This window comes from [Limnothrix rosea] IAM M-220 (assembly GCF_001904615.1).
Taxonomy (GTDB): Bacteria; Cyanobacteriota; Cyanobacteriia; order Cyanobacteriales; family MRBY01; genus MRBY01.
This window is the reverse complement of the sequence record NZ_MRBY01000007.1, coordinates 1-57,671: the sequence shown is the minus strand read 5'-3', so window position 1 is coordinate 57,671 and position 57,671 is coordinate 1. Positions and strand designations below refer to the sequence as shown.

Sequence of the window (57,671 nt, the reverse complement as noted above, 5' to 3'; positions counted from 1 at the left end):
GTCTAATAACACAATATCAATATTCTTTTTGACCTGCGGGACATTGATATTGAAAATCATAGATCTATGCGATGTATTTTTTGTCCACCTTAAGGCTTTCGTTCGTGCAGCCATCCCAGCTACATAATCCGTGCTGGAAATCCACTTTGACCGTTTTGGGAATAACTCAAATTCAATATTATGTATCCGTAGTTGGGCAATAATAAATCTGACGAACTTTTCCTCTGCTATCGAACCAACAATGTTTCGCATTCTGCCACCGAGAGCATCCCCAAGTGTCAGTAAGTAGCGATAAATAAGCTCATCGATATACTTATTGCCACAGGGCGCAAGCACCTCTTTAACAAAGCCTGCAAGAATTTCAGTTTTATCTGTGTCATCAAGATGAGCTTTTGCTTTTACAGATACACCCGCTGCTTCAATGAGTGTATCTCTGAGGTCAGCAAGCTGTAGAATATCTTCCGCACATTTTGTTTCGTTCTCAAGGGATACTCGCAGAGCTTTTGCTTTATCGATAAATGGCAGGGATTCTTTGTTTCGGCGAAGGGCATATTCTAGGAAACCGCTTCTGCGAGCATCTCTTGTGGTGACAAGGTCATCAGAGTTACTGACAAACTGATTATTCTTCATTGGTTGCTTCTAATAGCTGTTTACTGACTGCCTTAGCAACAGCTTCAGCGAGTAATGGCGGTACTGCATTCCCCACTTGTCCAAACTGAGTCATCGTCACTTTGCGTTTGCTACTGTATGAATCAAGTCGAGTGCCTGTAAATTCCCAATCCAAGGGAAATGTTTGTAGACAGGCCAGTTCACGCACTGTTAGCATTCGATCTTCACAAGGATGAATAAAATCTCGATAACCACTGCGCGTGACTGTTGGTGATGGTTTGTTCGGGTCTAGCCTGCGATACGTTGAACCAAATGTCTTTGTCTGATCTGATAGTTTGCCGCCTTGTTTGACTTTACGAATTTTTTCTAGCGTAGAAGGTGCATGGGCTGTTTGCTCATGGTTTTTTATATTCGTATCTTTAATATCCATGATTCTTAATTCTATCTTTTATCGTTTGTGAAACTCTGAGTGCTGTTGCAGATGGGGGATTTGCAGCAGGAAGACAACCTATAGCGTCTTGAACAGTTTTGTAAGGTTTTCGCTGTTTCCCAAAGAGATCTGTCTGCCTCACTTGCTCGCTAGACCCATGAGTCGGTTCAGGAAAATGAAATACCTTACCTAAACGATTACCTACAACAAAGACTCTTTCCCTAAATTGTGGCGCGCCAAAATCAGCAGCGTTCAGGACATGATATGAGACTGAGTATTCATATTCCATTCCATCATATTTTATTGGTTGCGATGCTTCTGCCATGATCGCCTCAAGAGCTTTACCCTTAGACCAGTTGATCATGCCTTTGACATTTTCCATAACAAAACACTTCGGTAGTGCCTCTCTCACCACACGCAAGAATTCGAGTACCAGCATTCCCCTTGGATCATCCATTCCCATACGTTTCCCTGCGAGACTAAAACTTTGACAGGGAGGACCTCCGATAACCAAATCAATTTCAAGGGGCTTTACCTTTGCAGCCTCTAGAATTGTTCGTGTTGTAATTGATGTGATATCCCCTTCAATGACTGGAGTATTAGGCATATTTAGCCGCAAGGTGTTACAGCAAGATGGGTCTTGTTCCACAGCCACAGCCGTCCTGAAGCCAGCAGCATGAAATCCTATGTCCATGCCACCAGCTCCGGAGAATAGGCTTATCAGTTTTTTTTCTTTCATTAAACAGGAGGTTACTGAGTGGTTGGGTTGTTCGTCGGATTGTAGTAAATACTATTTAAGGGAATCAAGCTTTTACCTACTGTTTTAGTTCACTCGAAAAGCCTTTGGGGTCATTCCTGTCATTTTTCGGAATTTATTGGTTAGGTGACTATGGCTATTGAAGCCGCACTCTAGGGCGATATCTGTAATTAAATAATCGGTATTTTTTAATAGTCTTTTTGCCCGTTCGACTCGCTGTTGAATGAGGTATTGATAGGGCGATCGCCCAATAGATTGTTTGAACAAACGACCAAAATGAAATTGGCTCATATCTAATAGTTGAGCGAGATCGGCTAGCTTAATATCTTGTTCTAGTGAGCTATCGATATAGTCCAAAATTTGGCTCAGTTGGTGGGGAGGTAAACCGCCTTCATAGGTTTTTATTTTGGGCTTTTTCGTTGTGTATTGACGCAGTAAGTTGACGGTGAAAATATTGGCGAGGGAGTCAATATACAGTTGGCTACTGGGCTGATTTTGTTCTAATTCGGCTAGCAACATCATGGCGATCGCCTCTACTTGGGTATTGCGTGTCCGAAATTCTGTGATGAGGGAAATACGATCTGGGTCAGTATTGAGGCTTTCTGTGGCGACAGTGCGAAGAAATTGATCGCTGAGACGAATTTGCAAAAGATGATCGTCGGTTTCCCAGCGCGCAAAAAATCGAGATTGGGCTGGGGTGATAACCATGTCGCCTTTGCCATACATTCCCGTATAGGTTTTGTCGTCTTGTTTTTGCAATAGATGCACAGGGCGGGGCGCTAGTGATAGAGAGAGAATGTGATCATTCGGCGCGGTTGAGTCGCATTCTCCGGCGGGATGGCGCATATGAGAAAGCTGGATGTTTTGCCAGCTCTGGGTTTCGTCGGATGAATGGAAGAAAAAATTGCCTTGGTCTGGCTCGGAAGAAGGACTATTCATTGCACCAATGCCGTTCGTCTTGCCTCGATTGTAAAGGGCTTCTCGATGTTTGCATGCCACCGCAGCAAAAAACTTGTCGCAAGATCGTGATAGTTCCACAAGAATCTGCAAGTTTCAAACAATTGTTTTGCCTAATCTGAAAGTGTCAAGTTCAACGACAGGTAAACACAAATGAAACTCGTTATTTTCGGCGCAACAGGTACAGTGGGTTGTAAGGTCGTCACCCAAGCATTAGAGGAAGGTCATCAAGTTACGGCGTTTTCCCGCCATCCTGAAAAGCTCAATCTCCGCCAAGAAAACTTGCAACTTTTTGCGGGGGATGTGATGGATTTTCCCACTGTTGAGCAGGCGATCGCCGGACAAGATGCGGTGGTTTGTGTGCTGGGTTCGGGCAAAAAATTGTCTGGCAATGTGCGCTCGGAAGGCACTCGCAATATTATCCAAGCGATGGAAAAAACTGGGGTGCGTCGCCTCATTTGTCAGTCCACGCTCGGGGCGGGTGAAAGCTGGAATAATCTCGATTTCTACTGGAAATATGTCATGTTTGGCTTCCTTCTCCGTAAGGTTTTTGCGGATCATCTCGTTCAAGAAGAGCTTGTGGCGCAGAGTCCGCTTGATTGGACAATTGTGCGTCCCAGCGCTTTTATCGATGGCGATCGCACGGGAAATTATCGCCATGGTTTTCCCACAGATGATCGCACTATCACGCTCAAAATCTCCACGGCAGATGTGGCAGATTTCCTTTTGCAGCAGCTCACCAATACGCTCTACATCGGCAAAACGCCGGGCTTGTCTTACTAAAACCAAGCATTTACACAATTTTTAGATCACATTATTTTCGAGGAATATTATGGAACTCTTTCAAACTTGGCGATCGCCCCTCATCCTTTTCGCGGCGGTAGGCTGTGCGGTTAGTGGCGGTATTTTCTACGCCTTCTCCACCTTTGTGATGGCAGCCCTCGGTGAACAACCCTCTGCATCCGGTATTGCAACCATGCAATCGATCAACATTACGGTAATTAATCCGTTATTTATGGCAGCGTTTTTTTTACCTGCAATTGCGTCAATTATTTTGGCGATCGCCGCCCTCCGAGATTGGAGCCATCCAAGTTCCAGCTACTTATTGATGGGCAGTTTGCTCTATCTCATTGGCACCATTGGCGTAACCATTGCCGGAAATATTCCGCTAAATGACGCTCTCGCTGTCGTCAATCCCAATAGCAATGAAAGCTTTACACTTTGGACGCGCTTTCTCAAAAATTGGACATTGTGGAATCATGTGCGCACCATTGCCGGAATGCTGGCCTCTATCTGCTTTGCGATCGCCCGATAATCGTCACTTTGCGTTTGCTACTCTATGAATCAAAGTTTGGGAATTTATTAGTTTGATGGCCATTAAAACCAGAATCAAAGCCAATCAGTTTAGGGCTAAAAAATCGGAGATTTATGAAATTCTAGGAAAGCAAACAAAACCCTTTAAAAAATCCCCAACCTTTAAACTCCAAAGCCTTTGTACTGATCTTGTTAGCCTAGATTATTAATTCTAGAGCAATAAAAAAAGAGAATTCAGCCCCATGAAGAGACTAATTTCCCTAGAAAAAATCGTTACATCAAGTTTTTAGTTTTCTAAAATTTCTATCGACAAAGGGCTTTTCCCTGAGTATCTTGAATGGAGAAAGCGTCAAACTCTCCTCCATCAAATTCCCCAGATACAGTGACTTGTTGGCTTTCTGAAATATGGTGGGCTGTGTGGTCTCCGCAGATATCATCTGAGTCAACATTGATGGAGCGACTGCCAGTATCTAATTGAAATCCATCTTCCCAAACTCGCTGGATTCTACCGGAAAAGGTGGTGTTTTGAACCTTTGTAATGGCGCATCCATCAAGGGCTTTTCCCTGAGTATCTTGAATGGAGAAAGCGTAGAATTCTCCTCCATCAAATTCCCCAGATACAGTGACTTGTTGGCCTTCTGAAATATGGTGGGCTGTGTGGTCTCCGCAGATATCATCTGAGTCAACATTGATGGAGCGACTGCCAGTATCTAATTGAAATCCATCTTCCCAAACTCGCTGGATTCTACCGGAAAAGGTGGTGTTTTGAGCTTTCGCAATGGTGCATCCATGGGTGAGGATTCCGGCTAGAAGCAGGGTGAATCCTATGACACTTGGTTTCATGATTGAGATCTCCATTTTCTAAAGAAATCAAGTTTGTTTAATGTATCATAATTTTTGGTTTTATTGAGTGTAAAAAAATAGTCTATGGTATGTCTTTGAAGTGTCAAAAAAGGTTGATATCTTTTTGGGGTCAAAGCTAATGAGTTTAGGGCTAAAAAGTCAAGAATTTGTAAAATTCGAGGGAAGTAAATGAAACCTTTTGAAAAATCTTCAATTTTGAATCCCAATGTCTTTGTACTAATTTTATAGGTCTTGGTTATCTCTTTTTTGTGCCATGCAATAGCTCTCCTGGTAGCGATTAATCATGGGCGAAAATCTCCATTTAACATGGGTGCTTAGTGGATATTTTTTAGTGGAAATGGGGGTGATCCTTCTGCTCTGCCGGTCGTGGAAATTTAAGGCAAGATGGGTTTATTCTAAAATGCTATTTTGTATCGCTGGTTTATTTGCTAAGGTGACATGTTTGGGTGAAGGCTTGTGTCGGATCAGTGTTTGATTTTAGGCGATCGCCCCGAGGTTTTCCTCTACATGGGCATTGGGGTCATGTTCACGGATTTTTTCAATAAAAAACTCTTCTAGGGTGGGTCGCGCTAGCTTGAGATCGATGAGCTTTGCCCCCATGAGATTGAGGGAGGCCAAAAATGCCTGTTGATCGCCCACAAGGTGGCCATACCATTTGCCATCATGTCTCTGTAAATCAGGTAGCCATTTCTTAAGTTGTGTCTGATCGCCACCCCGAACGACTGCTTGATAATTATCTTCTGACCCTAATAAATCATTGAGTGTACCGGTACAAATAATTTCGCCCTTAGATAAAATGGCGAGGCGATCGCAGATTTGTTCGACATCGGTGAGAATGTGAGAGTTGAAAAAAATCGTTTTGCCCTGTTCTTTCAGCGACAAAATAATTTCCCGCACTTGATAGCGTCCTAGCGGATCGAGACCAGACATCGGTTCGTCTAGAAAAACCAAATCTGGATCATTAATGAGAGCCTGTGCCATGCCCACGCGCTGGAGCATGCCCTTCGAGTATTTACGCATTTGTCGTTTTTTCGCGACTTCCTGCGCCAAACCAACTGTATCAAGAAGTGTTTTAATGCGTCTTTGGCGACGTTGTTTCGGGATTTGAAATAGTGACCCGGTGAAATCTAAAAATTCCCAAGCTGTTAAATAATCGTAGAAATAAGCGTTTTCTGGTAAATAGCCAATTTTTTCTCTGGTTTGGCGATCGCCGATCGGTTTACCAAGCAATGTTGCCTGCCCGCCACTTTTGCGGATAATGCCCAATAAAATTTTAAGGAGCGTTGTTTTCCCCGCACCATTGGGGCCTAATAATCCAAACGTCTCCCCCGGCATCACCTCTAAAGAACATTGACTTAGAGATTGACTCGTTTTATTGAGCCAAAAGCCCGTGCGATAAATTTTGCTAATGTGCCACGTTTTGAGGATAGCTGTAGCATCTTGGGTTGGGGATTCAGTCTGCATAGAAAGATTTTGTGACGAATTGAAACAATTTTTATCAATTTGGCAGAAGCGTTTGAACAGGGCAGTAACACCGCTAAAATATTCACTGGTTGATTATATTAACTTTTAACCAAATTCTTTTGTTGAGAGCTTTAAGAGGAAACTCCTTTGAAAAAATTACTAGCTATTGCTTTAACTGTACTCGTCTCCGTCTTTACTTTCAGTACTTCTGCATTTGCCGCTGACGCTGCTGCTGGTGCTCAAGTTTTTGCTGCTAACTGTAATGCTTGCCACATTGGTGGTAATAATGCAGTAATGCCCCCTAAGACTCTTAAGGAAGCTGATCTTAAGACTTATCTTGCTGGTTATAAGGATGGCTCTAAGTCCCTTGAGGAAGCAGTTGCTTATCAAGTGATTAATGGTCAAGGTGCAATGCCTGCTTTTGGCGGTCGCCTTAGCGAAGAGCAAATTGCGAATGTGGCAGCTTATGTTGCTGACCAAGCTGAAGGCAACAAGTGGTAAATCTTGTGTGTTTTTCGCGAGTAATTATTTTGTGATAAAAAATATTTTTCCAACCGGCTCTCAATGTGTATTGGGGGCTGATTTCTTATGTTAACGAAAAAAGACTTTGGTCACTTTGGTTGCAACGAAGCGTAGGCGCATGTAGTCTGCGACCCAGCCAGTCTCATCTGTATACAGGTGGGGTTTTACTTTTTCCGTCACTTTATTGAGGAAAAGTTGTTGTTGCTCTAGGGGCAGGGTGGCGATCGCCTGTTGGGCAAAGATGTTTAGCCAAGCCTGTATACCTGCTGCGAGGGGCGTTGGTCTTGGTATCAGCTCGATATATTCAACGTGAAATCCACCAGCCGTCAGGGCTTGGGCATACTGTTTAGGGGCTGGAAAATACCAAGGATTTTGCCACTCTCCCCAGTCTGGATGTTCGGTAAAGGTGGCGGCGATCGCCGCCAATAAACACTGGATATTACCCTCCCCACCAAACTCCCCAACAAAGCGACCAGTTGGCTTAAGAGCTCGGTAAACACCAGCAATGACCGATGGATAGTCCGGCATCCAGTGGAGCGCCGCATTGCTAAAGACCGCATCAAACTCCGCCTCAAAAGCTAAAGTTTCCCCATTGATAACGGCTGCCTTTAACCCCTGTTGTTGTGCGGCTGCGACCATACTTGCACTGGCATCAACGGCCATAACCTCCGCACCTTTTTGTTGGATTTTTCGCCCTAGGGTGCCATCACCACAGCCTAAATCTAAGATTCTCTCGCCTTGCTGGGCATCCAGTAACCCTAAAACTGGCGAACCAAGCTCTGACACAAAAGCTGCTTTGTCGGCATATTCTTCGGCGCGCCATAATTGGGTCATCGGAAATTATCGGGTGGTTTTGGTTGGGTAAATTAAAGTCTAGGATTGCGGTACATAGCTCCCTCAAAGTTCTGAGCGTTTAATGTCTTGGCGAGCTTGGATGCGTAGAAGATCGTTGCGCTGTTCGTGGTAGAGCTTGAGATCTTCTGGGGTTAAATTTTGCGGGTCAAGGACAACGAAACCTTTAAAATCCAAGGCTGGATACACTTTGAGATTGAGATGGGGAACGATTTTGTCTAGGGCTTGCTGTACTAAACGATATACATCAGCTCGGTAATATTCAAAATATTCTGGGTTGTCGGCATAGCGATAACCAACGGTTGCTTCTAGTTCTTTTTGGGAAATGATATAACCTGCTTCAAATTGGGAAAATTCTAGCATTTCTATTGTCATAAAAAATCTTTGAGTTTTAGTGTATTAGATCGAGCAAAGGCTGTTTTTATTTCTTTAGTTTTGTCATTTCTTTATCTTAAAAAAAATAATATTAGCAATCGGCGATCGCCCCAAGGATAGATTTACGATGACCGAACCCCAAAATGGGGGTTAGTACTACAGTAAACAGGTTTCTCTTTGTTTGTCGTTCGTTACAATAGAGATGTGAGAAAAACAGGCTTAAAGGTTTTTGAGTGGTGTCGATAGTTAATTTTTTGAGCTTCATTGTTTAAGTTATAAAAGGTTCTTTTATGAATGGGAATTTTCGCGTTGGGAATTTATTTGGTATTCCCTTCTTCTTAAATATTTCGTGGTTTATTGTCCTTGCCCTAGTGACCCTAAATTTTGGGACAGGTTTGGCATCTCAGTTTCCTTATCTTGGTAATAGTGCCTTGATCCTTGGACTGGTGGCAGGCCTACTGATGTTTGCCTCGGTACTGTTGCACGAACTGGGTCATAGTTTTGCCGCGATTCAACGGGGTATTAACGTCAACTCCATTACTTTATTCCTGTTTGGTGGACTTGCTAGCCTCGACGATGAAGCAAAGTCTCCTAGCGGCGCGTTTTGGATTGCTGTTGCCGGCCCCTTAGTAAGTTTGGCCTTGTTTATTGGCTTATTTCTCGTGGCAGCTAGTGGGATTGTGACTGGCCCTGCGGCGGCGATCGCCGGCTTGTTAGCCTACATCAACTTAATCTTAGCGACGTTCAATATGATTCCGGGTCTACCCCTTGACGGTGGTAACGTTCTACGAGCCATTGTCTGGAAAGTAACAGGAAATCGCTTTAAAGGAACCCTGTGGGCAAGTCGCGTTGGTCAATTTATTGGTTGGACTGCGATTATCTTCGGTATCCTCGCTGTACTTGGTCTATCGAATATTGGTAGTTTCTGGACGTTGCTTATTGGTTGGTTCTTGCTGCAAAATGCTGGTCGCTCCGCCCAGTCTGCAACCTTGCAAGAGGCTCTCTCTGGCTTAACTGCGGCTGATGCGGTTGTAAAGGAAAGTCCCGTTGTCGATGCGAATGTCACGCTCCGCGAATTTGCAGATATGGCAATTTTGACTAAAGAGAAGAGCCAGTGGCAACGTTTCCTCGTTAAGGATGAGGATGATAATTTGCTCGGTAGTATTCGTCTCAATGTTTTACAGGCAGTACCTTCTACTGAATGGTCTAATGAAATTGTCCGTAACTTTATCTCGCCCATTTCTGAAGAGAACAAGGTTGAATCTGACCAGTCTCTCCTCAATGTAATTGGTCATCTGGAAAAGCAGGGGATTCAGGCGATCGCCGTGATCCGCGACAACGGTAAGCTGGTAGGTCTCCTTGAGAAATCAAACATTATTAACTTGCTTCAAAAGCGCGACAAAGCTCAAATGCAATCTGCGTAACAGTTTTTACGCGTGATTTAAAGATTGCCTAGCTGAATAAACAAAAATGACCTATGACCAACTGGTTGTGGGTTATTTTTTTGTTTGCAAAAAAGAATCATTAAAATTAATCGCTCAAGATATGGTTTTTAGGATTGAGCCTGAAACATAAAATCCCCCTAAATCCCCCTTGGTAAGGGGGACTTGAGTTTTCTCGTTGTTTCATAGTCCTGTGGAAGGACGATAAAACGTTGACTTTCGACTCAATTTAATCCCAAGCTAAAAAGACTCGCCTTTATCTCTAGCCACTATGTCTGAACAATCCACCAGTCCTTTCAAATATTTGCCCCTGTGGGTCGGTGTCATCGGTGGGTCAATGTTAATGGTCAACCGTTTGCTAACGCCTGCTCTGACGGATTCTCAAGCGCGTTCCGATGTGGTGGGGACAATACTCAGCGCCATTTTAATTTTGGTGACATTACTTTGGGAGCAAATTCAGCCGAAACCTCCTGAAGCGGTGGTCTTAGAGGGAAAAGAAGATTTCCAGCTCGCAGAACATTTACCAGAGGCGATCGCCGCAGAGTTAGCCTGGGCATCCCATATTTTGTTAACAACCACTGTGAGTAAGTCTGTTGTTGTTTACTACGACGGCAAGGTTCTGTTGCGGCGCGGTATTTTGCCAGAGAAAAAAGACTTTAATGTGGGCACAATTGCTGAGCGAGTTTTGGAAAAGCAAAAGGCGGTTTACCTCGTGACCCTAAAACTTTATCCCGGACGTGTTGAATTTGACTATTTGCCGGAAAATACTCAGGGTATTATTTGTCAGCCCATTGATAAAAAAGGGTTGCTCGTGGTCGGCACAAATATCCCTCGCAGCTATACTAAACAATCTGAACAGTGGGTTGCAGGCATTGCTGAAAAATTGTCTATGACCTTGGCGGAAATTACCCTACCCTCTGCTTAAAAAACGTCAGTTATGGATGGGAATTTAGCCGACATTCTTTAGGGAAAGGGAGACACGGAGAGGGAGAGACACGGGGAAGCAACGAAAATTTGCATTTTTTGAAAGCTAGGATTTTTTGCATAGAAACATCTCCCGATCTCTTATTCGCCGCGTCATATTTCCGAATATTTTTAAGTAAAACTCAGGTTAAGTTGCCTGCTGGTCACTAGATTTACGGCGCTCCAACCAAAAGGCGATCGCCACCCAGAGAGCCAAAATCCCAAAAATACCCACCCCAAATTTGGTCATGATTTTCAGGACTTCAGACAACGGAAACATCCGACCGAGGATAAAGGGTAAGGTGACGGTAAAACCGCCCCAAACGATCGCGCCTGCCAAATTACAAGCGGCAAAAAGTGCAAAGGGCATTTCAACAATACCGGCGAGGGGGGCGGCAAAAATTCGAAAAAATGTCACAAATCTACCAAAAAACACGGCCTTGGGGGCATTCTTCAGGAATTTTGCCCGGGCATCGTCAATTTGCTGATCGTCAATGCGAAAAATGTGGGCGACCCGACGTAGTAATGGTAACCCTCCCCATTTGCCGATGAAATAGCCAATATTATTTCCCACGAAGGATCCGGCGATCGCCCCGATTAGCACCCACTGATATTTCAGCTCGCCACTGCCCGCCAGGAAGCCACCGATGAGGGTTAAGGCCTCTCCCGGTAGGGGAATGCCGGTATTTTCGAGGCCAATTCCAACGAAAACAGACCAGTAGCCATATTCATCAATGAAAATTTGTAGCGACTCTAGGGAAAAAAAATCGAGGGTCATGGAAACTTCTGTCGGCATTGCTTCTATACATTATGGGGTAGCTGATCCCCGCTTTTCTGAAAAGATCCCACCAAATTGCCTCAAAATTTCATAAGATAAATATTACGCAATGTAACAAAAAGTACTTACTGCCGTGACTCAGCTCGCTCCTCGACCGAATTCTACCGAACCTGAGCAACCAACTTCCCCTCCGAAACGGCGGGGCTTTGGCTGGAAAGGCATTGTTCTCGGCATTGTGATTGGTGTTATTGTTAGCGGTCTTATTGGCAGAGTGGGCGGTTCCGATGGTGAGGATTCTAATCCTGCTACTCCCACCGAGGAGGCCGTTGTCCCCCAGCAACCGAGTCGTGCTGTTACCGTCGTTGAGATTGAACCGCAGGCGATCGCCAAAACCATTGAAGTGGTGGGCACTGTTACTGCTGCCGATCTAATTTCTGTTTCCTCGCGACGTTCCGGGTTACAAATCACTAATCTTCTGGTGGACGAAGGCGATTTTGTTAAGGCGGGACAGGTATTAGCGCAACTCAATAATGAGGCACTCCGCGCCGAACTATTACAGGCAAAAGCCCAAGAGAGCCAAGCGGCTGCCCGTTTAGCAGAATTAGCGGTCGGTGCAAGACCGGAAGAAATCGCCCGCGCCGAAGAACAAATCACCCAAGCAAAAGCTGCCATTGCCCGTGCAGAAGCTGATTTTGACCTCGCCCAGCAACGCCTCGACCGCAATCAAGAGCTTTTAAATTCTGGGGCGATCGCCGCCGATACCCTAGACGAAACCCGTGCTCGCCGTGACTCAGCCCAAGCTAGCCTCAACCAGAGCCAAGCCAGTTTACGGGAAGCAGAACAACGTCTCCTAGAACTAAAGCGGGGTACTCGTCGTGAAGTATTGCAGCAAGCCCAAGCCCAACTCAAACAAGCCGAAGCCCAAGTCAACCTTGTGACAACCCGTCTCCAGGAGACACAAATCCTTGCGCCCCGCTCCGGCAAAATCATTGAAAAATTCGCCCAAGTCGGCGACCTGACCAGTAGCGCTGAACCCTTATTTTCCATCGTTGAAAATGGCCAGTTAGAACTACAAGCTAAAATCCCTGAAACCCAGTTAAGCGAAGTGCAACAGGGGCAAAGCGTGAATCTCACAGCCGATAGCAATCCGAGTCTGCAATTTACGGGTGAAATTGCCGAAATCATTCCGACTATTGACCCCCAATCTCGCCAAGCCACCTTAAAAATTAGCCTCGCCGCCGACAGCAACCTCAAGCCGGGGATGCTGCTACGCGCTGAAATTATGACTGACCAAAACAGTGGTTTTGCTGTGCCGACTGCCGCTGTCATTCCCGAAGATGGAGAAACCGCAACTTTATTCGTTTTGAATGCAGACAATACGGTAACAGCGAAAACAGTAGAACTTGGTGAACTGCTAAATAACGATCAAGTGGAAATTATTAGTGGTCTCAATCGCGGCGATCGCCTTGTTCTCGACGGTGCAGCCTATGTCAAAGATGGTGATCTCGTCGAGGTTGTCGCACCCATTGGTTAATGGTAAAAACACCCTTTTAACTATCGTTAACGTTGAAGAAAAATACTCATAAAACTCATATCAAGAGAGTCATAAAATCACCAAAAGTTCATATTGAAGCTTGCTAGAGATGTCACACTGAAGAAAATGATTTCAGCTCGAGAAATCCCTTCAGCAGCGACCCATCAGAGTTATGAACTTTGCAGTGAACTACTATCGCCTGATTTTACCCATTACTTTAGAGGTAGAGACGCGACGCAACTATTTAGCAAGTGAACTAGCACAACGTTTTATTGATGAATGTATTCCAGCTGAGCTATTAGAGGCCTGCCCCAAAACAAAATATATTAAGCGATGGCATGAAACTCTTTGGCTACAGGCTCAGGATAAAGATGAGTCCTTGTCACAGCGGGCGATCGCCACAACAGCCTTACGATGCTACGTTTCTTGGCGTTTAGAAGCAACAGCCAAAGTTATTGTGAACCGCTATCAAAGTCTCAAGCCAGAAGATATTAATCTTGATACAGTCAGAAACTCACTTCTTGAGGATATAAACCTCAAACATCAGTATATTCTTAAAAAATCTGATAATTCCAAACATCGTAAATTAGTCAAAATTAGTCAAAACGAGCCTGCATCAGTAAAAAGCCAAAAACAGGCGCAAGCATACCAACCCTTAAGCTTCGAGATTCTAGAAACTTGGAACCCCAAGCTAGAATCGGCATCCAGTCTTGATAGCTGGGTGAGGCGAAAGGCTCTTAGCGCCAAAATCATGAAGCCATTGGGAATAGACCGTCACACCTCTTGGTATCGATTGTGTAAGGTCTCCCAGCGCTATCGCAAACTTTTTTATGACCACGAGCAACAACATATCAAGATTTTCCAGCAAATCTATGACTCTGAGCTACATAAACATCGCTCAAACCTGCGAGACTCCTATCCCAACCCAACGGCAGATCAATGGAGCAGAATGCGGGATTTATTAGCTGTAGCCCTTAACAGATCTGATTTAGAGGTTTCTCAAGTCGAAAACTGTTTATCAGAGTTGGCAAACGATATTCGCCGTCTTTATTTTGACATTCCACCCCGTAGAGCGCTCCTCACAGCAGCAGTGGAGCCAAAAGTTGATCACAATATTGAATTGGCTGTCACTGAAGCAATAGGCGAACTAGGTGGTGTAAAAACAATCATTCAAAAAGCAGTCCAAGAAGTTTTTCTTCTACACGAGCAGAATATTAGTGCAAAGCTACAAAAGCAGAATATCAACTTTCAGGAGCTCATCTGTTTATATTACTGCCAAGGACTCAACCAGACAGAAATTGCCCATCAGATTGGCGGTCGACACCAGTCAAGTTGTTCACGGTTATTTGACCCAAAAGGATGTCTCAGTCGTACCAATGTCCAATGTATTGATATGGTTGTTGCATTGGCATTAAAGGATTTTTATGTAAGTGATGATCCTGATAGCATTATGGAACTTAGAGCCTGCATTGAAGAATTTTTTTATGAAGAACTAGAGTCGGCGAGAAAACTATTATCTAGTCGAAAAACGGCTGAGAAGTGCAGGAAAAACACTTATTTTCAATTTGTTTGTTCACTTTACTCATAAAAATCAGTGGACAGTTTTTTCGGCAAAAAGATATCAAAAATCATCTTGTTCATACGCATAACTTCTAATTAGTAGAACGATTTAAATAATGAGAGGCAATATCGGCAAAATGAGAAATAAAAACAAATTACTAATCACCAACAATATAGTGACTCTAAAACAAAAACATATTGAGCAAATAGAGTTATTAATTCCAGCAAAGGTGAATCCTGCATTGGTTTACGAAGTTAGACGCAAACTCTGTGCGGTCTATGCCCTACAAATTTGGCTAGAGCAATATCATCTGCCAATTGCCATGGAAGGACTAGAGCATTTAAATAAAGATCTGTTCCCATTGCTATGTTTGCCTTTCACCACAGACGTAAAGCTCGGTAATTTTAAAACTTGCGTAATTCTCTGCGAAAACGATGAGGAAGATATTCTTGATATTCCGGCGATCGCCGTCGACTTGCCAAAGCTAGCATCTCACCTATACATCTTCGTCAGCTTGCGAGAAGAGGAGACCAATGTGAATGATATTGACGAGACAACATCCGTTCAAGCAAATATTTTAGGTTTTGTGAGATACGACCAAATCCAAGAGCGAAAACTAGACATTGACTACGACGAAACGCTCAGAAGTTATGGCGTGCCCCTTGCGAGCCTTGAGCCAAGCTTTAGTGCTCTCCATACCTGTGTGCGTTATGTCAATCCTGATAAAGTCGTTGTGCCGTCCAGTCTTAAGTATCCGGCTAGTGGATTAGTGACTGCGAGGACGATAGCAGAAAAAATCACAACCCTTTCTTCAGACAGAGCTTGGTTAGCGGAATTATTTACTGGAGAAGAACTCAATTACATCGTAGAAAATAGCAATTGTAGAGAAGACTTACTAAAAAAGTTGGTTTCACCTAAACTTACTATCCCTAAAATAAACTTACGAAAATGGCTCCAAGAAATCATTAACAATAAAGAATCTAATACTTTGACCCCAAGACAATTTGTCGGGGACTTTATGGATGGGAACAGTGATTTTGTAGAGGAACAAATTCGTGAATTAATCGCTATTGGTGAAATTCCGGGAAATAGAAGTCGGTTACAGAGCGAAGCAATCAAGATTGGTTCATTAACTTTTCAGCACATTATTGTGGCTTGGCCTAAATCCGAGGAACAATTAGACGCTGGTGTAAATTTGTGTTTGTTATTAATCCCACTCGGTAAAAAATATTTACCAGAAGGTCTATCATTAGCGATTCAGCAGTCGCCATTTCCTGATGAAATTCATAATATTCCTGAGTTAGAACCAGATTTTGATCTCATATTAGAGCGTGATTTAGACAGCGACATTAAAATTGTTTATTACTACGAAGATTTAACTTGCCAACAGGATTTGATTTGTAGAGAAGAAAGAGAATAATTTCTCAGAAAAAATATTACTAATTCAGCAATTTTAGAGAAATGAAAGAATCAGATAGTAGTTTAGAAGTACGAAGAATAAAATTTGAATTAAACATTGAAGAGCGTGATGATAGCGTTTCTATTTCTGTCCGTTCGTATGACAAAACAGCGCATTATCCCAGTATTAGTGAATCTACTCGTCTAGATTACCCGGAAGAGCTAATGATAGCTTTTGAAGAGTGGCATATTGCCTATCGAGCTTATTATAAGCATACTGCAGGAAATCAAAATATCATATTGCCTCAAGGTGACAATTCTGAAAATGTGGAAAAAAGCACAAGCCTTAAAAGAGGTAGACGTAGCAGAGGTAGAAATTCAAAAGAACAAAAATTCGCAAACTTAGTTGAGTCTGAAAATAATCTTATTCAGACTTTTTCTCAATGGATTGAGAGCCGTAAAACTTTAGTAATTCGAGACTTTATTCGTCAAAAAATTGGAGTTGCAGTAGCCGATAGTGCTGTTAGAAGTGATGATGTTTTATTTGATCGGGTTGATATTTTTATTGAGTGTCGCGGTGAACATTCTAAAGAGTTTCGTAAACTACCATGGTCACAATGGTTGATTTTACCGGAAGATATAAGCAAGGAAAATCCCAAACTCATTGGTTTTTTCCATACTGAAAATAATCTTAGTAGCGACAGCATTCTAGCACCAATCCAAGAAAAGAAACCTCGTTTTTTAGTGTTGGTTGGCGAGTACCATGATTTAGATTTTGAAGAGGAAATAAAGCTTTTTAAACAGCTAGAGAATAAAGGTTTAGCCGATGTTTTTTTTCTCAATGCAAATGATGTAGAGTTTAGTAGAAAGGAAGAGTTTTTAAGTAAGTTAAATAATTTATTACAGGATGATCGCGGCTGGACTGCTCTTGCTCTAATTTGTCATGGTGACGATGAAAGAAAAATCGGTGAAATAATTATATCCCGGAGAATTTCATGCACTACTTCTGATTTTGCCGCATCATTAATTATAGCCAAAAAAAATGGTTTACAGTTTGCTTTTTTAGGTTGTTGTCGAGGTGTATTTATTGCCCGTGATTTGATTCAACATGGTTTACATCAGGTATTTTTCTTAACCGAAAAAGTGAGCGATCGCCTCACGAAACAATTTACAAAACAGTTTATCGATGGACTTTTAGCATATCAATCAGTAGAGTCAATCAAACGTCAAATTACGGATTATTTTCTAGAAAAAAATCAGCAGAATAGTTTTCCTTCAGCACATTTACTGCCACAAGTTTTTTATCATCCAGATCCAGAAGCCCAAGATTTCTACTTAAGGAAAATTCCTAGTTCAATGGCAATTTGGCGATTTGTCAAAAAGCTGCAACCTAGTAAAAAAGAATCTTTTGCATGGATTGGGCTACTAATGTTGAGCCTATCTTGGCCTCTACAAGATTTGTCTAAAGACCTACGATTGTTTTTTCAATCGCGTGTTAAAGCACCTTTTCTTCAAGAAAAGCTTCTTGATCCCAGTATTCAGATAATTAGCATCGATGAAAATTCAATTCTACAAGAGCGTTCTCAAAATTCAAACTTTGAAGTACAGCCTATTGATAGAGAGTATATTGCACGGATCATAGATCAGTTATCGGAATTTAATGCGAAAACTGTTGGTATTGCTTACTTACTAGACATTAATCCCAATGAAATTCTTTCAAGTAGTATTGAAAATTATATTTTGACTAATCAGCCGCTGCTATTGTTTGCATCTCAAAATAATCAAAACTATAGAGCCTCTACGCAGTTTGCAAATCCAAATTTCACCTTTTCAGGAGATATATCTTACATTCCATGGGAAATTAGTAAACCTGAGACTATTAATTGTTTAGAGGCATGCCCTTTTGCGCTAAAGGCAGCACAGCTTTATACCTTGACTTCACAATTACAAGATGAAAACAAAATTTTTTTGAACAATCTCATGTTGAAGAGTGCGAGAGAACATAATGTCGCTGAATTATCTACAGATGAGCTTGGCATCAGTGAATTTAAGCTAACCATAACTAATAAAATCAAATCTAGTGACTTTTCTAGTCGTATTGCTGGGCAATTTGATATTATAAAATCTCAACCCAATGAGATTGGGTTTAATAAGATTTTCGCTACATCCAAAGATTTATTCCATGCTCTTCAACGTGAATTATTTCCTATTTCATTAATTGATTATACTGTTCCTCCTCAATATGTTTACGAGAAAATTTCAGCTGCTGATTTATTAGCAAGTGATACAAGCAATGCTACTCTCAAACAAAAGCTACAAAACCGCTTCGTAATTTTAGCTCCAGGAAGCTACGAAGAGGCCAACGAAGAAAATTATACTTTGCCACTTGCTAAGGAATATTGGTGTTCACTGGGAAGAAGATTAGGATCATCAAAATGTGAAGATAGGCTAACTGTTGGGGAAATGCAAGCTTACATGATTCATCACTACCTCTATGGGAAAAACTTGCGTCAAGCCTCTTTTTTATGGACAACTACTGGTGGAATTACAGTAGCAAAACTTTTATCCATATATTTGGTGTCTTTAGGAATTGATCAAAGAAAGATTATAGGAAAAAAACTGTCCTTTGGGCTAATAGGTCTAGGTATCATCAACTATGGCGTTTTCTTTCTCGGTATTTCCATCCCAATGTTTCTTCCATTTAGTGTAATTCAGTATTATATTATTGCGAGTAGCAAGAAAAATATCAATTCATAAAAATAATATTCATAACTCAATTCATATGTTTAAGACAGTTTTATTAATAGCAGGATATTTGCTAATCTATTCGACTACTAGTGCTCTCGCACAAGAACAGCAGCAAATAGATAGTCTACAAGTTGCCACTAAAGTTGCTGCAACAAAAGGAGACTCTGTAACTGGGCTAGTCAGAAAAATCATTGACAAATTCAAGGGCGATGGAACAAGAGGGGAAGAATTTTGCTTTATTTTTCCCCGTAAAAAATCTGCAATGACACATAGTTCAGCTCCTATTTTTCGCTGGTCAACCATCCCTGAATCACTTGTGATATACAGCTTGGGCGAAGAACGAGAGATTCTAAAGATCAAAGACGAAAAAATTCTAGCTCAACGTTTCTTCATATATGATCCTGTGAAATATGGAGAGTTAACGAATGGAGAGTATGAACTTAGAGTTCAGTTACTTGGTAATGATGGAGAGTCAGTAGTAGAAATGGACTCCCATATATTTGCAGTGAAACAAGAAACAGACGAGACCTATGATCGTATTCCAAATAGTTTGGAAGAAGCCCATAGATTATTTGATGGTTTCTATGAGCGTGGAGATTTTTGGGATGCAAATACTGTTGCTCTTAGATACTTAATTATGAAAGAAGATTTCTCCGTATGGAAGCAAGAAATTGATCAAGCAAGGCAGCTTTTTTGCGAAGATTAAGTTTCGCACTGTCTATATCTCAATATCCATACTATCAATGCCTATCTATCCTTCCCTTTACCATGGACTGCCAACCATCGTGTAAGGAGACCAATAATGCGGATCTGTTAGGTCATATACAGTGGAGTTAAGGGTGTCAATATCTGCGTTATCATCGGACGGATGACTTAATAAAGTAGTGTTTTGCCCATCTTTCTCCCAGATTATATGCCCTTGCTCCATGTAAACTTTTTTGTTTAACATACTCAACTGAGCGCGTCGAAGTGCTTCCGCTTTAATAATCGTTTCTTCAGCAGCTTTGGCTTCGATAAACTCACTATAAAAGCGAGCCATTACAGCTCCTGTCGTACGGTCTTCAATCTTCCATAAACTTCCTAACACGCTATTCGTTTCAGCACGATGAGCAAAACCAGCGAAGCCTAGTTCGGTTTCCCGGTTTGCAACTAGATTGCCATTTTCTTGACTGAAATCTATAGCCGTCTCACAAGCACTCAAAACTAGTAAATTTACATTACCCCAACCCATATCTCTTACCTCCCATTCTGTATTTGTATCATCGAGAAGCCTTAGGTAGTCATCTGGAATTTCTTCTAAATTGCGGAAATCATCTGGATTATCAACCATTTGCTTGAATAGTATGTAAGTGTTATCTTTCGAGTCAAACTTGCCATGAGTTGCCAGATGAACAATTCCATAGGGGTTGTCTAACTGCCGCTTACGCACGTTCTCAATATTGAAGTTATGTTCTTGAAGACCACGAAAATCTAGCTGTGTATCTTCGCTAACTTCACTCCAAATATTTGCTATTTCCTTTATATCCCTAGTAACAAACTCTAAATTTTTTTCATCTTTGAATTGAGAGGCTCCTGCAAGTCTCATATTAAAATCAACTAATGGTTGATAGTCTGTTTCTGTTAAGCTCATACTAGGCATTAATCCCACGCTGTAGTCATTAATGATGTATTCGAAAGGACATTCAATGGAGTTTGGATTATCTAAGTTGCAGTTCTTTGTAGATCCCAGTGCAGCCAAAGGAATACTCCGAAGTACATCATCCAAAATAAAAGTTAAATTTCTAAGTTGCTCATCATCCGATGCTTTTTCTATTTCTTCCAGAGGTAAAGAGTCAATCAACCATTTGTAAAATTGACTGGAATATTCTTGAAACTTATTGCGATCAAAGCGATCTAAAGGATCTTGAGTGACTGATCTTCTGAATTTTTTGGCTTCTTCCCAAACACTTCGTCTAGTTGCATTCGGCACAATTGAAAAGCTTATTTCTTTATTGTCTGTGACTGTAACCAGCGTGAGAATATCTTCGTCTTTAGGGGGGAATTTTCTAGGATTGACAAAGCATGATTCTCCTTGGTCATTTGCTAATTGACCGTATAAGTTATCATCACTGGGGACAAAGTTTTTTTCATTTTCTAAGTTGATTTCTTGGCTATCGACGCAACTTCTAGTCACAGAACGAGGTTGGAAAAGTCCATATACCAAAATTGGCTTCACACCTGTTGTACTTTCTATGTAACCCAGAGTATCTTGAATCTCATTAATACTTTTAATGCGGATATCGTCTGCTAAAGGGTCTCCAGTAAAGTAGCTTTCAAATTGACGGGTGAAGAATTCATCAATAAAAAAACCTTTGTCTTTGGCTTCAACTTCTTCTTGAATTTTCGGGAGGGTGTCATCAATAGCATTGTCTAAGGCATCAGGAAAGCGATCGCTGGTGATAATGCTGATATTGCCGAGGAAAAAGGATCCGGGAAACACGCGAAATGTATCGATAGTAAAGTCGCCGGAGTTTAATGCGCCCAGTGTGCCGTTGATAGAGGGATCGCCAACAATAAATGGAATAAAAAGATCACCGCCGTCATGCCGAATGGTGATAGGGCCACTACCTGCGCCACCGAAAGTTGAAATGCTCGATAAAAGACCTGTGTCGTCAACGAATGCGCCTGTTGCTTGGAAAAGACCTGTGACGGTGATATCAACGGTTCCGCCAGAGCCAATCCCCCCGCCTTGGGCATCAATGAAAACTATATCAACGCTATTCGGGTCAATGGTGACATTGCCGCCGTCCCCGATGATACCTCGTGAAATGATTTGACCTGCTGAGATACGCTCAACTGCAAAGATTTCGATATTGCCGCCTGTATCGCCGCTAGTGTTGATATTGCCTGTTTCAATAACGGTTTCGGGGTTGCCGAGGGCATTTAGAGAAACATCACCGCCCACTCCGCCTGCGTTTGAGGCATCAAGGTTTTGGGTAGTGATATTGCCGTTATTGCTTTGTAGATTGATATTGCCGCCATTGGTCGTAATATTACCCGCTAGATCAATATCTAACTCTGCCGAAATATCGACATTGCCATTATTAACAACCAAATTACTATCAAGGCGAGCATTTCCTGAATTACTAGAGAGCCTCAATGTATCAAGCTCAAATTCAACATTTGAGTCAGATGAAAGAACGGTATCACCTTCGCTCTCAATCTGAAGCACACCAGCAGTTCTGACATTGCCTAGAAAATTAACATCATTACTGTTAAAGGTTAAATTGCCACCATTCCCTGAAACGGAAGTTGCATCAATAGCACCCAGATTTATCGCGCCATCAGTGCTAATGAGTGCAGTTCCAGCATCATTATTACCTGCCGTGAAAAGTTCTAAATTACCTTCGGTAATATCAACTGTTCCGCCATGGGTGCTGGTTAAGATGATATTGCCGCCATTGCCACTACTCCAGAAACGTAGGTTACTAGTAAAAATCTTGTCAAACGCGGTGACGTTGAAAGTGCCACCATTGACTGAGACTGTTTGATCTCCTAATACACGCCCTGCGACTACTGATTTTCTGATTTCTCCGTTATCTAAGGTGACTGTTTCTCTAAGATCAACGAACCCACCTTCACTAGTTAGAGAAATATTGCCTGCACTCGAACCTGCACCTGAGCCAGAAACAGACATAGAGCCAGCTTTAATATTTCCTCTGCTAGTGATATCAATCGTTCCGCCATTACCCCTTTCGTTTGACGCGTCAACAAATAGTACTAATTCTTCGGTATTATCAGAAATTTCGCCAGAGTACGTATTTATTAAATCAATTGTTCCGCCTGAATCTAAAACAATAGAGCCTATTTCAATATCACCTAGAGTGCCTAAGGCTTCTACTTCAGAATCAACACGTAGGCAATAAAAAGGGCATTCAATTGTCATATCTCCCCCTGATGTCAAGCTAATATTGCCGGGGGTATTCGCGGAAAAAGCTGCAACAGCACCTGAAAAAGGCGGATTTGTTAGACCAGTAAAATCTAGAGCATCGGTACTAATTGTTAAGGTTCCACCAGCATCTACAGAAATTTGTCCAGCATTGCCTTCTGTTGGTTCTGCAGCAAGGGTTCCTGTACTAATATTTCCACCAGCATCTAGCGTGATATTGCCAGCATTAAAACCAATCGAAGAAATGTTTTGAATAGACAAATTTCCATTAGTGGTAGTTAACATAACTGAGCCGCCGGAAATACCATTATTTTGACCAGCTTCAGTCCGAATGTGTGCATCAATACTTATACCTTCTGCTGCCTCGACTGTAATCTGTCCACCACTTCCATTTTCAGAGGAAACAAATATTTGTCCTGTACTATTAGTGTCGGAATTTGCATCAAGTGAAACTGAACCTTCTACACTTCTTATCAAGATATTTCCAGCATTTTCTGTGGATTGTGTTCCAACAAAATTATCTTCATATTCAATTCCACTGGTGACATCCGACAGTACGATATTCCGCGTTGCAATAACAGAAATATTGCCAGGAGCAATGCCCGGTTGTCTAATTCCGGCATTTAAAAAACCTTTAGTGACAGAAATATCTCTACCACTAGTAAGATTGATATCTCCACCAAATGTTTCAATACAAACACCTGTTGTTGCACCCTCTGCGTTAGAACTTGTGCCACATCCTGTAAATTCGATATCACCTGCTGATATCAACGTGACTGTTCCACCAGCTTGCCTATTCATGTTGCTTTCATCGGTCTCAGCAAACGCTGCAATATTACGGCTTAAGGTTAAGTCGCCAGATGTGGTGATCGACACATCACCAGCAAAATCCTGACCACTAGTATCAATTTGACCAATGTTTGTATCTGCGGCATTTATGATTACATTGCGTTCGGGAGCACGAATTTTGTCTTGGAATTCGTCGTCAAGTAAACCGTTTTCAAACAATACAGAACTCTCAAAAATGAAGCTGCCAGTGCCATCCTCATCAGCATCAGCGGTAATAGTGATCGTTCCGGAGCCTGTTGCAAAGTCTAAAACATTATCTGTTAGGTCTTGAAGCGTGATGTTGTTAGTTGCAGTTAGTACAACGTCCATATTGCCATCTAGAGCTTCCAAATTTTCCTCAAAAAAAGTAGAGTCCGTATTAGTGCCACTACCATTTTCAATCGTAATATTTACAGGATCAAATAAAAGTGTTCCAAATTCTCCGTTGTTTGCGGATAGGTCAACATCTCCCCTATAAACTAAACTATTTTTACCAGAGATTTCTGCAAATCCACCATCACCAGAAACTTCACCACCTCGACTACTTAAAGTTCCTAGAAAATCAGTTTTGTTGTCTGCCCAAATAATAATGTCTCCACCATCTCCAGAAGTTAAAGCATCTGCATTAATAGCAACATTTTTTTCGACAAGGGTAAATTGAGAATTTTCTAAATTACCTTTGCCTTGATAGCTACCACCGATATTTATATCTCCTCCACCAAGTTCGCCTGAAGCATCAATACTGGCATTTTCACTAAGTAATACTGCTTTTCCTAAAACTTTAATATCACCACCAATTTCAGTGCTAGATGAAGTATCAAGATCGCCGGAAATAATGGTATTAAAATCCACATCTCCTGAATTTATTTGCGGTAATGCTGCTTGATTCGTGGATTTATTTTGCTCAAGTTCAGGAAGGTTAGAAGTAGAGAGAGCTGCGGGGTCTTCTGGTGTGATATCAACTTCAATTCCAATAAGACTACCTTCTGGTAAAAACCTCGCTGTCGTTTGACCATCTACCGACTGAATTGTTACTTTCCCTGCTTTAATGCTGCCAGTGTGAGCAACGCCGCCACCATAGAAAGATAAATTCCCATTCTCTAAATTGATATCTCCTTCATTGAGAATTGCCGAAGGCTCCAGCGCATCAAACGCAAAACCTGTTGGATCTCCCAGTAGAGCTGAATAATCATTTGCCCCTAAAACATCAAACCAATTATCTTCCCCAAAACCAATACGATTCGCTGTGGTGACTGTCAGATCCGCAGGCAAATTAAAGGAAGCCCCTTGACCAAAGACAATACCCGCTGGATTCGCAAAAATAAAATTTGCATTGCTACCCGTCAGCTCGATCAGACCATTAATAATTGAAGGATCACCGCCATTCACCCCAATAAACAAATTTCGGAGATCTTGCTGTGTCAAAAAGTTCGCGATTTCACCACTATCTAAATTGAAAATATCAAACTTATGGAAACCATTAAAATTATCCGGCGTAACAACTCCCCCGGTAATCGTGTAGAGATTATTGTTTTGATTAACTAATGTATTAGTCTCAGCACTCGGAATAATATTTTGCGCTAAGACAGGAGAGCCAAGGGAGGCGATCGCCACCGTTGTATAAAGAACAGAACTAGAAATAAAAGACTTAGTAGACATTGACTGGAGTTAGAGAAAATTAATAAAAAGCGGGGGATCAAAAAGATCAGAAAAGGTTGTAATTTATCGAGAAATAAATGCCATCATCCTGTAGAGCTTGACCACGATCATCGATATTAAAAAAAGGATAGGCAATATCCAGACGAGCCGTCAGATCATCAAAGCCAAAAAGTTTATACCACTGAAAACCAATGCCTGCACTAAGCAAGAATGTTTGGTCGAGCAAGCCATTACTTGTATCTGGATTATTCCACACATAACCTAGGTCAATAAAAGGGATAATTTCAGTGTGGGAAACACCCGATTCATCTCGGTCTAAAACGATGTAATCCTCAATCGAAAAACGAAAACCATTATCAGCAGTCCGAGCATTAGAACGATAACCTCGAACCGTGTTTGGTCCACCAATAGAAAACTGATAGGAAGAAGGCAATGTTTTGGGGCTTAACTGTAACTGTGCCTCGATTACCAACTTGTGGTCTTTACCCAGTTTCTGGATGCGCTGCCCAAAGAGTTTCCAGCTATTAAAAATGCCCCCCGGTTCATTCCAACGGCCTGCCGTTGCCCCAAACAAATCTGTGCCAAAGGTAAACTTAGAATCAATTGCCCATGCTCCATTCGGCGATCGCCTTGCGTACCGTTGCCCAAAAGTAAAATAACTGGTGCGCGTTATCCCGTCATCATTAGAGCCATTGCCAAAAGCCGTTGGAATATCATTAAAAATAAACGTGCGACCATTCTGATATTCAAACCCCAAACTGAAAGACAATTCCTCTTCCAAACTCCGAATGAGAGGATGACGATACTCTACCGAAGCTAACTGTGAGCGAGCCGTAATATCGAATTTGCTAAATGGTCTTTGGGTTACCTTTGTCCAACTCGGTGCAAAGTTGAAAGCTAAATATTTGTCCGTTACGCCTAACGGAATTTCATAACCAAAGTTAACCGCCCGAATCCCACCACTTGTTGTGCCGGTATAACCCAAAATAAAGCGATCGCCCACCTTTTCTGGATTGTTATGAACATAAGCAATAGAAAACTTCTCATCACCCACACTCTCCGGCGAAGAATTATCTAAACCCAGTAATAATTGTTCCTCTTCCTCTGGATCAATGACGATATTTAAATCGTAGGCATTCTCTGTATTTTCTGACTCACTTAGATAAACTTCAATATTGTCAATGAGAGGGTTGGTTTTCCAATAGGCTAGATTATCCTCAATTTCACGATAATGAATAATGTCGCCTTCTCTACCTAAAATAGACCGCAGGCGATCGCACAACACCTTCTCTTTTAAAAAGATAGTTTCTTCAGTTTGAGTATTCAAATCACTTTCTGTCTCAGCTTTATTTTCTGCCGATGAAGATAGTTCATTTAACGAATTACAAAATATTGGTTTCTTCTCTGATGTATCGATAATAATTTCTGAAGTATCTTTTTCCGCATTCTTTTTATCCTCTGTAATGCGATAGGAAATTCTATCGATTGTTCTGGTATTGACGTTAATAACAATTCTTTTGGCATCAGAAAATACATTCCCAAATTCTTGCAACGGCTCAAAAGCTCCAATCGTGAAGCAGTTAACAAAATTGAGCAAATAACCTTCGTTAAAATACTGCCTCTGAATAACAGCTTTGGCTTTTTCTAAAGCTGCCACAGGAAGAGGCTCTGGCTTTCCTTCAACTTTGCAAGTACTACCATTATTTTCTTCAAAGATACGTACTGGTAATTCTGCAGCTAAAAAATTTCTGCCAGCTATTTCTATGGTTTGAAAAAAATTATCTGGTTCTGTCGAAGCATCATTTAAATTCTGGTTTAAATTGTCTGAAGTTAAATTACGCAAAATCTTTTGATTGACTGCCAGTTCCTTATTGCCCTCAAAATCAAACTGAAAAATAACCTGTTGTGTTTCCTCCGGTGTAATATCTTGGGCGATCGCCACATTTTCTTCTGCTTGTTGCTGCATGTCACGGGGTTGAGTAAACCGCTCCGAGGAACTCTTTGCAGGCAAAGTGAATTCCATAACGAGATTTGAGGCGATCGCTGTATCTCCTTGAATATTGGTCAAGTCATCCGTTTCTACCTTCTGCCCCTGCTCATTAGATCTTGGTTGGAGGGTTGTCGTGCCTGTCTTGGAGGGGATAGTGAATTGCTCGTAACCGTATAGATGATCTTTAGGTTGTGCTTGAACAACGCTGTAGCTGCCCCGAAAACCTAATAGACAAACCATGAAAACTGTGAATCGAAAATATTGAGAAATCGGCAAAGACATAGTTCGTCTTGAATACCCAGCGCGCATCTAACTTTGATTTAATGCAACTTTCCCATAAGAATGAGTTTTTTAATCACTTTCTTCGGGAAATTTATGCAAACAACAAAAGACGCAAGAAAAGCCCCTTCTTTGTGAAGTAAAAATAAGGAGATATTACTTTTATGATTTGTTTGAGTTGGGGGATTAAACGAGAAAAAATAGCTCTTATACTGCTGCAAAAAACGCCAAATCTTTTTTCCGTAAGGCGATCGCCTATTGCTTTGTAAAAAAAACGAACTAAAGTTTGAAGCTTTTTCCGAAAAAATAAAAGCGCCAGTGTGACAGCTTAAGTGAATATTAAAATGGCTAATAAATATTCTAGTAAATTATGGCCTAGAGCCTCCTATGAAGGTCGTGGAAAACTGTCATATAGAACACTAAACTGGAGTCTTGTTCTAGATGCAACAAGAAATTCGATTAAGGCTCATGAAAAGCAATATTCTGTAGCGTATTTTCATAAAGAAAAAAGAAGTTACTAAAAGCTTCGGAGAAATCTTATGGAAATCTAAAAATTAGCTTTTATTCCCCTTGAAGGACAGATTTCTATCTATGGGCAGAGATGCTGGGATGACTCCTTAGCAAGAGATTGACGGATTTTACAGGGGATGGTGGTGGGGGCTTCCACACAAGTTAAAGTGAGGTTTTCCGGACAAAAAAATACGATATATTCATTTAGGAAGTCACGATTTTTTTAGAAAGTAAATGCTTCGTAAACAATCAAGAGCAATTTCGAAAAAGATCTTGTAAATTGATGGGTAAGGCAGGTGAAGGGATTCGCACTCGTAACAAGGTTTCGCAGATGTTCCTTCGTGATGCCAGTAAATGTACGGAGAATATCTATGACTACCGCTAACCCAATCCTTGAAATCGAAAGTAAATACGGTCAAAGTATCTGGATGGACAACCTCAGTCGGGATTTGATCGAGTCTGGGGAATTGGCAGAATTAATCGACAGTCGTGGTGTTCACGGTATTACGTCTAACCCTGCTATTTTCGAGAAGGCGATCGCCGGCAATAAGATTTACGACGAGGCGATTAAAGCTGGTATTGAGGCTGGCAAGTCTACCCATGAGATTTACGAATCTTTAGTTTTTGAAGATATTAGTAATGCCTGCGATATTTTCTCTGGGGTCTACGAAGCCAGTAATGCGCTAGATGGCTATGTCAGCATTGAAGTGCCCCCTACCATTGCTAACGATACTGACACCACAATCAGTGAGGCGCGCCGTTATTTTGCAACCATTGGTCGTCCCAATGTCATGATCAAGATTCCCGGTACACCAGAGGGTTTGCCAGCGGTGGAAACGGCCATCTCCGAAGGCATTAATGTTAATGTGACTCTTCTCTTCTCAGTGCAGGCTTATATTGATACCGCTTGGGCTTATATTCGTGGCCTTGAAAAGCGTGCTGAAGCTGGTGAAGATATTAGCAAAATTGCTTCTGTCGCGAGTTTTTTCCTAAGCCGTATTGACGTAAACATTGACGATCAGCTCGATGCAAAAATCAAATCCGGTGTCGATCAAGATACTGCCGCAAAGTTGATTTCCCTTAAGGGTAAGGTGGCGATCGCCAACGCAAAAATCGCCTATCAACACTACCTCGAAATCTTTAGCGGCGATCGTTGGAAAGCCCTAGCCGAAAAAGGCGCACAACCCCAACGCCTCCTCTGGGCAAGCACAAGCACCAAAAATCCCGAATACAGCGATGTCATGTATGTCGACGAACTCGTCGGTGCCAATACCGTTAATACCCTACCTCCCAACACCATCGAAGCCTGCGCCGATCACTGTGACCCAGCCAACCGTATCGATGCCAATATTGAACAAGCAAAACAGATCATGGCCGCCCTCAACCATGACAATGTCGGCATTAACATTGATGCAGTCATGGATCAGCTCCTCAAAGAAGGCATTGAAAAATTCATTAAGCCTTTTGAGTCCCTCATGGACTCCCTCGAAGCCAAAGTAAAACAACTTGCAACCGTCTGATTCAGATACCAGTGACCAGACACCAGATATCACTTAAGCCACCCCCTTGATATCTGATGTCTTAACTCCACAAGCACCCCATAACTGATACCTGATCACTGATACCTGAAAACTGATACCTGAAAACTGATACCTGATCGCTGATACCTGAAAACTAAAACATGGTTACCCTCCAAGAAAATCCCCTCAGAGTTGGACTTCGCCAAGAACGCACACCCGATCCCCTGATCATGGTGATTTTTGGTGCATCCGGCGACCTGACAAAACGTAAACTTGTCCCTTCCCTGTACGCCCTTAGAAAAGACAATCTCCTCCCCCCCGAGATCACCATTGTGGGCGTTGCCCGCCGCGACTGGAGCCATGAATATTTCCGCGAGCAGATGCGCGAAGGCATTGAAGAATTTTCCGACGGCCTCGGCAGCGAAGAACTTTGGGAAAACTTTGCCGAAGGACTTTTCTATTGTTCCGGCAACATGGATCAAGAAGAAAGCTACCACAAACTAAAAGCCTTTCTAGACGAACTAGACGGGAAACGAGGCACAAGGGGGAATCGTGTTTTCTACCTTGCCGTTTCCCCGAAATTCTTCTCCCTCGGCATCAAGAATCTCGGTGCCGCAGGCATGCTGACCGATCCAGTTAAACAACGTCTCGTCATCGAAAAACCCTTCGGTAAAGACCTCAGCTCAGCCCAAGTTTTAAATAACGTTGTGAAAAACGTTTGTCGCGAAGAACAGGTTTACCGCATTGACCATTACCTCGGTAAAGAAACCGTCCAAAACCTTTTAGTTTTCCGCTTTGCCAATGCCATCTTTGAACCCCTATGGAACCGCCAGTTTGTAGATCACGTACAAATAACCGTGGCAGAAACTGTCGGTGTCGAAGACCGTGCCGGCTATTACGAAACCTCCGGCGCTCTGCGAGATATGTTGCAAAATCACCTGATGCAACTGTTTTGTCTCACGGCAATGGAAGCGCCGAATGCCCTTAATGCCGATAGTATCCGTAGCGAAAAAACCAAGGTACTCCAGGCGACCCACCTCGCTGATATTAACAATCTCGATAAATCAGCCATTCGTGGCCAGTACAGTGCCGGTTGGATGAAAGGTAAACCGGTGCAAGGCTATCGCGAAGAACCCGGCGTAAATCCAGAGTCTACAACCCCCACTTTTGTCGCCATGAAGCTCGTGGTCGATAACTGGCGCTGGCAGGGTGTGCCGTTCTACCTCCGGACTGGTAAGCGTTTACCGAAGAAAGTTTCAGAAATTGCAATCCAGTTCCGTCATGTGCCTCTAGCCATTTTTCCCTCCGCTGCGAAGCAGGCAAATCCGAATGTGCTGACCTTAAGAATTCAGCCCAATGAAGGGATTTCAATGCGCTTTGAAGCTAAAATGCCCGGTGCTGATATTCGTACCCGCAGTGTGGATATGGACTTTAGCTATGGATCTTCCTTTGGGATGGCGACCCAAGATGCTTATACGCGTCTACTATTAGATTGCATGGTCGGAGACCAAACGTTGTTCACCCGTGCGGACGAGGTAGAAGAGGCGTGGCGCGTCGTAACCCCTGCCCTTGCAGCGTGGGATGCTCCTTCTGATCCGAGTAATGTGCCTCAATATGAAGCTGGTACTTGGGAGCCTACGGAAGCTGAATTTTTGATCAACCGTGATGGTCGCCGTTGGCGCAGACTCTAGCTTGATCGGATAAGGTTGTAATGATTTTAAGGATTCTCAGGGCACAAATCTTCCACGAACTGAAGGAGGAATTTGAAAAAGGTCCCGCTCTCATGTCAGTGAAATTAGTGCTGAGTCAAAGGGGTTGTGTCTCTTGTCAGGTGACAAAGCCTCTCCATAAGACATCTAACACCTATGCGATGATTTCGCTCTGGGAAAATAAACAGTCTTTACAAGCGTTTGTCGGTGATGATTTTGAGACGGCATCGATCCCTGCAGGCATGAATCGCTATATTTCGTCTTGTACTGTTGAACATTACATTTCGACTGAGCCTTTACGTCCTCAGGGGCAAAATTAGGTTCATATGGCTTTTATCGCTAAGGCTAGCAAGATTAGTACACAAATCTTTGGGTTCAAAAGTGGGGGATTTTTCAAAAGGTTTTGTTTGTTTCGCTCGAACTTCACAAATCTCTGACTTTTTAGTCCTCGGCTGATTGGCTTTGACTATATTTTCTAGGGTTTCTACTGTGATTTCGCGTTTTTGCGCTTCCGCAGTTTCTTCATTTTTTCTATTGTTCTCTTTCTAAACCACCATGACTACTTCAGCTCCCTTGGTTTCTCTGCAAGCTCCGAAGGATGTTTCGATCGAAGAGATCGAGGCGGAACTTTCGCAACTTTGGCAAAATAGCTACTCTGATGAAGGGTTAAGTGCTACTCGTGCAACGACATTTAGTTTTCTTGTGTATGAACCTGATGAAACGCAGGCTTTGTTGGGTAATTTGGGATTTTATTCTGGCCCGGTGGATGGTGTGGCTGGTTCGCGGACAACGGCTGCTGTGAAGGCGGCTCAGAAGGTTTATGGTTTTGAGCAGACTGGTAAGGTGACACCGGAATTTTTAGCGCGTTTACAAGAGGCTTGGGCACAGAAAAGTGAAGAAGGGGATAATGGCATGCCTCATTATTCTGCTGATCTCAGTAGTGCTGGGGTGACGGATGCGATCGCCGCGTCAAATCCCTGTCGGATTATTACTCTTTGTCCGACGGCGGGTAATGATGAGGGGGTTTCTGCGCAGGTTTCGGCGTACTGCCCGGTAAATAAGCGTGGTGGTAGCTCCCTTGTTTGTTGTGAATATATTACGCTGCGTGGTACTGCGGAAGCTTTAGGGCGGATTGGGGGTCTCATCACGGAGTTGTTGGTGCAAGATTTACCAAAGTTTGTTTGGTGGAAGGCTGTTCCTGATATGGAATATGCGCTGTTTCAGCGACTGATGGGTGAGGCGGATACTTTGATTGTTGACTCTAGTGGCTTCCATGAGTCGGAGTCGGATCTACGCACCTTGGGTCAGTTGATTCAGCAGGGCCATAATGTGGCTGATTTAAATTGGAGTCGTTTGGCGGCTTGGCAGGAGCTGACTGCTGCGGCTTTTGATCCGCCAGAACGTCGTGCGGCGATCGCCGAAGTTGACCAAGTGACGATTAATTTTGAGAAGGGTAATGCGACCCAAGCTCTGATGTATTTAAGTTGGATCGCAGGACGTTTAAACTGGAATCCTGTTGCCATTGAGCGTGATTTCGGTGATTACGAAATTTATAATGTGCAGTTCACTGACAGTCAACAAAAAACCATTAAGGCAGAATTGGCTGGTTTACCTATGGCTGATGCCGGTGATGTTATGGGGGATTTGGTGAATATCAAACTCAGCTCAACTAACTTAAATATCGACTGTTGTACTGTGCTGTGTTCTGAAACTAGTGGTTGTATGCGTATGGAGTCTGGTGGTGGTGCGCAATCTTGCCGTATTCAGCAGGTTACGTCCTTGGATGACCAAAATACGGAGCAACTTCTTGGTCAACAGCTCCAGCGTTGGGGTCAGGATATGCTCTACAAAGAAAGTATGGATAAGATGATGCAAGTTATTTCTGCCTAAGTGTTTCAGAAAAAAAATGAATAAATGAGCCTGCAAGGGCGATCGCCATGGGTTTAGACTGATGGCGATTTTTATTAGGCTGTTAATAGGCTTCGCATTGATATGCAACGGCCATGGAATATTCTCCTTGGGGTGGCACGGTAATGATTTCCTTGGCGGCATTGGCGGTTTCGACACAGATCATGTGCTTGTAATCATCATTGGGAAAGTCGCCCATTGTTTTGGATTTGTCGATCCAAGGGTTCCAGACGATCGCCGTGGTGCTGTTTTTTGAAATAAGCTTGATTTTGCGACTGAGGGCAGGATCGTTGATGACTAACTCGGCGGGAACATTGCTGTAAACTCGGTCAACTTCCGCGGCGATCGCCACCTCACCGAGCTGAGTTTTAATTTGACCACCATCAACCTTATCGATGTAATCACAGCCGTCCAAACCCAAAACTTGCACCTGATCCACATCCCCAATTTTGAAATAGGTATGCAACGCTTGGGTAATCTCAAAGACTTGATCACCAGTATTGCGAGTAATGAGTTCAAGATTTAAAGTTTTACCGACAGTCACGGCAATTCTCAGTTCAAAACTATAATCCCAAAGTTCGTGGGTTTCAGGAGAATCGGTCAGCTTGAGAATAATACGCGTCGCACCAGTCGTCGTCGTTTCGGTGCTCTCCACCTGCCAAAAACTTGTGCGAGCCACACCATGACTCGGCTGACTAGAATCCGTCGGGTGAGGCCCAAACCACGGCCAACAAATGGGCACACCACCCCGCACCCCTTTACCAACTTTGTAAACAACATCTCCGCTCAAATACATCAGGTCATGGTCAGCGCCCACAGGCTGATAGGAAATGACGTGGCCGCCGTACATCGAAACAGCAGCAACGGCAAAATCATTTTTAATTTTGATAAGGGGAAACCCCACGAGTTCTTCCGTAAAGACAACGCTACCGTCGATGCCAAAATCCTGATTGAGTTGTGTGATATCCATAAATAAAGCCTAGTTGTGCCTCCATTCTAGAAAACAAAAGCTAAGACCCCATTAAAAAAGTTGGGGGATAACAATCTTTGACTGACATGGTGAGGGCGAGTGATAAAGATGCTGTGGCGCAGCAACATTACTTCATACCAACTCAGCCATTACAAAAGAAAAAATGTATAAGTGAATTAGGGATGCCCACAAAATTAACGAATTACTCCTTGGAATCCCAACGAAGCGTGAGGAAATAGCGCAGCAACGGTAATCAAGATCCCCTTTCACCTTACTAACGTCAGTTTTTATCGGTCATCAACGATGTCAAATCACGGCGATCGCCACTATCCCGACGAAGATTATGGTTTGCCCGAAGCAGAGAAACCCGTCTACGGAGTAGATGTGCCCGTTAATCCCCCAGTCCATTCCTACGACCGTATTCCCTCTGGCTATGACCCAATGGGTGAAATACAGTTACGGGGGCGATCCTACCGGAGTCTTGCTTCTGGACGAATGCCGCTGTGGGTCTTGGTTGGTGGTTGGTTGTTTCTGGGAATACCGTCTTTTTGTTTATCTATTTTGATACTGATTTCGGGTGGATGGACTGCAATCCCTATTTTTCTAATAGCGAATATTATTCCTTGGATTTTATGGCGGGGCACTCAGGCTCATTTCAAAAAGAAAAATAAAAAGAACAAACGTCATTAACGATTTAGAAAGTTAAGCAAAAAGTTAAGCAGAAATTTCAAAAGGCGATCGCCCTCCCTAATCAAAGCCTGACCCAGTAGGGGTTTAACCTGTTCAATCTCTGCCAATCTTGCGATCGCCCTCTACTGCGACATTTTTAACCTTAAAAGTTTTCTTGAAAAAATTTTTTGCCCACACCTTAAATCACAACACTGGTGGGATTAAGCCAACGACAAACCTCTGCTTTCAGGACAATTAGATCTTTTGAAAATTCTTGTTTCATCCATTTCCCAAAGGCTTCTAGGGGCGCAAAGCCTTCACCAACTTGCCAATTAATTTCCTGTCCGAGGGGAGTGAGATGATTGCCTGAAATTTTGCGAGACACAACCATATTCGGAAAGCGTTCTAGCAAAATTGGCGATAGCTCTATGGTCTGATCAATGGTGTCATTTTCAAATTGGATCAGTAGATTGCGGCGGGTTTGGTAGCTGGTTTGAATAATTTCGTTCGTTTCAGCTGGACTGGGGGTAAATTCAAAGTTATCGATGGAGCGATTTAAATCAAATTGCTCTAGAAACGGCACAGAATCAACTTGATCGAGGAAGGGAATGGAGCGCCGCACAGGAAAATTGTTGTAGGACATCAATACGTTCCCGGCTCGCTGAACATTGAAAAGGCTATTAATCAGTAGGTGAATTTTGCAGCCCATGCTATGGCCAACTCCGTAAACAGGCAAAAATCCTAGCAGTTGGGCATTTTGTAGTCTATCGAGAATATTTTCAAAGCGATTTAAAACCTGTCGGGCGATCGCCAAATGGTCAAAGCTATTCACAAAAGGAGTGGTAATAATCGCGAAACCAGCATCGGCAATTTGTTCGAGGAGCCATTTATAGGTCAACTGGGGCGCTGTACCGACAAAAGCACCACCGAGAAAATGCACCACACCAATAGGCTGCACTGGGATGAGATACCAACTACCTGCTGACTCTTGCCAAATCATGTCGTCACCGCACAAATCAATAGCCTAGATTTTAACAACTTCACTCAGTCGGGTGGGAAAGAAGGCGATGGTTATTTAAGTGGGGTTTGGGATCAGTAAAGCTAAAAATGTTGACAGGGAGAGGGGGGGAGCTGGTGACGCGGAGATTTTGTTTAAAGTAGAGATTTTGATTGAAAAAAGATGAGACTAAATCTTTTTTTATCTCCATTTCTCTAAATCCCTTTCCATTTTGTTTACAGAGTCTGGAGAAATTCGCGTAAACGGACAGGGTCATCGGTAATGAAATAATCAATACCCCGCTGGGTTAAATCTTTGATCATTTCTAGCTCTTTTTCTGGCGGAATGGCATCGCCCAACCATTTGGAATCTTGGGAAAAAACTGTCCATGCCCCAATGCTCAATCCTTTTTTGTGGACACGCTCGACGGTATCGTCGTCAAACATATTCAGGCTCATATTGGTCGATGTTGACCCCACAATTTTGCCCATCAAGCTGGACTCCATCAAAGATTGCACAAGAAAATTTGTACTAAAGGCTGGGGAATAACTAAAGCCTGACTCTAAACCGGGATAGGCGCGCTCTAGCCACCACACTGGCCAAAAATTAAACGACGTAATAAAAACATCTTTTTCAACGCCCATTTTTTTGATCAAATTCGCGACGGCTGTGCCTGTGTGCCGCTGCCCAAAATCGAGACTGTAGGCTTTAATTTCGATATCAATGATTAATTTGCCACGGGCTTCTTCAAGGACATTTTCTAGCAACACAATTTTTTCGGGTTTGCCATAGTCAATCACTTCGTCGCCTACATCAAGGGTTTGTTTGATTTCTAGCTGCTGAATTTCTGGCCAGGTCATGTCGGTGATTGTGCCGGAAACGCCTGTCAATCGCTCGGTATCGAGGTCATGGAACACGACTAATTTTTCGTCTTTGGTGAGAAAAACATCCAGCTCAACGCCGTCTAAACCCAAGGTGATCGCCTGCTGGAAACCCGCCATCGTATTTTCTTGGTGATCCGTCGGTACGCCTCGATGGCCAAGGATTAAGGGGCGATCGCCGATATTTTGCTTAAAGATTTTCACATCAATGTCCTAAAAATGAGTGGCCTAGGGAAGATCTGCTAAAACAAGTTTATCCTGATGATTTAAGAGGGAAATGTGGTGGGGCGATTTCGTTAAATAATCACCGTAGCTCGCTGTGAGATAAACCTTGGCTTCCGTTTGTTTGCGTAAATGTCGATTAAAGAAGGCTAAACCTAAGGCCTGAATTTTTATCATAAATTTTGTTCGTGGGGATTGGGATTGGTGGGGCGAGGAAACGGAGATTTTTAGTCCCATTTTTTTGGTGAGCTGCCGTAAATTTTGCACATGGGCTTTCCCTTCCATTACCACAAGGTAGGTCTGCGGCGATCGCAACCATTGAAATAATCGCAGTTGTTCTAGTACAAAGGGTGTTGTCATGTCATGGCTGCCGGCGATCGCCATAACGGGCACATGGACTGGCGCTAATCCTTGCTCACCAAACATGGCACTCCCCACAAAATCCCACACACATAGACAACCGATACGCGGATCATGGTGGGGTTGTAAGTTCTCGCGGATACCTAAAGCCTGACATTGCAATAACAATGAAATATTCGGATCGGCGGTGGGATTGTCATCACAGGCTAGTTGGAGTTGGTCAAAATAGATGGTTGCTCCTGCTGCCGCTAGAGCTGTGTACGCGCCAAAGGAATGCCCCATCACACCTACATTTTGCACATTTAATTTGCCGCCAAACTGTTCATAATTGTGGAGGGTGAGCCAGTCTAAAATCTGACTAATTTTGCGGGGGCGATCGCCAAATTCTCCGTAGGGAAACACTTCATCCACTTCCCCTAGCAACATCAATTTCAGGCGATCGCTACTACTGCCACAGTGGTGGGGAATTACAACAAAATAGCCGTGAGAAGCGAAATATTCTCCTAAACTGAGTAAATCCTGTGGCTGTGCCCCTAAACCATGAGATAAAACGATAATGCGCGTATTTTCTGCAAGAATTGTCGGTTGAACATATAACGTTTCTTGCTCATCAGCTAACTGATTTACCAACACATCATGGGAACCGAGCTGCTGTAAATCTGGTAAAGTCGCGAATTTTTCCACCTGTTCTGGCTCAACATTTTCGGCGGCGATCGCCCGTACCTGCTTGAGCCACTGTTCCGTTTTCTGGACGAGGGATTCGAGCTGACTAGCCCGTGCCATGAGAGTATCGAGATCAATTTGCGCTTGCTCCGGCATAAGGTGCAAGAGTTGCAAGAGAGAAATACCATCTTGTTCTCCTGCCATCTCCAGAAACAGTTGCCTTAAACCATCCTTCGAGTCCGGTTGGTCTGGAAAATGAAATAGGGGAGAGAGCCAAGCTAATAGGCGATCGCCGATAGAAGTTTGCAAAAAATGCTTAAGCTGCTGAACATCCAGCTCGATGCGCGTTTGGAGAATACTCTGGCACTTACGACGACTGGCTTTTTCTTTGCCAAAATAAACCCGACAAGCTTGGTTCGCAACGTAGGGTAATTTACGCTCATCCAAAAACTGTTTTATCCATAAAAATAACCGGATCAACAGCGTTTTACTTTTGCGGGGCGATGTCTTTTTTTCGGGGGGAGAAGGACTAGAGGAAACCATAACGCACTCCAAACAACGGGCATAAAATGTCCGCTCTTCTCCTAGTTTCTATGGTGACCCAAGAATTTTTGATTTAGGGAAATGTGCCGTATTTCGTAACGCTCTACAGGTTTTGAGCGAGTAGATGTTCGCCGGTAAAGGTTATCCGAGTGTTGTCCGTAAAAAAGTTAATTAACGGTTGAGATGTTTGACAAAAACTAAATCGCAGCGTTCTGTCTCAATGCCTGTCGCCGCTTCGTAGCCCGTGGATTCGTAAATATGTTTGGCAGCTTGGAACCGAGAAATGGTTTCTACCCAAATCTGCTGATAGCCTTTGGCGGCGATCGCCTTTTCTAATTCTGCCATTAAATATTTTCCTAAACCTTTACCTCGAACCGACTCCAACAGATAAACCTTACGAATTTCAACAGCTTTCGTACCACGACGAATGGGATGATACCCTGCCGTGCCAACAATTTTGCCTGCCTGCTCTACCACCCAAAATTCGCCATCATTTTCCCAATAGTGACTTTCGATTTCAAAAACTTCTTTATCCGCCCGCTCCGGCTCCCAGCCGACATCGTACTCTTCTAAAACGTTTTTTACCACTGCTGCAGCTGCTAGGCGATCGCCCTTTTGCCAGTCTCGAATTTTAAATTTTTGCCAATCTTGATCCATTAGTTTTTGTCTGATATGTCAATATTTACAGGCAGCAACTAATATAGTTTATTTTAATTCTTTAAACAGCTTAAAAATAGCTTAAAAATATTTTCAAATAACAAACATAAAACTTTAATAATCCCCATATCAAAAGCCAAAAAGAGCTGAATCATTAACCCCAATTCCAAGCTTCAATCAAAATTTTAAAACGTCAATCCAATACCTTAATACTCCTGACCGCGATAGCGACGCTTCCCCGTTTTTGGCATCGGCATTTCAGGAAGTTCGACCGCGTATTCTTGTCCCCGAAATTTACGAGTGATGGTTGTTTTCCCTAATATCCCTTCGTTATCGGCAGCCGGTGTCGTGTCCTCAACAAACTCATTTTGTAATGCTACGATACAGCTCATCAAGGCGCTGTTTTGGACTTCGAGGCCGCCCACTGTTGTCGCTACGCGCTTGACACCTTTGATTGCTTCAATGGCGATCGTTGCCGCTGAAAATGCTGGCAGTAGTTCCTGAGCTCCTTTGGCCTTTGCTAATTGTCGTTGTGTCGCGGTGAGTTCTTGGTGGGATAAAGCAGATAGAGCAATCAATGGAACCTTTTGGTCGCGGGTGGTGAGCCAGTCACAAACAGCTGCCAGTTTTATATTCGGGATATTGTCCGCCAATAAAATCACATCGGGTAATTTATTTTCTGCTTCACCCACGAAAATTTGTTGTCTTAAGTCAGTTTCTTGTTGGAGGATGGCCGCTGACCAGTTTTGGGATTGTAAGAGTTTTTGCCAGATGCGTGCTTGTCGGGGCGATGAATGCAAAATAAAAGCGTTCATGTGATGGGGTTACCTCGGAGAAAAGTTAGCGGCAGATGAACTCAAAGGACTCGAAAGGGCGCTTTATCTTTTGGTGTGCTTAATCGTATTTAACCTTTGCGGCTCAGAAATAAAAAATCAGGTTTGTCTAATACATTTACGTCCAGAAATCCTGACTTTCAATCGCGGCGATCGCCACCATAAAAATCTTTAAAAATCTTTCCCAAAATTAGCTTCATAGGCATTCTAAAATTCTGATGCAAAGAATGTAACAATTGACGCGCTCATCATCATTGCAATAAAAAACACCCCAAATATCTGAGGTGCATTCCATCAATACTTTTACTCGTAAAAAAATTATCGATAAAAATTAGGTTGATTTTGCTTTTGAAGCCAAAGGATTTTTAAGTCATTTTTGAAGCACGATTTTGGAGGTGCTGCTTCAGGGGAATGTAATTTACATCTGGGTTGTAGATGTGGCACTCATCAGTAATAGTTTTCATCAGTTCCCAGTCAAACTTGGTTTCATATAGATATTCGCCCCAATTTTCCTTGATGCTGTCGTAGGCAGCGCGGAGGTTATAGGAAGGAATGCCCGTAGAAAGGTGGTGGGGAACATGGACATTAATGTCGTGGCAGAGAACCTCAACCCACTTGGGATAGTCACAGTGGACAGTGCCTGCAAGCTGAGCCATGGCCTCGTTCCATTCGTCGTTGTATTTGAAAGGAATCTCAGGCACAGTGTGGTGTACGAGGGTAAAGGTGCTCATCCAGAAGTGGTAGCCGATCCAAGGCATCAACCAGAACTTTACAACGCCCCAAACGCCTAGATAATAGAACATTACGGGGAAGGCGATCGCCGCCGAGATGATGACGAACCAAGCAGAAAAACGAAATTGTTCACCCTTCTTACCGTCGAAACGATCCATTTCAAAGTGGAGTTTCATTTGGTGGGCAATAGAAGCAAGCCACCAGAAACGACCACGCATGTGCTTGTAGATAAACTTGAGCCAGCCGGGCGCACCATCATAATCTTGAGGTGTGAAAGGTGCCCAGGCATTATCCTCATCCATGTTGTTGGTGTAGCGGTGGTGGTGGTTATGGAGTAACCGCCAGGGATGGAAAGGATAAATCAAAGGTAAAAAAGCAAGGTGACCAACGAGGTCATTAACCCAATTTTTGCGGGAAAAAGAACGGTGACCGCAATCGTGACCAATTACGAAAAAACCGGTCAGAGATGTACCGGCAATGAACCACAAAATGGGAAATAATAGAACGCGAACAGGTGCAGGAACCATCGCGGGAATTGTCGCCAACAGAGCATAGCTGGCAACCACAGCCACCACACTCAATAGGACTCGAGACCAAGCCTTCAGTGGATTAATTTTGTAAACAGACTTTGGGATGGTGTTTAGGATGTCCCGCAGTCGTAAATTTGGATTCTTTTCCAAAAGAGTTGTGGCACTTGGGCGCACAGTAACTGATGTCATTGATATTCTTTGCGAAATGTTACATGGTTTCTAATGGTTATACCATTGATTCTCATGAACAAGCTGTTTTTCGAGCACCCGATTCTCCCTTTGGGGGCACTCCACTGCGCCATTGGACTCCTCGCAGCTCTGGTGGCTTATCGTAAGGGCTACCCCCTCAAACGCTGGCTAGTTATTGGTCTGGTCGGCGGGACACCGAGTTTGATTTATGCTTGGACAAGGCCAAATCTAGAAACTGATCAGAGCTGAAACTGATAAACTGTGCTTTGGCTTGTTTTGGGCAACTCTCTAATTTATCTGAGTGAAAAGAAACTGTATCGTTATGGCTTCGAGTCAACCACCACAGAAACAAAGGCAATGGTCGATATGGACGGTTTTTTCCTCGACTTTTTTGACTATTTTTATCGCGGAAATGGGTGATAAAACGCAATTGGCCACGTTATTGATTGCTGCCCAGTCTACAACGCCGTGGGTGGTCTTTTTCGGGGCTGCTTTGGCTTTGATCGCCACAAGTTTGTTGGGGGTGCTCATTGGCTATTGGCTTGCGAAGAAGTTAGCGCCTGATCTGCTTGATACGTTGGTGGGGGTTTTGATGCTGGTGATTGCGGGTTTGTTGATTGTGGACATGATGGCGTAGGAGGGCAGACATTATGGATTGGCAATTGCTTGGGTTAACGTTTATTACTGTGTTTCTGGCGGAGATTGGTGATAAAAGTCAGTTGGCGGCGATCGCCTTGGGTGGTAGCTCTAAATCACCTATTGCTGTATTTTTTGGTTCTGTGACGGCGTTGATTACCACGAGTCTTTTGGGGGTGATTGCGGGGGGCACTGTGGCGCAGCTGATTCCGATCCAAATCTTGAAGGGATTGGCGGCGATCGGTTTTGCGACTTTAGCTGTGCGGTTACTGTGGTATCCGCCCCAAGGTGAAGATGACTAAAGATCTATGGCGCTTGGTGGATATCCGCCCCATCTCGAAAGGCCAAGACTAGAATAGTTGTAGTTTGCGTCGTAGCGATCGCCGGGGATTTTACTAAAGCCTCCCACCTATCAGGTTTTACCCGGAGATGTTGCGGTTCTCTTCAGTGGCAATTAGGGTTTATGGTTTTAGACATTTCTCAAGAGTTGGCGATCGCCTATGTTCACTTTTACGTCGATAATCTTCCCTATTGGCAACGGTGGTTTCAGAAATTTTTTGCCCTAGAGCCTGTAGACACCCAGCATTTTTTTCCACATCTTACTGGTCAGGATGTGCTGCTACGGTCGCCGGAATTGCAGTTTGTTTTATCTGCTCCCCACGCCCCTAATGATCCGGTTGATCAATATCTAAAGAAACATCCTTGTGGTGTTGCAGACATTGCTTTTTTTGTTAATCCAGCCATCATTTTAAACTTAGATTTAAACCTTTCTTCGCCAACAAAAGTCATCAATCCCGTTGGTTTTCAACATACGTTAATACCTAAACAAAATATTCCAAAAAGTAATCAAAACATTGACCATCTAGTTCTCAATGTTGCTAAGGGTTCCCTCGAAAAAATACGGGATTGGTATATTCATAAACTGGGCTTTCAACCGAAACAGTCGTTTCAAATTCAAACGGAGTATTCTGGCCTGACTTCTCAGGTTTTACAGCACTCTAGCGGCATCCAAATTCCCATTAATCAGCCGGGCGATCGCCGCTCTCAGATCCAAGAATTCCTTGATTATAATCGCGGCGCTGGGATACAACATATTGCGATCAAACAAAACAATCTCCCCGAAAAAATCCTCCATTTACAACGACAAAGTTTATCATTTTTAGATGTTCCCCAAACCTACTATCAAAACTTACTCAGGGAATATCCTTTCTTGAAAAATCTATCCCAATGGTCAAATATTCAGCGTGCCAAAATATTAGTAGATGTGGTGCGATCGCCGGAAGAAATATTGATGCAAATTTTCACCCAACCTATTTTTAAAGAACCTACTTTTTTCTGGGAATTTATCGAGCGGAAACAGGGGGCAACGGGCTTTGGAGAGGGGAATTTTCAAGCCTTATTCGAAGCCATCGAAACAGCCCAAAAACAGCGGGTAATTTCCCCATAATTAGCAATTGACCTAAAATATTCGAAGAATTCGCATTTATCTAAACGCTGTGGCACAAATTTTATTGGTCATCTTTATCCTGTGCCTATTTCCTTTGTCGTGGCTCTATGTGCGGGGGATGTTCCGCCGTCATCAAACCTTTAATATCATTGGCATTCCGGCGAATGATGCGCGTTTTGGGATCGCCCTCGCCAGTCTGTCGGACTCTCATCTCACCTCCGGCGAAGCAGTTCATTTTTACACCAATATTGACCAAATTCAGCAAGCCAGACTGGAGGCGATCGCCAGCGCTAAAAATCTGATTTGCTTTGAAACCTTTAAAATGGCTCCCGGTAAACGAGCCGATGACTTCGCCGCAGCCCTGAAAAAAAAAGCTAGAGAAGGCATTTTAGTACAAATTCTCGTTGATAGTAACGGTGCCAAAAAATTGCCACAACGCTATTGGCAGCAGCTAAAACGAGCCGGTGTCAAGGTTTGTTTTTTTAATCGCTTTTCGTGGCGATCGCCCATCGAATATCTCCGCCGCAACCACCGCAAACTCATGATCGTTGACCAGCGCGTTGCGTTAATTGGTGGCGTTGGCATCGCTGATTTTTGGGACGGCGTTATCCCCAAAAATGCCACTGCACCTTGGCTTGACTTTGAAGTCCATTGGCAGGGAGAAGCTGTGAGTTTTTTAACCGGACTGTTTTGGCAACATTGGCTAAGCTCCGGCGGCAAAGTTGATCTACGCTTACACCAACCAAATATTTCCCAGCCCGAACAACCCGAACAAATCCTGATCACCTCTGGCGAAGACCCCACACCCAAAGATTCCCCCATTCGTAGTCTGTTTCAAACCGCCGCCCTAGCTGCCCAGCAACGCATTTGGATAGCCTCACCGTACCTGCTGCCAGACGACGAAACCACGAGTATATTAATCGCGACAAAGGCGGCTGATATTGATGTCAGAATTATGACGATGGGTGTGTGTAATGACAAAAGCTATGTCTACTACACCTCGAGACAAAACTATGCTCCCCTCCTAAAAGGTGGCGTGGCCATCTACGAATATCAGCCCAGTATGATGCATGCCAAGGTGATTTTAATTGACAATGAATGGGTTTGTCTGGGTAGTGCCAACCTTGATCCCCGCAGTTTTTACCATAACGATGAACTGAATATTTGTAGCCCCCAAGCATCCCTTGTCGAATCGATTGATCAATTTTTTCGAGCTGCTTTTGCCCATAGTCATCTGGTTGACTACAGGGAATGGGGCGATCGCCCTTTAAAGCAAAAAATATTAGGCCGATTATTTAATGTCGGTTACTGGCAGCTTTAAAAGTTACCTAAAATTCTCTGACATACTTGGATAATGCTATTCGCTAATCTGTCTACCCTATCAGTTAAACTCTCAATCACTAGCATTGCCCATAAAAACGTTAGTGCCCATGTACAGATGAAGTATGGCACTCTAATCATATTCCAGCAAAAAGCTGAATATTCTTTTTTTGTGCAAATAATCGAATACACTCTATCCTAAGAAGAAAAAACTAGTGGATATCTGGGGATGGTCAAATACTTTGCTCATGAATCAGCCTACATAGACGAAGGTGCCGATATTGGAGAAGCAACGAAAATCTGGCATTTTTGTCATATTTCAAGTGAATCAAAAATTGGAAATAACTGCTCCTTTGGTCAAAATGTATTCGTTGCAAAAGGAGTGATTGTGGGTGACAGATGTAAAATTCAAAACAATGTATCTCTTTACGAAGGTGTAATCCTAGAGGACTATGTTTTTTGTGGTCCTAGCATGGTTTTTACTAATGTTAAAAACCCACGTTGTGAATTTCCTAGAAACACTAGCAATGATTATGCAAAAACCCTTATAAAACGAGGTTCTAGTATTGGTGCAAATGCAACCATTGTTTGTGGTATTGTCTTACACGAATGTTCCTTTGTTGCGGCTGGTGCTGTCGTCACAAAAGATGTCCCCGCCTATGCCATAGTTGCAGGAGTTCCAGCCAAAATAATCGGTTGGATGAGTGCTTTCGGCGATATATTAGAGTTTGATCAAGATAATATTGCGATTGATTCAATCGGTGTAAAATACCAGAAAATTTCAGAGAGAGAAATCAAAAAAATTGTATGAACCAAACTAGAATTCCGATACTTGACCTTAAACCACAATATGAATCTATCAAGGATGAAATTCACATTGCGGTGAACAATGTATTAGAGTCTGGCCAATTTATTATGGGACCAGATGTCAAGCTTTTTGAGCAGGAAGTATCTAATTATTTAGGTGTTAAACATGCGATCGCCGTCAACTCCGGCACCGACGCTTTAGTCATTGGTTTAAGGGCATTAGGTATTGGTCTTGGCGATGAGGTGATTACAACCCCTTTCTCATTTTTTGCTACAGCAGAATCTATTAGTAACGTTGGCGCTAAACCAATCTTTGTTGATATAGACCCTCAAACTTTCAATATCAACCCCGAGTTAATTGAAGCCTCGATTACACCTCAAACCAAAGCGATTATGCCCGTTCACCTATACGGTAACCCGGCAGCCATGGCGAAAATTCTGGCGATCGCCTCCAAACATAACCTAAAAATTATTGAAGATTGCGCCCAATCTTTTGGCGCAAAATACTGTAGTACATGCTGTCAAAATGATTGCCCTGAGGAGATTCGATCCGCCATTTCAGCCAAACACACAGGAACGATTGGCAATGTAGGAGCATACTCCTTCTTCCCCTCCAAGAACCTAGGAGCCTACGGCGATGGCGGACTAATAGTCACCAACAATGATCAAACCGCTGAAATCGCCAGAATGCTACGCGTTCATGGAGCCAAGAAGAAATACCATAACGAACTCTTAGGTTACAACTCACGCTTAGATACAATCCAAGCCGCAATTTTGCGCGTAAAATTAAAACACATCGACTCATGGAACCAAAAACGACGAAAAGTAGCTCAACTCTATAATCAACTATTAATTGATACTCAAGAAATTATCACACCGACTTTAGCCGGCGGCCACGTCTTTCATCAATATACAATTCGAGTTTTAGATGGAAAACGAGATCAACTCAAGCAACACCTAGCAGACCAAAGTATCAGTAGCATGATTTATTACCCCACCCCTCAAGATAAGCTACCCGTTTACCAAGGTCAGTATCCTGATTATCCAGTAAGTAACAAACTAGGGTCTGAAGTATTAAGCTTGCCTATTTGGCCAGAGCTTAGGACAGACACCATTAAATATATTGTCGAGCAAATCAAGCATTACTACATCAATGGCTAAAAAAGATATTATTGTATCTCTGTCGTAACATTGACTATTTTTGAGAAAGTATTATAAACGCTGATTTTTTGTAACACTTATTCTCCACTTTAATAATATTAAAAGTTTAATAATAAAAATGAGTCAAAAAAATAGATCAAAATCACTTTTTCATAAAAAAGTCATTCTTTCTTTCAAATCATTGTTTTATGACTTACTCGTTCCCCCGTTTTTAAATATTTTCTCTTATCGTTCAATTCTTTATCAAACGACTTTAAACGAAATCAAAACTCGTCATGCCGGGTCTGCCTTTGGGCTATTTTGGTTGCTAATTTATCCATTGTTATTTCTGGGGACTTATGCGATTGTTTATCTATATATTTTTAAAATTAGATTTCCTGAATTTAGTTCAACAGAATACGTTGCATTGATTTTCTGTGGCTTAATTCCTTTTTTGGGATTTTCTGAAGGTTTAGCATCTGGTGTTCCTTCCGTTGTAGCTAGCTCCAACTTAATTAAAAATACTTTATTCCCAATACAGTTAGTTCCAGTGAAAGCTGTACTAGTGGGACAAGCAACGCAGACTGTAGGAATGGCATTATTATTAATTGCCTTAACTTTCCTTGGCAAACTATCTCTATGGCTGCCTTTTTTCCTAGTTATCTGGTTAGCTCAAATTTTATTTACTGTTGGTTTGATTTGGATTTTATCTAGCTTAAACGTTTACTTAAGAGATATCCAAAATGTAATTGCTATCGTGACATTGCTGTTAATGATGCTAAGCCCAATCGCCTATACAGAGGCGATGGTTCCAGAGGGGATACGCCCACTTTTATCTCTGAATCCTTTGTACTATATGATCATGTCATACCAATCAGTTTTTATGCTAGGCGAGTTCCCACCTACAAGAATTATTCTTCCCTTTATCGCAATGTCATTCTTTTTATTTATTAGTGGCTTTTGGTTCTTTAGTCGCATGAAAAAACTGTTTAGCGACTATGTCTAGATTTCATCGAACTCAGCCAAACTATCAAAAACAATCCTAGAGTGAATCATCTTATATGTGTGGAATTGCCGGAATTTTGAATTTAACGGGAGAGCAGATCCCTTCTCTTGGTCGGCGTTTAGAAATGATGAATGACTTACAACGACATCGAGGACCTGACGGAGAAGGAGTCTGGCAACATCAGGATAAATTCGCCGGATTTGGTCATCGTCGTTTAAGTATTATCGATGTGAGTTCAGGAAGCCAACCGATGCAAGATCGAGGTGGCAACTGGCTTTCATACAATGGTGAAATTTATAATTATCTAGAATTAAGAGAAGAGTTAGGGGTTAAACAGTTTCAGACAAAATCTGATACAGAAGTTATATTAAGTGCGTATCGAAAATGGGGTTTTGATTGTGTAAATCATTTTCGAGGGATGTTTGCGTTCTCCCTCTGGGATGAGCAAAATCAGATCTTATACTGCGCTAGAGATCGATTTGGAATTAAGCCTTTTTACTACACAGTAGTAAGAGACACCTTGTATTTCGCCTCAGAAATAAAAGCTCTTTTACCTTTCGTGGATACAGAAATAAACTTAGAAGGGTTTAAAGATTATTTGACGTTTCAGTTTTGTTTGGCTGGCAAAACTTTGTTTAAAGGCATCCAAGAATTATTGCCAGGTCATTTTCTAATAGTCAATAACGGTAGTATCGAAGTTAAGAAGTATTGGGAAGTTCACTACAATGCTGATTTTGACCACACAGCTAAATATTTTGAAGAGAGAGTCGTTGAACTATTAGAAGAATCCATTGATTTACATTTGCGCAGCGATGTTCCAGTTGGCAGTTATCTTAGTGGTGGTTTAGATTCAAGTATTGTTGCATCTCTAGCTAGCGATAAGTATAAAGACGAGTTTGTGGGGTTTACAGGAAAGTTTTCCCTAGGCAAAGAATATGACGAAAGTGAATATGCAAGGGCTCTAGCGGGGTACAAAAATTTTGAGTTACAAGAATTAGAGATTACAGCAAATGATTTTGTAGAGAATATCCGCAAAGTTATGTACCATCTGGATTACCCAGTAGCAGGACCGGGATCGTTTCCACAATTTATGATTTCTAAGCTGGCAAGCCAGCACCGAAAAGTTGTTTTGGGGGGACAGGGAGCAGATGAAATATTTGGTGGTTATACTCGCTATCTTGTGGCTTACTTTGAACAGTGCATCAAAGGCGCTATTGATGACACAATGGACTCAGGAAAATTCATTGTCACATACGAGTCTATCATTCCTAATCTCAAGTCTTTGCAAAAGTATAAGCCAATGCTGAAGCAGTTTTGGAAAGAAGGGTTATTTGAAGATTTAGAGCATCGTTATTTTCGCTTAATTAATCGTGCGCCTTCTTTAGGTGATGAAATTCGTTGGGAAGCTTTAGATGAGTACCATCCTTTTGATACATTCCAAGAAATCTTTTTGGCTGAAAATGTTGGTCAAGAATGTTATTTTGATAGCATGACTCACTTTGATTTCAAAACACTATTGCCTGCTTTATTACAGATAGAGGATCGAGTTAGTATGGCGCATGGTTTAGAGTCAAGAGTCCCATTCTTAGATCATCCTCTAATTGAATTAGCAGCAACGATTCCCGCTAATATTAAGTTTGGTGATGGTAAAATGAAACGAGTTCTCAAAGATTCTATGAGTTATTGCTTGCCAGATATAATTACTAATCGCCAAGATAAAATGGGTTTTCCTGTACCATTAGTGAAATGGATGAAGGAAGATATTAAGGAATTTATTTTTGATACTTTTTCATCTCGAAAAGCGCTAAATCGCGACTTTATTGATAATAAAAAAACACTAAAAAATTTGGAAAGAGAATGGGAATTTGGTCGCAAAACTTGGGGTTTATTGTGTTTAGAATTGTGGCAAAAAGATTTTTTTGATTGCAACACAAAATTTAGGTGATTATAAAAAATGACTTTAAAAAAAATAATTAATAGGGAAAAAGTCTACATATTTGTAATAGTACCAATACTTATTTTTATAGTGTTGCTCTCTTTCCATTCAAGCTCTAATTTCATAAAAACGAAATGGTATGAAAGTACTCCAATTAGTAAGAAAAGTTTTATTCAGAACATTTTACTGAAGTCATTTGGGGAAAAGCCTAAAGCAAATCAGGTTGTTACTGCTTTAGCGTATCAAGAAAGAGATGTCTATACGTACAAAAATCCACTGGGAGATGAAGTTCCTGTGATTTTGTTATCTAACAAGCAAAAAGTTAGTGATATTAAAAAAATATCAAATCTTAAAATTGTAATTGCTTTACATCAAACAAATAAGACTGGTGGTGAAGAGCCTTGTGGTAGATCAAATGAGAAAAATCCCAACATGTTGTATGGAAAAGAACTATATGAAAGAGGGTACACTGTTTTTTGTCCAACTTTAAGCTTTACTGGTTCTCGGCAAACCAAAGATCAATGGAATACTGACAAGTTTTATCAAAAATATCCTAATTGGTCTGCTTTCGGAAAAGATGTCGCTGAAATTTCTTGGTTAATCGATTCCTTAGAAGTAACGGGACTAGACATTTCTCAGATTGCAGTTATTGGTCATTCGCAAGGTGGTCTTTATGCCTTGTTCGCTACAGCATTAGACGAAAGAATTAATATTGTTATCGCCAATGCAGGATTTTTGAATTTTAAACATGATCCCAACCCAGAGCGATGGAATCGTGAAGAGTGGTATAAGGCTTTACCTAATATCCCTAATAATTGGACACTCGAAGAGGTTGTGGCAACAATTTCTCCCCGTCATGCCTTGTTGAATAACTTTTTACAAGATGAAATTTTGATATCAACAGACCCATACAATGATGTAAAGAAATTAATGATTCTTTTTCCTTCAATTAATTGGGCTTTTTTTAGTGGAAAACATGATTTTCCGCAGGAGGTTAGGGACTTTTCTTTTTCTTGGCTATCAAAAAAAATGCCTCATTAATACTGACATACAATAATCAAATGCATATCATTTCCCCGCGCTTTCCTCTAGGGTTTATTGGTCATCTTCTATCGTATTATATATTGTTAATAGCTTTTGACTTTCGATATTCCAGTTTAATTCTTTACTTGCTTGATTGCAGTTCTGTTTTAGAGTATTTAACTTAATCGAATCATTAATTAAATGAGATACCGTTTTTCCTAGTTTTTTGGGTGAACTCAGATCCGTGATTTCAATAATATGATATTTTTCTTTGATTAGTTGGAAGAAAGGTAAACTATCTGTGATTATCGGCACTCCAGCTAGCGCATATTCAAACAACTTATTGGGAGAACAATAAAGATGATTGTCGTCTATTGGTTGATAGGGAATCACTCCAATATCAGCACCTGCTGAGTAATCTAACATCTCTTCACTAGGTATTTGACCTAAAAAAAATATCTTTTCCATTAAGGAGTTTTCTTCAACAGTTTGACGTAAAATAACTTCATAGTCGCCATAGCCGATGATCGCTAAACAAGTATTTTTCGGGAAGTACTTCACACTCTCAATTAAAGTGTCCAAATTTCGCTCAGGAGAAATCCAACCCTGATATAAGACTACGTTATAGTAACTGGGAATCTTTCCTTTTTCCCTTAGTTTGCTTTTAGCATTTTCAATATCAATTTTTTTGGGAAGGTCAGCACAATTCAAAATAACTTGCGGTTCATCAATTTGATAGCGCTCAGCCATTAAACGAGCAATAAAAGGATTAACTGTGATTACAACTTCAGGATAACGAATATACTGTTTTTCTAAAATAAAATAACGTTTCTGTAAACGAGCAGGCAATACTTTTTGAGCATAGTATAATTCGTGTGCATCATAAATAAGAGGTACATTTTTTTTTGTTGAAGCATAGTAGCCAGCCTTCAAGCAAGGAAGATCATGAACATGATAAACATCAGCATCAAACTCTAAAGCTTTAGAAATTAGAAATTGCTCAAAAGGCGACACTTCAAAAAAATTCTTTGCAAAAAACATATATGCTTTATTAACAATTGACTGAAGTTTCTCGTTGCTAGGTAGCTTTCTTCTAATTTTCTTGAGCCTTTCATCGTCCCAGTCATACGCGTAGCGATGAATCTGGATTCCGTCTTGTTCAAAACTCTCTTCTCTTTCAGCTTCAAAACCAGCTAACAATATAACTTGGTGACCCGCTCTAATTAAACTTTTACCTTCAAGTAAAATACGCCTGTCTATCATGTAGCAATCAGGCGTAAGCATAACGATTTTCATGATTCAGTAAAATTAAAATTATTCTGAGTTTTTCTAAAACGAACAAATAAACGCTGCATTTCGCGATCTATATCAGTGCTAATGATTTCAAATCCATGATTGTCAGCTAACTCTTGAACCTCTGATTCAGTATATTCGAACGCACAACTAGGGTATTTCTCTGATAGAGGGCTTTTAGCTGGAAAAACTACACCTTGAGGAGTTTTAAGATTGGCTTTGTAAAAGTCAGCATTGACTATACCATCTTGCTTAAGTAAAAGATTAGCAAGCTCTAGCAACCACGTTGCGTTATCAAAATTTTGATGAATAAAGAAAAATCTTCCTACCATTGTATCGATAGTACTAGATTGCTTTAAAAGAGATTCAGTATCCGATATGTGAAGGTAGTTGCAATTGCTGGGAGAAACCAACCTTGCAATTGACAAAGCTAACTGAGAATAATCAATACCTAAATAGCTATGACAAACCAACCCTAATTGTTTTCCCAAGAATCCTGGTCCACAGCCAACCTCTAATACTTTTTTACCTACTAAGTCCCTGCCATTAGACCAAATTGCCAAGGGTGGCAATGAGTTGACAAGACTAGTCTTCAATACATCTTTATCTGATAGTTTGGTTAAGCTTTTGATGATTTTCAAATTTGGTTTTAATCTTTGAAAATTCAACAAAAATGGACTAGGGTCTTCAGTATTAAAGTAAGTAATCCATTCCCGATCCCACCGCTCTGTTTCTGAAGAAGAAGTTGGAATTGATTCAAAAAACAAACTGGTTTTATTATCCATTAGCGTAACCGTGTCAACCGAATGAAATTAAATAGAATAAAGTGGATTTGGTAGTAATGTTTCGAACAAGCGCAAAGTACACTTTAATATTATCATACTGATAACTCTTGCCTGAAACTCTAACGTCGGGAAACACTGTTAGCTTGATTCTTGATGTTTGACACTTTCGATCTCTATGTTGATCGTTCTACCTAAATCACTTTACTTTTGGCGCAGTTGGCAAAATGGAGTCTTTACTTTTTGCTGTCTGAGCCGATCCTATATAACCATGTTTTGTTGAAGAGAATAAGATAGAGCTAGGAAAAACAGAGATATACAAAGCAATACAATAGTAAACTCTCTTCTCTTGCTAGTCATGAAAGTGCCGCCTTTAATTAAAGATTTTGGTAAACATTATTTATGTTTTTTTGAATAACACTAAAGTCGTATTTCTTCAAAATGAAATCTCTGATTTTTTGAGCATCATATGAACTTAAATTACTAGCTACTTTTTTTATTGCAGAGGCTAAAGATTCAAAATTATCATTATCACAAAGTTCTCCAAGGTAAGGCTCGACAATAACACTCTGTGGTCCCCCACAACGTGTACTGACGACAGGTTTTCCTGAAGCTAGTGCTTCTATCACGACAACTCCAAATGTTTCAGAATGGCTTGACAAAACGAAAATATCACAATCTTCTCTCATTAAACGTGCTACTTCATGACGTGTTTGAAATCCCAAAAGCTGAATAAATTCCATTAAATTATTATCTTTAATCCATCGTTGAAGTTGTTGCTCTAACTCGCCTATCCCCACGATATTTAGTTTGATTTTTATCCCTTGCTCGTGTAAAAGTCTGAAGGCTTCTAACAAACAAAAAGGGTTTTTGTTTTCATCTAGTGACATTACACTTAAGAGCATTAGATAACTGTCATTATTGTTATTCTGTTTTTGCTTTGGATAGAATATGTCTGTATCGACTCCATTGGGGATGCAAGTCATTTTCTGGTGGTGAGATGGAGCAAGTATTTTTTTTACCTCATTCTCTAAGCTTGGACTCACAGAAATAATCTTATCCGCTGACTTTAAAGCGTAAGCTGTTACCTGTCTAACTATAGACCTGTCAGCAAGTATGCTGAAGGGACCTGTATGTTCCGTAATAACAAATGGTACTTGATATTTTCGAGCTAAAAAACTGCCTGTAAATCCATCCAGATAGCTTGTGTGAGCATGCACTAGGTCAAAATTAAATTTTTGGCGAATTCTATTGGCCCATTCTGAAACGGCATATCGGTAGGTAAAGCCGTGCATAGGAAATGGAAAAAAAGGACGGCCTACAAGATAAGGAATTCTCAAAACCGGAATATTCCCCCATGTACTCCAACTGCTCAAAGATAAAGCTTTTTTGTATGCTTTAATTCTCTTTATTATCTCAATTGGATTTTTGGACTCAATCCAGAAAGGCTGGCAAGATACCACTCTGACCTCTAGCCCTCTTTTTTCCCGTAAAGCAGCCACCTGTTCAGCAATAAAACAACCTGAATTAGGCTGTGTCTCATGTGGGAACATATGAGACAGAACTAAAACTCTACTGACAGATGCACTACGATTTTCCAACAAAGTATTTAAACGTTTCAAAGCTGCTGTAGCTGTTTTCTTTTCTGTTTGAATCGCCAATTTTACGACTTCAATGTAGTCGTGAATAGACAAATTTGAATCTACTTCACAGCAGGTCCTTAAATCTTCTTGCCATAGCCATTCTGGTTTGGGATAATATCCAGAACTGTCGCTTAACAAACCCCAGCTTCTGTAATATTTTTTTTGATCACTAACTACAATGTTGTGATTTGCTTGAATACGAATGAAATTAGAGCTGAAATTCTCGCGCTCTTTATTCGATACGGAGAAGTATTCGACAGTTTTCACTGCTACTTCCCCGGTAGCTTGAATACCAATCGGGGTGCCATATAGACTTGACTTAAAGTTTGTGCTGACAGTGTATTCTATCTCATTAGCTGTCTTTAAAGTGCCATCGGTTGTTGATAGCGAACAATCATCAATTTCATCGTAGAAAAATACTTTTATGCTTGTACTTTTTAATATGGGTTCTTGTGTTCTGACAACTATTTTGTCACCTGGTTGAAGAATAACTGGAAAGCAGATCAGGATATCTTGAGTTATATCTGTTGAGCTGTCAGGAAAGGATAGATTGCTCTTAAGCTTATCGAGATACTTAGGCCAGAAACACCCTTCAACAAACCCCTGCTCAACTTGCTGTAGAGGGTTGGATATATCTAATAGTAAAGGAGATTGTTGAATCTCCTGAGGACGCTCTAAAGAAATCCACTTACTGTTTTGACTGTCACCGCCAATATGTTGTTTTGTGTATAGTGCAATTATCTCTGAACGGTCTATGTGTCGATTGACAAAGTTTGATCTGTTTTCAAAAAAAGCCTTACTGCGCAAATACCCAATTATCTTATTACTTTTGTTGAAGGTGGATTTGACTATTTGTGAACTACCGCAATATGGGCAAATAAAATTGTTGCAATCTACGTTATTAATCTGAAGATTTCGAAGCAATGAGGCATATTGCTCGTCTAATGGATATCTAGTAATGTCACCAGAATATCTGATTTCATTAACGTTCCAAGATGAAGGACAAATTTCAACTAAATCATGTTCAAGCAAGGAACGTTGGTGATGATTAATATGATATCTTGCTCCACAATCGGCACATTCTGTGAATGAAGCTTCCAGCTGTTCTCCATGAGGAACTGAAATCAAAACATATTTTGAAGAAACTCTGAACAGTTCAGAAATAGCCTGAAAATAGATTTCATCAGAAAGATGTTCAATGACATCGTTAGCCATGACAAAATCAAAAGAAGCATCGTCAAAAGGCAAGTCAGAAATTGATCCGACTACAGTTTCATGATGGACACTTTTTAGAGCCTCTTGGCTACTGTCTAATCCGACAATTTGAATGTTTTTAGGTAAGGCGTTGGTAATAAGACCATTTCCACAGCCAACATCAAGGATACTTTGCGTACCTTGAGGTATCAAACTTAGAATATCGGCAAGTAGCTGAACTTGGTATGGTTCAGCTTGTGAACGCCATAGTAATGGTTGATTGTAATAATCGGCTTCAAACATAACTAGTAAGGTACTTTTAACTTGGAACTTCTATAGACTCTTCGAGTTTGGAATGGATAGGCTGTCTACAAATACCATGATCAATTGTCTCTAGATAGTCTCGATTCACTACTTGGAAATGGATACAACGATCTAGAACGTGATACGGTTCAGGTTCAACTCCTTTCCTTGGAGTAGACTTGAACATAGCAACACTAGCAACATAAGAACCAGCACCTAGTAAAAGGCTACTATTCCAGAAAAGTATTTTTCCATGTCCCTCAATAACTTCCTTGCCTAACTCTTTACTCGAAATCGCCCACTGGGAAGCTGTTAGACCAGACGCTAGATAAATGCAAAAAACAAAGGTTGGATTAACTATTGGTATATTGGTTCTATATTCTACTGTTATTTGAAACGGCTCTAATGAGTAAAGTATCTTAGTCTCTTTTTCTGAGTTGTCAAATAGCGATACATGTATGATTTCTGCTTCTTTCTTAGAGCCATACTCATCTATTGTTTGTTCGAGAGGGCTTGGGCTTTTATCTTCTTTTTGCTTAGTTATTGATTCTTTGAGAAAATCCAACTCGTTGTGTAGCGACAAAAGCTCGGTAGGAATGGGTAAGTTACTGTAGGCACTATTAACCTGAAGGAAGCCCAAATCGTGATAAGTATCTTGATCAGGAAGAAACAATTGCACAGTAATTTCTTCCTCTTGACAATCTGCTCTAATTTCTAAGGTAAAGTTATTTGAATTATGTAAATATGATTTGGGTACAGAAAATTGAAAAGGGGCGTGAGCATATTTCCCTTGAAAATCGCCGTAGAATCTGTAACATCTCAGCTTATCTTTTTGTTTAATTGCTTCGCCCCAATCCATAAAACCAGCACTTGTCATTAAGTAGTGGTCTTGATCGGGATGATTATCCATAGGAGAACCAATATCAATTTCTCCTATAATTTCTTGACTATCTTTTAGAGTGATAGAGTAAATCTTGTGTTTGCGTATTGGATGCTTACTACCTTGACTAATCAGTCTAAATAATAACTTCTCATAAATATTTGTTTGCTTATCGAGCATTGTTGCTTGCTTCTTCGAAATCTTCAAGTCTCTTGCTCGTAGTCTTATTTCTTCGTCACGTCTAACAGTACGAGAATACTGTTTAATAATATTCAGCGGCTTTCCATCTCCTGCAATCACTCCTTTTTGTATCCAAATAATACGATCGCACAAAGCTTGAACTGAACCTAAATCATGACTCACAAACAATACTGTTGCACCAGATTGCTCCGTTAATTTTTTCATTCTCTCTACACACTTCCCTGCAAAGTACGCATCTCCAGCTCCTAGCACTTCATCAATGATTAAAATTTCAGGTTTAACTGAGGTGGCAGTCGAAAAACCTAAGCGAGCATACATGCCTGCCGAATAAGTTTTAATTGGTTGATCGATAAAATCTTCTAGTTCAGAAAAGTCAATGATTTCATCTTCTTTCTCTCTGATTTCCGGCAAAGATAATCCTTGGTAAGCTAAGGAAGCTCGGATATTTTGGCGGCCAGTGAATTCAGGATGAAACCCAGTACCTAGTTCCATCAATGCTTGAACTTTACCTTGAACTTCTACTGTTCCTTCAGTTGGCGTAACGTTTCCTGTAATAATCTTGAGTAGAGTGCTTTTTCCTGCTCCATTTCGTCCGATAATTCCTAATCGCTCTCCTTTCTTTACTTCTAAATTTAAGCTTCGTATAGCCCAGAATTCTTGATGTTGAGCTTTTCGCCAAAATAGCCAGCGGCTGACTCCAAAAGCATCTAACACCTTATCCGCAGGATGCTGATAAAGCTTATACATTTTGCCTAAGTCACAAATTTTGATGGCTGGCTCGGTCATTTCTGGCATAACATTTCTGGCATAATTTAATGTCTTATAGCAATATTAAATTAGTAGTCTAGCATGGACTTTAGCTCAGTACAGGACAAAACTGGAAAAAAGTAGGAGGAGAGGGTTTGATAGAAATTA

At 41.6% G+C, this 57,671-nt stretch carries 47 protein-coding genes (1 of these 47 running past the window's edge); 25 read left to right on the top strand and 22 right to left on the bottom strand.

Annotated elements, in window-relative coordinates:
- The 4 genes from NIES208_RS04580 to NIES208_RS04565 form a co-directional block, all read right to left on the bottom strand.
- Nucleotides 1–630, bottom strand: the 5' portion of a protein-coding gene (locus tag NIES208_RS04580; RefSeq protein WP_075890180.1) for an AvaI/BsoBI family type II restriction endonuclease. Its footprint begins 321 nt before the window's first position; only the first 630 of its 951 coding nucleotides appear in the window; it begins with the start codon at nucleotides 628–630; the stop codon falls past the left edge of the window.
- Nucleotides 620–1,039, bottom strand: a complete 420-nt coding sequence (locus tag NIES208_RS04575) for a DNA cytosine methyltransferase (protein ID WP_075890178.1) — start codon at nucleotides 1,037–1,039, stop codon at nucleotides 620–622. The genes NIES208_RS04580 and NIES208_RS04575 overlap by 11 nt, the downstream gene beginning before the upstream one ends.
- Complete coding sequence (locus tag NIES208_RS04570; protein WP_075890176.1) at nucleotides 1,029–1,778, bottom strand: DNA cytosine methyltransferase; 750 nt, start codon at nucleotides 1,776–1,778, stop codon at nucleotides 1,029–1,031. The genes NIES208_RS04575 and NIES208_RS04570 overlap by 11 nt, the downstream gene beginning before the upstream one ends.
- An 84-nt stretch (nucleotides 1,779–1,862) precedes the next feature.
- Nucleotides 1,863–2,795: a helix-turn-helix transcriptional regulator gene (locus tag NIES208_RS04565; RefSeq protein ID WP_075890309.1), complete on the bottom strand. Its 933-nt coding sequence runs from the start codon at nucleotides 2,793–2,795 to the stop codon at nucleotides 1,863–1,865.
- Between the two features lie 111 nt (nucleotides 2,796–2,906).
- Between NIES208_RS04565 and NIES208_RS04560 the strand changes: the two genes are divergently transcribed.
- Nucleotides 2,907–3,536 carry an NAD(P)-dependent oxidoreductase gene (locus tag NIES208_RS04560; RefSeq protein WP_075890174.1) on the top strand — a complete coding sequence of 210 codons (630 nt, stop codon included), beginning with the start codon at nucleotides 2,907–2,909 and terminating at the stop codon, nucleotides 3,534–3,536.
- A 49-nt stretch (nucleotides 3,537–3,585) separates the two neighbouring features.
- Nucleotides 3,586–4,068 carry an anthrone oxygenase family protein gene (locus tag NIES208_RS04555; RefSeq protein ID WP_075890172.1) on the top strand — a complete coding sequence of 161 codons (483 nt, stop codon included), beginning with the start codon at nucleotides 3,586–3,588 and terminating at the stop codon, nucleotides 4,066–4,068.
- Nucleotides 4,069–4,370: 302 nt separating this feature from the next.
- Here the strand turns inward: NIES208_RS04555 and NIES208_RS19500 are convergent, their stop codons facing one another.
- Entirely contained in the window at nucleotides 4,371–4,910 is a 540-nt protein-coding gene (locus NIES208_RS19500) for a DUF5666 domain-containing protein (protein WP_216349358.1), read from the bottom strand.
- Between the two features lie 498 nt (nucleotides 4,911–5,408).
- On the bottom strand, nucleotides 5,409–6,395 hold the full coding sequence (locus tag NIES208_RS04540) for an ABC transporter ATP-binding protein (RefSeq protein WP_075890168.1): 987 nt from the start codon (nucleotides 6,393–6,395) through the stop codon (nucleotides 5,409–5,411).
- Between the two features lie 147 nt (nucleotides 6,396–6,542).
- Here NIES208_RS04540 and NIES208_RS04535 point away from each other — a divergent pair, with 147 nt between their 5' ends.
- On the top strand, nucleotides 6,543–6,896 hold the full coding sequence (locus NIES208_RS04535) for a c-type cytochrome (protein ID WP_075890166.1): 354 nt from the start codon (nucleotides 6,543–6,545) through the stop codon (nucleotides 6,894–6,896).
- Between the two features lie 90 nt (nucleotides 6,897–6,986).
- Here the strand turns inward: NIES208_RS04535 and NIES208_RS04530 are convergent, their stop codons facing one another.
- Both NIES208_RS04530 and NIES208_RS04525 read right to left on the bottom strand, forming a co-directional pair.
- Nucleotides 6,987–7,751 carry a class I SAM-dependent methyltransferase gene (locus tag NIES208_RS04530; protein ID WP_075890164.1) on the bottom strand — a complete coding sequence of 255 codons (765 nt, stop codon included), beginning with the start codon at nucleotides 7,749–7,751 and terminating at the stop codon, nucleotides 6,987–6,989.
- A 63-nt stretch (nucleotides 7,752–7,814) separates the two neighbouring features.
- Nucleotides 7,815–8,144 carry a hypothetical protein gene (locus tag NIES208_RS04525; protein WP_225875249.1) on the bottom strand — a complete coding sequence of 110 codons (330 nt, stop codon included), beginning with the start codon at nucleotides 8,142–8,144 and terminating at the stop codon, nucleotides 7,815–7,817.
- Between the two features lie 290 nt (nucleotides 8,145–8,434).
- Between NIES208_RS04525 and NIES208_RS04520 the strand changes: the two genes are divergently transcribed.
- Complete coding sequence (locus tag NIES208_RS04520; RefSeq protein ID WP_075890160.1) at nucleotides 8,435–9,568, top strand: site-2 protease family protein; 1,134 nt, start codon at nucleotides 8,435–8,437, stop codon at nucleotides 9,566–9,568.
- A 289-nt stretch (nucleotides 9,569–9,857) separates the two neighbouring features.
- The gene (locus tag NIES208_RS04515; protein WP_075890158.1) at nucleotides 9,858–10,511 is read left to right on the top strand and encodes a cofactor assembly of complex C subunit B; all 654 of its coding nucleotides are present in this window, start codon (nucleotides 9,858–9,860) and stop codon (nucleotides 10,509–10,511) included.
- A 186-nt stretch (nucleotides 10,512–10,697) separates the two neighbouring features.
- Here the strand turns inward: NIES208_RS04515 and NIES208_RS04510 are convergent, their stop codons facing one another.
- Complete coding sequence (locus tag NIES208_RS04510) at nucleotides 10,698–11,327, bottom strand: DedA family protein (RefSeq protein WP_075890305.1); 630 nt, start codon at nucleotides 11,325–11,327, stop codon at nucleotides 10,698–10,700.
- Nucleotides 11,328–11,460: 133 nt separating this feature from the next.
- Here NIES208_RS04510 and NIES208_RS04505 point away from each other — a divergent pair, with 133 nt between their 5' ends.
- The 5 genes from NIES208_RS04505 (at nucleotide 11,461) to NIES208_RS04485 (ending at nucleotide 19,274) form a co-directional block, all read left to right on the top strand.
- Nucleotides 11,461–12,861: an efflux RND transporter periplasmic adaptor subunit gene (locus NIES208_RS04505; protein ID WP_075890156.1), complete on the top strand. Its 1,401-nt coding sequence runs from the start codon at nucleotides 11,461–11,463 to the stop codon at nucleotides 12,859–12,861.
- Between the two features lie 172 nt (nucleotides 12,862–13,033).
- Entirely contained in the window at nucleotides 13,034–14,449 is a 1,416-nt protein-coding gene (locus tag NIES208_RS04500; RefSeq protein ID WP_075890154.1) for a hypothetical protein, read from the top strand.
- 148 nt (nucleotides 14,450–14,597) lie between these two features.
- Complete coding sequence (locus tag NIES208_RS04495; protein WP_171971716.1) at nucleotides 14,598–15,842, top strand: DUF1822 family protein; 1,245 nt, start codon at nucleotides 14,598–14,600, stop codon at nucleotides 15,840–15,842.
- A 41-nt stretch (nucleotides 15,843–15,883) separates the two neighbouring features.
- Nucleotides 15,884–18,577 carry a CHASE2 domain-containing protein gene (locus NIES208_RS04490; RefSeq protein ID WP_075890150.1) on the top strand — a complete coding sequence of 898 codons (2,694 nt, stop codon included), beginning with the start codon at nucleotides 15,884–15,886 and terminating at the stop codon, nucleotides 18,575–18,577.
- A gap of 25 nt (nucleotides 18,578–18,602) precedes the next feature.
- Entirely contained in the window at nucleotides 18,603–19,274 is a 672-nt protein-coding gene (locus tag NIES208_RS04485) for a hypothetical protein (protein ID WP_075890148.1), read from the top strand.
- A 57-nt stretch (nucleotides 19,275–19,331) separates the two neighbouring features.
- On the opposite strand, the gene NIES208_RS04480 is transcribed toward NIES208_RS04485, so the two are convergent.
- Together NIES208_RS04480 and NIES208_RS04475 are read right to left on the bottom strand one after the other, a co-directional pair.
- Nucleotides 19,332–24,983 (bottom strand): CHAT domain-containing protein, encoded by a 5,652-nt coding sequence (locus NIES208_RS04480; RefSeq protein WP_075890146.1) that lies wholly within the window; start codon nucleotides 24,981–24,983, stop codon nucleotides 19,332–19,334.
- A 46-nt stretch (nucleotides 24,984–25,029) separates the two neighbouring features.
- Nucleotides 25,030–27,213 carry a ShlB/FhaC/HecB family hemolysin secretion/activation protein gene (locus NIES208_RS04475; RefSeq protein ID WP_171971715.1) on the bottom strand — a complete coding sequence of 728 codons (2,184 nt, stop codon included), beginning with the start codon at nucleotides 27,211–27,213 and terminating at the stop codon, nucleotides 25,030–25,032.
- 920 nt (nucleotides 27,214–28,133) lie between these two features.
- Between NIES208_RS04475 and tal the strand changes: the two genes are divergently transcribed.
- The 4 genes from tal (at nucleotide 28,134) to opcA (ending at nucleotide 32,881) form a co-directional block, all read left to right on the top strand.
- Nucleotides 28,134–29,282, top strand: a complete 1,149-nt coding sequence (gene tal, locus NIES208_RS04470; protein WP_075890142.1) for a transaldolase — start codon at nucleotides 28,134–28,136, stop codon at nucleotides 29,280–29,282.
- 161 nt (nucleotides 29,283–29,443) lie between these two features.
- Nucleotides 29,444–30,973, top strand: coding sequence for a glucose-6-phosphate dehydrogenase (gene zwf / locus NIES208_RS04465; RefSeq protein ID WP_075890140.1), 1,530 nt, complete (start codon nucleotides 29,444–29,446; stop codon nucleotides 30,971–30,973).
- Nucleotides 30,974–30,993: 20 nt separating this feature from the next.
- Nucleotides 30,994–31,311 carry an antibiotic biosynthesis monooxygenase family protein gene (locus NIES208_RS04460; RefSeq protein ID WP_075890138.1) on the top strand — a complete coding sequence of 106 codons (318 nt, stop codon included), beginning with the start codon at nucleotides 30,994–30,996 and terminating at the stop codon, nucleotides 31,309–31,311.
- A 235-nt stretch (nucleotides 31,312–31,546) separates the two neighbouring features.
- Nucleotides 31,547–32,881 carry a glucose-6-phosphate dehydrogenase assembly protein OpcA gene (opcA, locus tag NIES208_RS04455; RefSeq protein WP_075890136.1) on the top strand — a complete coding sequence of 445 codons (1,335 nt, stop codon included), beginning with the start codon at nucleotides 31,547–31,549 and terminating at the stop codon, nucleotides 32,879–32,881.
- 82 nt (nucleotides 32,882–32,963) lie between these two features.
- Here the strand turns inward: opcA and NIES208_RS04450 are convergent, their stop codons facing one another.
- A complete protein-coding gene (locus NIES208_RS04450) occupies nucleotides 32,964–33,869 on the bottom strand; it encodes a D-hexose-6-phosphate mutarotase (protein WP_075890134.1) in 906 nt (301 codons plus the stop codon).
- A 303-nt stretch (nucleotides 33,870–34,172) separates the two neighbouring features.
- Between NIES208_RS04450 and NIES208_RS18495 the strand changes: the two genes are divergently transcribed.
- Nucleotides 34,173–34,559 (top strand): hypothetical protein, encoded by a 387-nt coding sequence (locus NIES208_RS18495; RefSeq protein WP_075890132.1) that lies wholly within the window; start codon nucleotides 34,173–34,175, stop codon nucleotides 34,557–34,559.
- A gap of 178 nt (nucleotides 34,560–34,737) precedes the next feature.
- Here NIES208_RS18495 and NIES208_RS04440 read toward each other — a convergent pair whose 3' ends face one another.
- From NIES208_RS04440 to NIES208_RS04415, 6 genes are all read right to left on the bottom strand, one after another.
- Nucleotides 34,738–35,538 carry a DUF1350 family protein gene (locus NIES208_RS04440; RefSeq protein ID WP_075890130.1) on the bottom strand — a complete coding sequence of 267 codons (801 nt, stop codon included), beginning with the start codon at nucleotides 35,536–35,538 and terminating at the stop codon, nucleotides 34,738–34,740.
- 233 nt (nucleotides 35,539–35,771) lie between these two features.
- Nucleotides 35,772–36,620: a glycerophosphodiester phosphodiesterase gene (locus tag NIES208_RS04435; RefSeq protein WP_075890128.1), complete on the bottom strand. Its 849-nt coding sequence runs from the start codon at nucleotides 36,618–36,620 to the stop codon at nucleotides 35,772–35,774.
- A 24-nt stretch (nucleotides 36,621–36,644) separates the two neighbouring features.
- On the bottom strand, nucleotides 36,645–38,204 hold the full coding sequence (locus NIES208_RS04430) for an alpha/beta hydrolase (RefSeq protein WP_075890126.1): 1,560 nt from the start codon (nucleotides 38,202–38,204) through the stop codon (nucleotides 36,645–36,647).
- Between the two features lie 171 nt (nucleotides 38,205–38,375).
- Nucleotides 38,376–38,861 (bottom strand): GNAT family N-acetyltransferase, encoded by a 486-nt coding sequence (locus NIES208_RS04425; protein ID WP_075890124.1) that lies wholly within the window; start codon nucleotides 38,859–38,861, stop codon nucleotides 38,376–38,378.
- Between the two features lie 206 nt (nucleotides 38,862–39,067).
- Nucleotides 39,068–39,676: a response regulator gene (locus tag NIES208_RS04420; RefSeq protein WP_075890122.1), complete on the bottom strand. Its 609-nt coding sequence runs from the start codon at nucleotides 39,674–39,676 to the stop codon at nucleotides 39,068–39,070.
- A 383-nt stretch (nucleotides 39,677–40,059) separates the two neighbouring features.
- Complete coding sequence (locus NIES208_RS04415; protein ID WP_075890120.1) at nucleotides 40,060–41,145, bottom strand: fatty acid desaturase; 1,086 nt, start codon at nucleotides 41,143–41,145, stop codon at nucleotides 40,060–40,062.
- 54 nt (nucleotides 41,146–41,199) lie between these two features.
- Here NIES208_RS04415 and NIES208_RS04410 point away from each other — a divergent pair, with 54 nt between their 5' ends.
- The 10 genes from NIES208_RS04410 (at nucleotide 41,200) to NIES208_RS04365 (ending at nucleotide 50,478) form a co-directional block, all read left to right on the top strand.
- A complete protein-coding gene (locus NIES208_RS04410; RefSeq protein ID WP_075890303.1) occupies nucleotides 41,200–41,394 on the top strand; it encodes a hypothetical protein in 195 nt (64 codons plus the stop codon).
- 73 nt (nucleotides 41,395–41,467) lie between these two features.
- Nucleotides 41,468–41,782, top strand: coding sequence for a TMEM165/GDT1 family protein (locus tag NIES208_RS04405; RefSeq protein WP_075890118.1), 315 nt, complete (start codon nucleotides 41,468–41,470; stop codon nucleotides 41,780–41,782).
- Between the two features lie 13 nt (nucleotides 41,783–41,795).
- Nucleotides 41,796–42,083, top strand: coding sequence for a TMEM165/GDT1 family protein (locus NIES208_RS04400; protein ID WP_075890116.1), 288 nt, complete (start codon nucleotides 41,796–41,798; stop codon nucleotides 42,081–42,083).
- A 161-nt stretch (nucleotides 42,084–42,244) separates the two neighbouring features.
- A complete protein-coding gene (locus NIES208_RS04395) occupies nucleotides 42,245–43,228 on the top strand; it encodes a 4-hydroxyphenylpyruvate dioxygenase family protein (RefSeq protein WP_075890114.1) in 984 nt (327 codons plus the stop codon).
- Nucleotides 43,229–43,277: 49 nt separating this feature from the next.
- Entirely contained in the window at nucleotides 43,278–44,549 is a 1,272-nt protein-coding gene (locus tag NIES208_RS04390; protein ID WP_084176530.1) for a phospholipase D-like domain-containing protein, read from the top strand.
- A gap of 228 nt (nucleotides 44,550–44,777) precedes the next feature.
- Entirely contained in the window at nucleotides 44,778–45,359 is a 582-nt protein-coding gene (locus tag NIES208_RS04385; RefSeq protein WP_075890112.1) for an acyltransferase, read from the top strand.
- On the top strand, nucleotides 45,356–46,516 hold the full coding sequence (locus NIES208_RS04380; protein WP_075890110.1) for a DegT/DnrJ/EryC1/StrS family aminotransferase: 1,161 nt from the start codon (nucleotides 45,356–45,358) through the stop codon (nucleotides 46,514–46,516). The genes NIES208_RS04385 and NIES208_RS04380 overlap by 4 nt, the downstream gene beginning before the upstream one ends.
- A gap of 118 nt (nucleotides 46,517–46,634) precedes the next feature.
- Nucleotides 46,635–47,501, top strand: coding sequence for an ABC transporter permease (locus NIES208_RS04375; protein WP_084176529.1), 867 nt, complete (start codon nucleotides 46,635–46,637; stop codon nucleotides 47,499–47,501).
- Nucleotides 47,502–47,556: 55 nt separating this feature from the next.
- Nucleotides 47,557–49,446 carry an asparagine synthase (glutamine-hydrolyzing) gene (asnB, locus tag NIES208_RS04370; RefSeq protein ID WP_075890108.1) on the top strand — a complete coding sequence of 630 codons (1,890 nt, stop codon included), beginning with the start codon at nucleotides 47,557–47,559 and terminating at the stop codon, nucleotides 49,444–49,446.
- A 9-nt stretch (nucleotides 49,447–49,455) separates the two neighbouring features.
- Nucleotides 49,456–50,478, top strand: coding sequence for an alpha/beta hydrolase family protein (locus NIES208_RS04365; RefSeq protein WP_075890106.1), 1,023 nt, complete (start codon nucleotides 49,456–49,458; stop codon nucleotides 50,476–50,478).
- A 54-nt stretch (nucleotides 50,479–50,532) separates the two neighbouring features.
- Here the strand turns inward: NIES208_RS04365 and NIES208_RS04360 are convergent, their stop codons facing one another.
- The 4 genes from NIES208_RS04360 to NIES208_RS04345 all read right to left on the bottom strand — a co-directional run bounded on the left by NIES208_RS04360 (nucleotide 50,533) and on the right by NIES208_RS04345 (nucleotide 57,551).
- The gene (locus NIES208_RS04360; RefSeq protein ID WP_216349357.1) at nucleotides 50,533–51,756 is read right to left on the bottom strand and encodes a glycosyltransferase; all 1,224 of its coding nucleotides are present in this window, start codon (nucleotides 51,754–51,756) and stop codon (nucleotides 50,533–50,535) included.
- A complete protein-coding gene (locus NIES208_RS04355; RefSeq protein WP_075890104.1) occupies nucleotides 51,753–52,538 on the bottom strand; it encodes a class I SAM-dependent methyltransferase in 786 nt (261 codons plus the stop codon). The genes NIES208_RS04360 and NIES208_RS04355 overlap by 4 nt, the downstream gene beginning before the upstream one ends.
- Before the next feature lie 374 nt (nucleotides 52,539–52,912).
- The gene (locus NIES208_RS04350; protein WP_075890102.1) at nucleotides 52,913–55,675 is read right to left on the bottom strand and encodes a glycosyltransferase; all 2,763 of its coding nucleotides are present in this window, start codon (nucleotides 55,673–55,675) and stop codon (nucleotides 52,913–52,915) included.
- 16 nt (nucleotides 55,676–55,691) lie between these two features.
- A complete protein-coding gene (locus tag NIES208_RS04345) occupies nucleotides 55,692–57,551 on the bottom strand; it encodes an ABC transporter ATP-binding protein (RefSeq protein ID WP_216349354.1) in 1,860 nt (619 codons plus the stop codon).
- Between the last annotated feature and the right edge of the window lie 120 nt (nucleotides 57,552–57,671).

Bases quoted from the DNA above. Each gene is read 5' to 3' on its own strand.
- NIES208_RS04530 (WP_075890164.1), bottom strand. From the start codon at position 7,751: ATGACCCAATTATGGCGCGCCGAAGAATATGCCGACAAAGCAGCTTTT.
- NIES208_RS04430 (WP_075890126.1), bottom strand. From the start codon at position 38,204: ATGGTTTCCTCTAGTCCTTCTCCCCCCGAAAAAAAGACATCGCCCCGC.
- NIES208_RS04415 (WP_075890120.1), bottom strand. From the start codon at position 41,145: ATGACATCAGTTACTGTGCGCCCAAGTGCCACAACTCTTTTGGAAAAG.
- NIES208_RS04375 (WP_084176529.1), top strand. From the start codon at position 46,635: ATGAGTCAAAAAAATAGATCAAAATCACTTTTTCATAAAAAAGTCATT.
- NIES208_RS04510 (WP_075890305.1), bottom strand. From the start codon at position 11,327: ATGACCCTCGATTTTTTTTCCCTAGAGTCGCTACAAATTTTCATTGAT.
- NIES208_RS04395 (WP_075890114.1), top strand. From the start codon at position 42,245: ATGGTTTTAGACATTTCTCAAGAGTTGGCGATCGCCTATGTTCACTTT.
- zwf (WP_075890140.1), top strand. From the start codon at position 29,444: ATGGTTACCCTCCAAGAAAATCCCCTCAGAGTTGGACTTCGCCAAGAA.
- NIES208_RS04485 (WP_075890148.1), top strand. From the start codon at position 18,603: ATGTTTAAGACAGTTTTATTAATAGCAGGATATTTGCTAATCTATTCG.
- NIES208_RS04350 (WP_075890102.1), bottom strand. From the start codon at position 55,675: ATGTTTGAAGCCGATTATTACAATCAACCATTACTATGGCGTTCACAA.
- NIES208_RS04410 (WP_075890303.1), top strand. From the start codon at position 41,200: ATGAACAAGCTGTTTTTCGAGCACCCGATTCTCCCTTTGGGGGCACTC.
- NIES208_RS04385 (WP_075890112.1), top strand. From the start codon at position 44,778: ATGGTCAAATACTTTGCTCATGAATCAGCCTACATAGACGAAGGTGCC.
- NIES208_RS04420 (WP_075890122.1), bottom strand. From the start codon at position 39,676: ATGAACGCTTTTATTTTGCATTCATCGCCCCGACAAGCACGCATCTGG.
- NIES208_RS04450 (WP_075890134.1), bottom strand. From the start codon at position 33,869: ATGGATATCACACAACTCAATCAGGATTTTGGCATCGACGGTAGCGTT.
- opcA (WP_075890136.1), top strand. From the start codon at position 31,547: ATGACTACTTCAGCTCCCTTGGTTTCTCTGCAAGCTCCGAAGGATGTT.
- NIES208_RS04490 (WP_075890150.1), top strand. From the start codon at position 15,884: ATGAAAGAATCAGATAGTAGTTTAGAAGTACGAAGAATAAAATTTGAA.
- NIES208_RS04425 (WP_075890124.1), bottom strand. From the start codon at position 38,861: ATGGATCAAGATTGGCAAAAATTTAAAATTCGAGACTGGCAAAAGGGC.
- NIES208_RS04515 (WP_075890158.1), top strand. From the start codon at position 9,858: ATGTCTGAACAATCCACCAGTCCTTTCAAATATTTGCCCCTGTGGGTC.
- NIES208_RS04540 (WP_075890168.1), bottom strand. From the start codon at position 6,395: ATGCAGACTGAATCCCCAACCCAAGATGCTACAGCTATCCTCAAAACG.
- NIES208_RS04440 (WP_075890130.1), bottom strand. From the start codon at position 35,538: ATGATTTGGCAAGAGTCAGCAGGTAGTTGGTATCTCATCCCAGTGCAG.
- NIES208_RS04500 (WP_075890154.1), top strand. From the start codon at position 13,034: ATGAACTTTGCAGTGAACTACTATCGCCTGATTTTACCCATTACTTTA.
- NIES208_RS04475 (WP_171971715.1), bottom strand. From the start codon at position 27,213: ATGGTTTGTCTATTAGGTTTTCGGGGCAGCTACAGCGTTGTTCAAGCA.
- NIES208_RS04525 (WP_225875249.1), bottom strand. From the start codon at position 8,144: ATGACAATAGAAATGCTAGAATTTTCCCAATTTGAAGCAGGTTATATC.
- NIES208_RS04520 (WP_075890160.1), top strand. From the start codon at position 8,435: ATGAATGGGAATTTTCGCGTTGGGAATTTATTTGGTATTCCCTTCTTC.
- NIES208_RS04355 (WP_075890104.1), bottom strand. From the start codon at position 52,538: ATGGATAATAAAACCAGTTTGTTTTTTGAATCAATTCCAACTTCTTCT.
- tal (WP_075890142.1), top strand. From the start codon at position 28,134: ATGACTACCGCTAACCCAATCCTTGAAATCGAAAGTAAATACGGTCAA.
- NIES208_RS04345 (WP_216349354.1), bottom strand. From the start codon at position 57,551: ATGCCAGAAATGACCGAGCCAGCCATCAAAATTTGTGACTTAGGCAAA.
- NIES208_RS04555 (WP_075890172.1), top strand. From the start codon at position 3,586: ATGGAACTCTTTCAAACTTGGCGATCGCCCCTCATCCTTTTCGCGGCG.
- asnB (WP_075890108.1), top strand. From the start codon at position 47,557: ATGTGTGGAATTGCCGGAATTTTGAATTTAACGGGAGAGCAGATCCCT.
- NIES208_RS04405 (WP_075890118.1), top strand. From the start codon at position 41,468: ATGGCTTCGAGTCAACCACCACAGAAACAAAGGCAATGGTCGATATGG.
- NIES208_RS04575 (WP_075890178.1), bottom strand. From the start codon at position 1,039: ATGGATATTAAAGATACGAATATAAAAAACCATGAGCAAACAGCCCAT.
- NIES208_RS04480 (WP_075890146.1), bottom strand. From the start codon at position 24,983: ATGTCTACTAAGTCTTTTATTTCTAGTTCTGTTCTTTATACAACGGTG.
- NIES208_RS04400 (WP_075890116.1), top strand. From the start codon at position 41,796: ATGGATTGGCAATTGCTTGGGTTAACGTTTATTACTGTGTTTCTGGCG.
- NIES208_RS04460 (WP_075890138.1), top strand. From the start codon at position 30,994: ATGATTTTAAGGATTCTCAGGGCACAAATCTTCCACGAACTGAAGGAG.
- NIES208_RS18495 (WP_075890132.1), top strand. From the start codon at position 34,173: ATGTCAAATCACGGCGATCGCCACTATCCCGACGAAGATTATGGTTTG.
- NIES208_RS04360 (WP_216349357.1), bottom strand. From the start codon at position 51,756: ATGAAAATCGTTATGCTTACGCCTGATTGCTACATGATAGACAGGCGT.
- NIES208_RS19500 (WP_216349358.1), bottom strand. From the start codon at position 4,910: ATGAAACCAAGTGTCATAGGATTCACCCTGCTTCTAGCCGGAATCCTC.
- NIES208_RS04560 (WP_075890174.1), top strand. From the start codon at position 2,907: ATGAAACTCGTTATTTTCGGCGCAACAGGTACAGTGGGTTGTAAGGTC.
- NIES208_RS04365 (WP_075890106.1), top strand. From the start codon at position 49,456: ATGACTTTAAAAAAAATAATTAATAGGGAAAAAGTCTACATATTTGTA.
- NIES208_RS04380 (WP_075890110.1), top strand. From the start codon at position 45,356: ATGAACCAAACTAGAATTCCGATACTTGACCTTAAACCACAATATGAA.
- NIES208_RS04570 (WP_075890176.1), bottom strand. From the start codon at position 1,778: ATGAAAGAAAAAAAACTGATAAGCCTATTCTCCGGAGCTGGTGGCATG.